The sequence below is a fragment of the Sphingobium sp. RSMS genome, from assembly GCF_005406185.4.
GTDB lineage: Bacteria > Pseudomonadota > Alphaproteobacteria > Sphingomonadales > Sphingomonadaceae > Sphingobium > Sphingobium fuliginis.
In genome coordinates, this window is the sequence record NZ_CM191257.1 from 3414099 (window position 1) to 3468924 (window position 54826).

Genomic DNA, 54826 nt, shown 5'->3' on the forward strand with positions numbered 1-54826 from the left:
AGCCAGGCGACGATCGATGCGCTGGCGCCGCGCCTGACGCGCGGCCTGGAGGGGCGGGTGATCCGCGTCGCCCATTTCGGCGCGGACGCGCCGGACATGGTGGTGGAGGGCAGCCATGAAGTGCCGGATCGGCCCTATTTCGTCTATATTTCGACCATCGAGCCGCGGAAGAACCATCTTCTGCTGCTCAACATCTGGCGGCGGCTGGTGGAGAGATGGGGCGACAAGGCGCCGGTGCTGGTGCTGATCGGGCGGCGCGGCTGGGAAAATGAAAATGTCGTCGACATGCTGGAGCGGGCGGAAATCCTGCGCGGCCATGTGATCGAGGCGGGCAGCGTGCCGGACAATGAGATGAACGCGCTGGTCGCCGGGGCGCGGGCGATGCTGATGCCCTCCTTCGAGGAAGGCTATGGCATGCCGGTGATCGAAACGCTGTCGGCGGGCGTGCCGGTGATCTGCAGCGACATCGTCGCGCATCGGGAGGTGGGCGGCGAAGCGCCGGATTATCTCGACCCGCTGGACGGCCTCGGCTGGCTGAGGGCCATAGAGGCGTACAGCAAGGCCGATGCGCCCGAACGGGCGGCGCAGATCGCGCGGATCGCGGCGTGGCGGGCGCCGACATGGGGGGATTATTTCGACATCGTCGCCGGCATGCTGGACGAAATGACGGTTCGCGCTTCCGCTTGACGTCCCTGTGCCGGGCGATCACAGAAGCTGTTGTATGGATTGCGTTTTCGAATGGCTGAAGCGTCGCTCCATTCGCGCTGATCTATCTGTGGCTGGGGGCGGCTTTTCAACGTGAACGCGACTCCGTTTCTGCGCTCGCCCCCCTTTCCGGGCATTGACCCCGCGACGGCGGCGATCAGTCGCATGCGGCGCGATGGCGAAGCGGCTGCGCCTGTTTCCGACGCCTTGCTGGACGCCGCAGCCGAGGCGCGGGTCGGCGGCACATTCTGGGGCCATCGGCCCGTCGGCATCAGGCGGGTCGCGCGGGTCGGCGTGGCCATCCCGCAGGCCATGATGGACGGCCTTGCGCGGCAGGAAATCGGCATTGTGGGGAAGGCGGGGCTGGGCGCGGACTCCGGCCCCGGTCATGTCCTGCCGGAACCGACCGACCTCTGGGCGCTGATCGCGGGCGCGGCCTCCGTTCATGCCGGGGCGGACGACGAACTGGCGATCATCGCCGGGCTGCTGCATGTGCCGGTCTTCGGCGCGGACGGCGCGGCCATCGAGCCGGCGGTCCTGCGTGACAGCGCCCGTGCCGCGCTGGCGGCGGCGACCTATCGCGACTGTTTCAGCGGCGAGGACGCCGATGCCGTGCAGGCCGTGGCGCAACTGGCCGACTGGCGGCGGCATCTGGACGGCAATCATGGCATCGCGGCGGCGAGCGGCATGGCCTTGTGGAAGCGGGAGGCGATCCGGCGGTTCCTGTGGGACGGCGTCGCGTCGCCACCCTTCCTGCCGGAGCGCAGGGGCCTGCGGCGGGCCGCCCGGCGGGGAGGCGCGCTTGCGGTCTGGCCGTCGCGCGTGACGCCCGGCGCCATGGAGGATGCGCGCCGGCAGGGCGTGACCATCGCCCGGGTGGAGGACGGCTTCCTGCGGTCGAAGGGGCTGGGCGCGGCGCTGCATCCGCCCGGATCGGTGGTGATCGACCGGACGGGCATCTATTATGACGCGCGCTCCGCCAGCGACATGGAGCTGCTGCTGGCGACCTGCGTCTTCACGCCCGCGCTGGAACGGCGGGCGGCGCGGCTGCTGACGCAGATCCGGGCTTCCGGCGTCACCAAATATGGCAAGGGCGGGGGGCGGATGATCGGCCTGCCCCAGGGTCGCCGCACGGTGCTGGCGGTCGGGCAGGTCGAGGACGATCTGTCGGTCGAATATGGCGGCGCGGGGGTGGCGGGCAATCTCGACCTGCTAAAGCGGGTGCGCGCGGCCGAGCCCGACGCCCATATCATCTATCGCCCGCATCCCGATGTGCAGGCGGGTCTGCGCAAGGGGCATCTGAGCGATGCGGCGGTGCTGGAGCAGGCCGACGCCATCGATACCGGGTCGCCGCTGATGGAGCTGGTGCAGGCGGTGGACGAGGTTCATGTCCTCTCCTCCCTCACCGGGTTCGAGGCGCTGATGCGCGGGCGGCCGGTGACGGTCCATGGCATGCCCTTCTATGCCGGCTGGGGGCTGACCCGCGATCTGGCGGCCCCCAACGGACGGCGCGGGCGTCAACTCACCCTGGACCAGCTTGTGGCCGGGGCCTTGATTCTCTATCCACGCTATCTGGACCCGGTGACGCGCTTGCCATGCGGACCTGAAATCATGGTCGAGCGTTTGGCAAGCGGGGCGCCGGCCCCGGTGTCATGGTTGATCCGGCTGCGGACTTTACAGGGGAAGTTGCAGAGATTTATGACTTTGTCCGCCGAGTATTTCCATGGTTGATGCCAAGGCCAGAACCTTCCTGTTCCTCCAGGGGCCGCATGGGCCCTTTTTCGCCATGCTGGCGGAGGCGCTGAGGGCGCGGGGGCACCGGGCGCTGCGCATCAACATCAATGGCGGCGACAAGGTCGACTGGCCGGGGGAGGGGGCGACCGATTATCGCGGGACGTTCCGCAACTGGCCGATCTTCTTCGACGACCATATCGTCCATCATGGCGTGACGGACCTGATCCTCTATGGCGATTGCCGCCCCTATCATGCCTCCGCCCACAAGATGGCGCGGCTGCGCAACCTGCGCGTCCATGTGGTGGAGGAGGGGTATATCCGCCCCGATTTCCTGACGCTTCAGGAAGATGGCGTGAACGGCAATTCGACCCTGCCGCTCGACCCCGAATGGTATCTGGAGCAGGCGAGGGCGCTGCCGCCCGAGGAGAATGGGCGGCAGCCGCAAATCCCCTCCACCTTCCGGCAGCGCGCCTTCAACACCGGGCGCAACGGCATGGCGTCGGCGCTGATGCGGCCCGCCTTTCCCTTCTATCGCACGCACCGGCCCAACAGCTTCCTGTGGGAGACGGCGGGCTGGTTCAAGAAGCTGAACCTGCGCAAGGCGGAGCGCCGCAGGTCGCGCGAGCAATGGGGGGCGGTGTGCGACCGGCCCTATTTCACTTTGCCGCTCCAGCTCGATTCCGACTATCAGATCCGCGTCCATTCGCCCTTCGGCACGATGCGCGCGGCCTTGCGCTTCGTCATCAAGAGCTTCGCCGCCCATGCGCCCGCCAACACCGCCCTGGTGGTGAAGCGCCATCCGCTCGATCCGGGACTGGTCGCCTGGGGACGGCTGACGCGGCGGCTGGCGGCGCAATATGGCGTCGGGGACCGGGTCTTCTACCTGGCGGACTGGGACATTGCCGAAGTGGTCGACAGGTCGCTGGGCGTGGTGACGGTCAACAGCACGGTGGGCACGCTGGCGCTTAACGCCGGCAAGCCGGTGGTCGTGCTGGGCCATGCGGTCTACAAGGTGCCGGGCGTGGTGCACAGGCGTTCGCTCGACGAATTCTGGTCCGCGCCGGGGGCGCCCGACATGGCGCTCTATTCGGCTTTCCGCCGGGTGCTGATCGACCGTTGCCTGATCCGGGGCGGCCTGCTGAGCGAGGAAGGGCTGCGGATGCTGGTGGACAATGCCGTGGAGCGGCTGACCCGTCCCGCCCCTTCGCGGGCCGAGCCGCGGCTGGTGCATGACCGCCAGCCTGCCCGGGCGGCCTTGCGATAGGGGCGCGTGCCGCAGCAGGACGATCCGCCCGGCCCGCTGGTGCCGTTGGCCGCTGGCGCGAGTTCGCGCGTCTGCCGCGTGGGCGAGGGGCGCGTGGCCAAGATATTCCACGCCGCCGTGTCGGAGGAGATGATCGCCCGCGAGGTTGATGCGGCGACGCTGGCGGCGGAGGCGGGCCTGCCGGTCGCCCGGCCCCTGCGACGGCTGGACATGGCGGAGGGGCGGGCGATCCTCTATCCCGAAGTGACCGGGCCGACGCTGATGCGGCGCATGCGGCTGCGGCCTTTGCAATCGGGGTCGTGCCTGCGCGACATGGCGGCGCTGCATCGGCGGATTCACGGGGAGGCGGCACCGGGCCTGCGCTCCCTGCGGCAGGTGTTGCGCACGGACATCCTTTACGGCCCGGCGGATCGCGGCTTGCAGGAGGGGGCGGTGGCGCTGCTGGACGGACTGCCGGACGGCGACCGGCTGCTGCACGGCGATTTCCACATCGGCAATATCCTGCTGTCGCCTTCGGGCATGGTGGCGATCGACTGGTCGAAGGCGGCGCGTGGCGACTTCGTGCCCGACCTGTTGCGGACGGAGATGCTGCTGCGCTTCGGCGAGGGGCCGCAGGATCGGTTGACCAACATGGCGCGGGACTGGGCGGCGCGCAATTATGTCGCCAGCTACAGGCGGCTCGCCCCGGCGCTGGAGCATGGCGCGGAATGGCGGGCCGTCGTTGCGCTAGCCTGGTTGCGGGCGCGGGCGCCGGTCAGGCAGGCGGCCTTCCTGGCCTATTTGAACCGGGCCCTGGCTGGGGCGGGCCTGCCCCCCTACAGCGCGATGACCTGATCGGCCAGCCGTTCGACCTCCGCCCGGTCGTGGCTGACATAGAGCATCGGCATGGCGAGATCGCGCTTCATCCGTTCTATCACGGTCAGGATTTCCTCGCGCCGGGCGGGGTCGAGCGAGGACAGCGGCTCGTCCAGCAGCAGGAATCGGGGGCCGGACAGCAGCGCTCGTCCGATCGCGACGCGCTGCGCTTCGCCGCCGGACAGGGTGGCGGGCCAGCGGTCGAGCAGATGGCCGATGCCCAGAAAGTCCATGACCGCGTTGAACGGCAGCGGCGCGTCGCCATGGCGGCCGTAGAGCAGATTGGCGCGCACGCGCATCTGCGGGAACAGCCGCCCGTCCTGGAAGACATAGCCGGCGCGCCGCCGGGCGGCGGGAATGTCGATGCCCGCGCCGCTGTCGAACAGCGTCTCGCCCGCCACGGCGATCCGGCCGCTGTCGGGCGTCAATATGCCGGCGACCATGTTGAGGATGCTGGTCTTGCCCGCGCCGGAGGGGCCGAAAAGGGCGACGAGGCCTGCGCCTGCCTGCGCCCGCAGGTGGATGAGGCGGTCGCCGATGCGATGGTCGACGGCGATGTCAAAGGACATGATTGGTCCTTCCGCCGCTCGCCCGGCGGGCCAATGCCTCCGATGCGACCAGCGCGGCCAGCGACAGCATGATCGAGATGATGGCGAGCCGGGTCACCGCCGATTCGGCGCCCGGCATCTGGAGCGCGGAATAGATGGCGATGGGCAGGGTGCGGGTTTCGCCCGGAACGTCGGAAACGAAGGTGATGGTCGCGCCGAACTCGCCGATGGAGCGGGCGAAGCCGAGCACCAGTCCCGCCACTATGCCCGGCAGCGACAGGGGCAGCGAAATGGTGAGGAAGACGCGCCACCGGCCCGCACCCAGCGTCTGCGCGGCCTGTTCCAGCCGGTGGTCGATGCCCTCGATCGACAGCCGCATCGCGCGCACCATCAGGGGCATCGCCATGATCGCGGAGGCAAGCGCCGCGCCGGTCCAGCGGAACATGAAGCTGACGCCCAGCATCTGTTCGAACAGCCTGCCAAGCGGGCCGTTCGCGCCGAACAGGAGCAGAAGCAGCCATCCGGTGACGACCGGCGGCACCACCAGCGGCAGGTGGATCAGCGCATCCACGAGCAGCTTGCCGGGGAAGCGCGAGCGGGCGAGCAGCCAGGCGAAGGTGAAGGCGACCGGCAGCATCAGCCCGACCGCCACCAGGCTGACCCGGAGCGACAGCGCAACGATGCCCCATTCATCGGCAGAGAGGATCATGCCGCCCTCTTTCGGTCAGGATAGGGGAAAACACCAGCCCCCCGTCATGTCCCGCTCATCGGCATTGCATCGGTCGAGGCCAGAGGGCAAAGCCGGACAGCCCTTCAAACTGGAGCATGTGCATGAAAGACCTGATCGCCTTCGACCTCGACGGAACGCTGGCGGAGAGCAAGCAGCCGCTGGGCGAGGCGATGGGCGACGCCCTGGCCCGGCTGTTGCAGGTGGCGCATGTCGCGGTGATCTCCGGCGGGGACTGGCCGCAATTCGACAAGCAGGTGGCGAGCCGCCTGCCGGAACGGGCCGACCGCTCGCGCCTGTGGCTGATGCCGACGACGGGGACAAAGCTCTACACCCATCGCGACGGGCAGTGGACGCCGGTCTATGCCGAACTGTTCGAGGAGGCGCAGAAGCAGGCGATCCTGGCGGCGTTCGACGCTTCGCTGGAGGCGACGGGCTTCGTGCCGGAAGAGGTGTGGGGCGAGCGGATCGAGGATCGCGGCAGCCAGATCACCTTTTCCGCGCTGGGCCAGCAGGCGCCGATCCATGCCAAGGATGTGTGGGACCCCGACTTCGCCAAGCGCAAGGTGATCCAGGCGGACCTGCGCCAGCGCCTGCCGGGACTGTCGATCAACATGGGCGGGGCGACCTCCATCGACATCACGCGGGAGGGGGTGGACAAGGCCTATGGCCTGAAGAAGCTGCGCGACGCGAGCGGGATCGCGCTGGAGGCGATGATGTTCATCGGCGATGCGATCTTCCCCGGCGGCAACGACTATCCGGCCAAGCAACTGGGGCTGGACACGGTGCGGGTGCGCGATCCGCAGGAGACGCTGGCGGTGATCGACGCGATCGTGGCCTGTCAGAGGTGACTTTCCCCTTCCTGCGGGAGGGGAGGAACAGGGTCACGGGCGGCTGAAGCCGTAGCGGGCGAGGATGTTCTGGCCGGCCCGCGACAGCAGGAAACGACGAAAGCCTTCCGCGTCCGGGTTCCGGCTCGCGCGCAGGCGGGCGAGGGGATAGCGGATCGGCGCATGGCTTCCCGCCGGGAAGGCGCCGACCACCAGGACAGCCTTCGATGCGCGGGCGTCGGTCGCATAGACGATGCCCAGCCGCGCCTCGCCCCGTTCCACCAGGGTCAGGGCGGATCGCACATTGTCGCCCAGCGCCAGCCGGTTGGCGACGCCGGGCCAGACGCCCAGCGCGCCCAGCGCCGCCTTGCCATATTTGCCCGCGGGCACGCTGTCCGGATTGGCCATGGCGAGCCGGGAGTCGCCCAGCGCCCTGGCGATCGGCATGCCGCGTGCGATGCGGAGCTTCAGCGGGGCGCGCGCCGGAGCGATCAGCACCAGCCGGTTGCCCGCCATGTCGGCCCTGCTGCCGCGCTGCACGAAGCCCGCCCTTTCGACATCGTCCATCCAGTCTTCGTCGGCCGACACGAACAGGTCTGCCGGGGCGCCGCCCCTGATCTGCCGGGCGAGCGCGGAGGAGGCGGCGAAGGACAGGACCGGCCGCGCATGGCGCTGCGCCGCCCAGGCATCGGCGGCGGCGCCCATCGCCTCCTGCATGCTGGCGGCGGCGAGCACCAGCGGGCCGCGCTGCTGCGCCATGGCCGGAACCGGCACCATATGGAGGAACAGGGCGATGGACGCGAGCGCGCGGAGAATCGGTTTCGGCATGACCCTTCTCCTGCCAGTTGCGCACCCTTTTGTCTTCGTCCTGCATCGGTTAAGCGGGAGCGTATGACCATGTTCCCGACCCCGCCGGTCCCGGCCTGATCGCACCGTGGCGGTCGTTCGTTCGCTTTGCGGTCAATGCGGCGTGGGATGCGGCATCCGCGCCGTCACCGGCGAGGGGCGCGAGGCGTCGATCGAGGGCGATCCCGTGCATCCTGCCAATGGCGGCCTGCTCTGCACCCGCAGCGAAGCGCTGAAGGACATGTTCGCGCTGGAGGGGCGGCTGTTGCGGCCGGTGGTGGATGGCCGCGCCGTCGGCTGGGACCGCGCCATCGACCAGGCTGCGCGCCGCCTGTCCGCCGTCATCGCCCGTCATGGTCCGGGCAGCGTGGCGATGCATGTGCCGGGTGGCCTGCTGACCGAAGACTATTATGTCGCCAACAAGCTGATGAAGGGGTTCATCGGCTCCGCGCATGTCGAGGCGCCCTGCAGCGAGGCGGGCGGCATGGCGGCGGCGCAGCGCGCGGCCTTTGGCGAGGATGTGATGCCCGCCGCCTATGAGGATCTGGCGCAGGCGGACATGCTGTTGCTGGTGGGCATGCCGACGGCCCGCCGCCATCCGGTGCTGCACGAGAGGATGGCCGAGGCGCGGGCGGAGCAGGGCGCGCGCCTGATCCTGATCGCGCATGCGGGCGACGGGCCGGAGGTCGAGGCGGATGAGCGCCTGACCGTCGCGCCGGGCAGCGAGGCGGCGCTGTTGAGCGGCCTGCTGCTGCATTGCCATGACAATGGCTTGCTGGACCGGGAATTTCTGGAACGGAGGCTGTCGGTGCCGGCCGGTTTCTGGGCGGGATTGAGCCGGGGACATGACCTTTGGTCGGTGGCGCGCGCCTGCGGCCTGGCGCCGGGCGAGGTGCGTGCCTTCTACGAGCAGGTCGCGGCGGCGCCCCGGCTGGTGACGCTGTTCAGCCCGCATGGGCAGGGCGAGGAAGCGCATCGCCTGTCGGCCGCCATCCTCAATTTCCATCTGGCGACCGGACGCATCGGCAAGGCGGGCGCCGCGCCCTTCGCCGTCACGGACGCCGCCAACGGCATGGGCGTGCGGGAAGTCGGCTGCCGGGCCGGGGAACTGGCCGCGCACCGGGATTTTTCGGAGGATGCCCTGGCGCAGGTCGGCCGTTTCTGGGGCGCGACGAGGCTGGCTGACCGGCCGGGGCTGGCCGGCGAGGCGCTGGCCGGGGCGATAGAGGCGGGGCGCATCAAGGCGCTGCTGATGCCCGGCGGCCTGCCTTCGGCGTCCCATCCGATCCGCGGCTTGCTGGAGCAGGTGCCGCTGGTCCTGTTGATGACGCCGTGGAGCGAGCCGGAAATGGACGCGCTGCGCATGGTCGCCTTGCCGTCCCCGCTATGGATCGAGAAGGATGGGACGCTGACCGGCGCCGACCGGCTGATCAGCCGCCAGCGCTGGTTGTTCCCGCTGCCCGGAGAGACCAAGCCCGACTGGTGGATACTCACCCGGATCGCGCAGGCCATGGGTTGGCGCGACGCCTTCCATTATGAGCGCCCCGCGGAAATCTATCGCGAGCATGTGCGGCTGACCGCCTATCGCAACGAGGGCAGGCGGTTGCTCAATCTCAAGCGGCATGCGCCGATTTCCAACCCGGCTTATGATGAGTTGACGCCGTGGCGCTGGGGGGAGGTGCCGTTCGACGAGGGGCTTTTCCCGACGGCGGATGGCAAGGCGCGGTTGATCGCCTTTTGGGATCAGGCCGCCTTTCGGGCCCGTTGACCGGCAAGGTGGCGGACTTCGGCTTCGGGGTGTGGGTGCGTCCGGAGCGGCAGGATTGGCCAGTTCGAGCCGTCCGGATCGATCGGTCCGGCGATCCTGGAATCTGTCCCAGGCCTTTTACTGCGTTTTCCGGGTCGGTGGATGATTCCATCTGCCTGGAAAGCGCTTTAGGCCGGCTGAGCCGCGATGGCGCGGAGATGCTCCAGCAGCGCGTCGCCATTGGCGGCCCAGGTGAAGCGTAGCGCCGCTTCGCGGACGGCTTCCCGTTCGGGCGGGTTCACCAATATATCGCTGATGGCGGCGGCCAGCGCTTCGGGTTCGCGGGCGACGATCCGGCCCGCCTCCGGCCGGTCGAGCAGTTCGCGTGCTCCGCCGACATCGCTGATCACGACCGGCGTGCCGCAGGCCAGCGCCTCCACCCAGGCATTGGCCAGACCCTCGGACGAGGAGGGGAGCGCCATGACGTCGGCGGCGGCATAGATGCGCGGCAGGCGATCGTGCGGCACCGAGCCCAGGAAGCCGATGCGCCGGTCGACGCCCAGTTCCTCGGCCTGTTTTTCCAGGGCGCGGCGATATTGCCCCTGTCCGGCGAACAGCAGCGTGACGCCGGGCAGTTGCGGCAGCGCCTGGACCAGCAGTTCCTGCCCCTTGCGCGGGATGAGCGCGCCGACGCACAGCACCACCGGGCCTTCGAAACCCAGGCTTTCCTTCGCGGCGGCGCGGTCGCTTATTTCGAAACGGTCGAGGTCGACCCCGGTATAATGGACGCGGATCTTGTCCCCGTCGATGCCCATGCGCGCCATCGACCGGCGCATCGCGTCCGACACGGCAAGCAGGCCGGCGGCATCGTCGGCGGCGCGCTTCACCATCTTCCGCGTGCCCTTGCGCGTGCCCCAATAATGGATGTCGGCGCCGCGCGCCTTCACCGAATAGGGAATGCCGAGCGCGCGGGAAAGGCGCTGCGCCACCGGGCCGTCGGGGAAGAAGAAGCTGGCGTCGATGACGTCGAAGGGCTGCTGCGCATGGAGGCGCCTGACCAGCGGCAGGATGGCGCGGGTCATGCTGTGGACGTTGAAGCGGCCGCCGAATTTGGGAATGATGGGGAAGACCGGGCGGTGGACGGTCAGGTCCTTCCACCGTTCCTTGGCGGGCAGGGCGCGCAGGGGGGCGTAGCGCCTGGCGCTCGACAGCGGCCAGGGCGGAATGCCGAGCGGCGCGACCACCGTGACCCTGACGCCGTCCCGGCTGGCCAGCTCGCGCGCCTGCCGTTCCACGAAGACGCCGAAATTGGGGCGGCTCATGTCCGGGAACAGGGTCGAGAGCATCAGGACGTTCAGCGTCATCGCATCCAACTATCTCTTGTTCCCGCATTGCCCCGGGCGTCCGGCGATGCCGTCCGACGGGACAATGCTGGGGCGGGTCTCTTTCCGGCAGACATGGTCAGGACAGGGTTAAGGATGAAAGCGCCTTTGTCTACAGCCGTCTGACCAGTTGGACCGCCACGGCGCCCCAGGGTGGGTCACTTATCACCTGCTGGCGCGTGCCGCTGCCCAGGGGGAGGATGTGCAGCCGGTCGTCCTCGCGCCCGATCAGCCGCCCGAACAGGAAGCGCCCGGCGTGGCGCGGCAAGAGCAGGTCGCGGTTGAGCACGCTGGAAAATTCCTCCGGCATGATGCGGCGGCACCATATCTCGTCACCGCTGCGGTAATCGCCGATGCTGCCCGATACCTGCACCCCCACCATCGCGTCCGCGGGGGCTGGCGGGGCGAGCGAGAGCGGGCGGGTGGGGGCGCGGGCGCCCTCCGGCCCGAGCAGGGCGGCCACGGGGACGACATTCTGGCCCGGCAGCGCGACCAGTTCGGAAGAGGCGACGCCCAATGCCTTTGCGATGCGGTTCAGCCAGTTGACCGATACGGTTCGGGTGCCGGTTTCAAGGCGGCCGATGGTCTGGGCCGTGGTGGGCGGGACGCATAAGGCGCCGACCTGTTCCAATGTGAGCCCCTTGGCCTTGCGTACCTCCCGGATGCGGGTGATCATATCTTGTCCTGTTTCACCTATTTGGTTTTAACGCTTTCCTACAAACAGGCCGGCATGGCAAGTCCCCCTGCATCGGATTGCTGCAAGGAGAAGCGCCATGGCCACGCAATATGTCGAACAGATTATAGAGGACCCCTTCGGCCGGGCGCAGAAGGTCGCGGTCAACCTGCACGAATCGCCTCTCGCATGGCTGCATGCGCGGGGGCATTTGAGCGAGCGGCATTATCTTGCCGGCGACAGGCTGCGCGCCGATTGGGAGAAGGCGGGTCTGGGCCCGGGGATCACGATGCGCTGGGATGCGGCGCCGGGGCGGCAGCGGGCTGGCGGCGCGGCGGGAGCGGAGCCGGGCCTGGCGCAACTGTCCGCGCGGGAGCGGTTCGACGGCGCGATTCGCGCCGCGGGGCCGGGTCTGGCCGATGTGCTGTGGCGGGTGGTCTGCGCGGGCGAGGGGCTGAGCGCGGCGGAAAAGGCGCTGGGCTGGCCGACCCGGGCGGGCAAGCTGGTGCTGACGCTGGCGCTGGACCGCGTCGCCGCCTGGTATCGGGTGGGAGAGGCGGGGTGACGGCGGGGGCCGCCGCGCGCTTCCCGTCGCCGGCCCGATCCTCTCTTCGATCCCGGCCATTCACAACCAATTCAAGCAGCCGGCGTTATGCATGGCATGGATGCAGGATGAAGGAGAAAGGCAATGGCCTGGACCGGACGGAGGTTCCTCGCGGCGATCGGCCTTGCCGGTGCGCTGGCCCTGGGCGGCTGTGCTTATGACGATGGCTATTATGGCGGCGTGAGCGTGGGCAGCGGCTATTATGGCGGCGGCTATTATGATGACTATTGGGGTCCGGGCTATTATCGCCCGGGCTATTATGGCGGCTGGTATGACGGCTATTACTATCCGGGCAGCGGCTATTATGTGTACAACCGCAGCGGCCATCGCCAGCGTTGGAACGACGGCCAGCGCCGCTATTGGGAAGGACGCCGGGAGGCCCGCCGCGATGACGGCCGGCGCGGCAACTGGAACAATGGCGCACCGCGTCAGGGCTGGCGGGAGCGTTCCGGCGGCGATGGCAATCGGTGGAATGGAAATGGGCGGTGGAATGGAAATTGGCGGAACGCCCGGCAGGGCAATCCCGCTGCGGGCGCGCAGGCGCCCGGGCCAGGAAGGGGACAAGGGGATATGACGACGCCACGGACCGAACGCAATTGGGGGACGCCGCGCACGCGGTCCGACGGCGGCGCGCGTTCCGGTGGCGGCGGCCGCTCCGGCCGTGAGGACTGGCGGGGTCGGCGCGACTGATGCGGCCTGGGTCCGGCGCGGTTATCGCCCTGCTCCTGCTCGCGGCCTGCGATGGCCGGGAGGAGAGCGCGATCGACAATCTGGCCAATGGCGCCAATGCGGCGCAGGTCGAAAATAATGTCCGGGCGGAGGCGCAGGCGGTTCTGGAGCCGCTGAATCCTCCTGCGCCGGGCATGCCCGGCGGCCTGCCGGTCGACCCGCGGCCGGTGGTGGAGGAAGACTCCATCGATCCCAAGGGCGCGCAGGGCGCCGCCCAGGTGGTGCAGGGCTATTACGGCCTGCTGGAGGAAAAGCGCTATAATGACGCGCAGGACCTGTGGAACGACAACAGCGCCATGGGGGCGGAAGACGATGCGCGCTTCGCCGCCCGTTTCCGCGGGTTCAGCGAAATCCATGCCCAGGTGGGCGCGCCCGGCGCGATCGAGGGGGCGGCGGGATCGCTGTTCGTGACGGTGCCGGTGCAGGTCTATGGCCGTCTGGCCGCCAACGGCAAGCCCTGGTATCGGTTGCGGCAGGTGACGCTGCGGCGGGCCAATGACGTGCCCGGCTCCAGCGAGGCGGACCGCCGCTGGCATATAGAGAGCATCGGCCCCTATGAACCGCCTGCCGGCGAAGCGACGGAGACGGCGGGCAACGCCATCTCCGCCACGGACAATCCGATCAGGAAATAGTCGCCTTCAGGATCTTGCCGGGGGTCTTGGGCGGCTCGCCCTTGGGCAGGGCGTCGACATGCTCCATGCCGGAAGTGACTTCGCCCCAGACGGTGTACTGGCCGTCGAGGAAGGTGGCGTCGTCGAAGCAGATGAAGAACTGGCTGTTGGCGCTGTTCGGGTTCATCGCGCGGGCCATGGAGCAAACGCCCCGGACATGCGGTTCGCGGCTGAATTCGGCCTTGAGGTCGGGCAGCTTCGACCCGCCCATGCCGGTGCCGGTCGGATCGCCGCCCTGCGCCATGAAGCCGGGGATGACGCGGTGGAAGACCACGCCGTCGTAGAAGCCGTCCTGGGCGAGCTGCGTGATGCGCTCCACATGGCCGGGGGCGAGGTCAGGACGCAGCTTGATGACGACGTCGCCGCCGCTGTCGAGGGTGAGGGTCAGGGTGTCGTCGGCCATGAAAAATCCTCTCTTCGGGGAAAATTGGGGAGATGGACCATATAGAGCGTTAAGACGGGGATGGAAGCCATTGCAATTGTGACGGGCATGGGCAAAAGCAGCGAAATGTTACAGGAACCGGACAGTAGGGGACGCGATGAGCGAGCGAGCCGATACGGCCGAACCCCGGCCGGACGAATTTGAGGATGTTGCCGCCGAGCAGGTCGAATCCCGCCATGATGAGGATGACCGGCTGAAGGGCGAATTCGTCGATGCCGTTCTGGATGCGGTGGAGGCGGATGACAGGGAACGGGCGCGCGAACTGGTGTCGCCGCTGCACCCGGCCGACATTGCCGACCTTCTGGAACTCACCCCGTCCGAACGGCGCGGGGAGGTGGCGGCCGCGCTGGGCGACCTGGTCGGTGCGGAGGTTCTGTCCGAACTCAACGACTATGTGCGCGACGACCTGCTCGACGCGCTGCTGCCCGAACAGGTGGCGGAGTTCGCCGCCGAACTCGACACCGACGACGCCGTCGCCATCATCGAGGATATGGAGGAGGCCGACCAGCAGGCCGTCCTCGATGCGATGGAGCCGGAGGACCGCGCCGCCATCGAAAGCGCGCTTTCCTATCCCGAGGAGTCCGCCGGCCGCCTGATGCAGCGCGACCTGGTCGCGGTGCCGGAGCATATGACGGTCGGCCAGGTGATCGACTATCTGCGCGACAATCGCGACCTGACGACCGATTTCTGGGAAATCTTCGTCGTGGACGAAGCGCACAAGCCGATCGGCACCTGCCAATTGAGCTGGGTGCTGACCTGCCCGCGCAGCGTCGCCATGGCGGACCTGATGAAGCGCGAACAGACCCTGATCCCGGTCGACATGGACCAGGAGGAGGTCGCGCTGCGCTTTCAGAAATATGCGCTGATCTCCGCCGCGGTGGTGGACGGCAGCGGCCGGCTGGTCGGCATGATCACGGTCGACGACATCGTCCACATCATCTCCGAGGAGGCGGGCGAGGACATACTCCGCCTGTCGGGCGCGGGTGAGGGCGACATCAACCAGCCGATCCTGGAAACCGTGCGCACGCGCCTGCAATGGCTGGTGGTCAATCTGGGCACGGCGATCCTGGCGGCGTCGGTGGTCGGGCTGTTCCAGTCGACCATCTCCAAATATGTGGTGCTCGCCGTGCTGATGCCGATCGTGTCGGGCATGGGCGGCAATGCGGGGACGCAGACCATGGCGGTGGCCGTGCGCGCGCTCGCCACCAACCAGCTCACCAGTTCCAACACCATCCGGCAGATCGTGCGCGAATTCCGCATCGCCAGCGCCAATGGCACCGCGCTCGGCATATTGATCGGCGTCGCGGTGGGCTTCATCTACGGCAATCACGATCTGGGGATCGTTATCGCGCTCGCCATGCTGATCAACAATCTGGTCGCCGGGCTGGCCGGCATATTGGTGCCGGTGACGCTCGACCGGATGAATATCGACCCGGCCGTTTCATCGGCGGTGTTCGTGACGACGATGACCGATGTGATGGGTTTCTTCTCCTTCCTTGGCCTTGCCACGGTCTGGGGTTTGTAATCGGCCAGCCAGCGCCCATCTTCGTGCCATGCCGCTTCACCTGACCAAGATCGCCTTTCGGAGCGAAAGTCCCGCGACGCTGCGCGCCTGGCTGGAAAGCCATGCGGAGGAGGCGCGGCTGACGACGCGCTATCTGCCCAAGCGGGTCGATGAACTGACGGGCGGTTCGCTCTTCTGGATTCATGGGCATCAGCTTGTCGGGCGCAGTCCTCTGCTGGGCTTTCAGGAGACCGGACAGGGCCGTTACTGGATCAGGCTGGAGCCCCGGCTGATCCCGGTGCGCGCATTGCCCAAGCGGGCGCATCAGGGCTGGCGCTATCTGGAAGGCAAGGACGCGCCGCCCGATCTGGGCGAGGGCGAGGCGAACGATCTGGACGCCATGCCGACGCGGTTGCTGGGGGAGTTGTCGAAGCTGGGCTTGCTCTAACGTCTTGCATCATCCTGTTCCTGCTTTCGCAGGAACATAATGGGTCCGCGCAAGACCGGTTCCCACTTTTGCGCACGGTGCTCTAGACCAGCGCCTTCACCCGTTCTCCAATCTCCCCCAACTCCTCTACGAAGCGCTTTCTCTCCTCGGCTTTGCGCGTCTCTTCGGGCACCCGCAGCAAATAGCTGGGATGCACCGTGATCCAGCCCTGCGCGCCGCCCTCCAGCGCCAGTGGCGCGCCACGGACCCGGCTGATCGTCACCGCCTTCCCCAGCAGCGCGCGCCCCGCCGTGGCGCCCAGCGCGACGATGATCCGGGGGCGGACCAGCTCCAGCTCCTGCGTCAGCCACCAGCGGCAGGCCTGGATTTCCGGCGTTTCCGGCGTCTGGTGTATGCGCCGCTTGCCTCGGCGCTCATGCTTGAAATGCTTGACGGCGTTGGTGATGTAGGCGCGCCGGCGGTCGATCCCGGCCTCTTCCAGCGCGCGGTCGAACAATTGCCCGGCCGGCCCGACGAAGGGGCGCCCGGCCAGATCCTCCTGATCGCCCGGCTGTTCCCCGATGAACATCAGCGGTGCATCGACCGGCCCCTCCCCGAACACCGTCTGCGTCGTGTCGCGGTAGAGCGGGCAGCGGGTGCAGCCCCTCGCCTCCTCGCGCAGCGCGCTCCAGGCCGTGGCCGCGTTCCCCCGGCGGGCGGCGGGTTTGGGTGGGGTCGCGATCATGGCCGCCTCCCTTGTCTGGGCGCCCGCCACCAGTTCGGGAATGAGCGCGGCCTCTGGCAGGTTGCGCCAATATTTCCGGGGCATTTCGGACAGCATCGCGCCGACCTTGAGCCGTGCCGGATTGAAGATCGCCGCATAATAGCCCTTCCAGATGTCCTCGACGGGATCGTCGCCCGGCGCATCCCTGCGCGTGGCGCCCGGTCCCTCGGTCAACGCCTCGCCGTCCCAATGGATGCTGAGTTCGGGCGTCAGGATCGACCAGCGCATCGAGGCGAAGCGCCGCACGAAGAATCCGGCATTGGCGCGGACGATATGATGGTCCGGTTCGAACCAGGCGACGAAGCGCGGCCCCTGCGCATCGGCCAGTTCGCGGAAGCGGACGAAGGCGCGCATCTTGTGCATGTCGCGCCGCACGGCCTTGGCCAGCGATTCCACGCGCCGGACCAGTGGATCGGCGCGATCTTCCAGGCTGGCGGGGCGGTCGCGCAACCGGGCGAGCAAGGCGTAGAGCAGGGCGAAACGTTCCGGGTCGCGGTGCAGGATCGCCGTTTCCGCCAGCTCGACAAAGGCGCGCGGGACGGAGAAGGCGGCTCCGCTTGCGACCGGAAGCGGTTCGTCGGCGGCGAAGAGGTCGCCAGCGCCCTCGCCGTCCTGCCAGACGATGTCGGCGGGCGCGATGCCCGCCAGCGTCAAGGCGCGGGCCGCGTCGCGCCAGCCGTCGAAATCATCCGGGCCGTTCAGCCTTGCGCGATACATGGTTCGGCATGGCTGCCCTGGACGTGGCGCGGCGGGCCGGTATCTGGGCCGGTGTCTGGGCCGGGTTCCTGGCTTCGCGGGAACATGGAAGGAGCGCCTTCAGTCATTCGTCTCCGCTTCGGCGCGTTGCAGTTCCGCCGGCTTGCGCCGGGCGAACAGCGCCGCCAGCTTCTGCTCCTCCTCCGCGGTCAGTTCCTTCGCCGCGTCGGGGAACATCTCCTCCTCTTCCTCGTCGATATGGTGGAGGTAGCGCTTCTTGAGCTGGGCGAAGACGCGGTTCCATTCATCGCCGTTGAAGGGGAGGTCTTCCAGTTCCTCCAGATAATCGTCGATCTCCTTATGCTCCGACACGCTGTGCTGGGCATCTTCGCGCAGGTCGGGCCGCGCCAGCATGGTGGCGTAGAGCGTTTCCTCCTCCGCCGCGGCATGGGCGGTCACCTCCACCCGGAACTGTTCGAACAGCTTTTCCAGCCGATCCGGCTCGTCCTTCGCATCGGCCATCTTGTCGAATAGCTGCCGATGGGCGTCATGATCCTGCTTCAACCGGTCGAAAATGCTGCTGTCGGCCATGGGGCATGCTCCTTCTCTTGCAGAAGGAACAACGATGGACTGCGGCTTTGGGTTCAGCCGAACAGTGCGCGAAAGATGATCGCGACGGGAATCCAGAGCAGTCCGCCGACGATGCTGGCGGACCAGAGCTGCACCAGATCGCGGCGGAAGCGAAGATCGAGGCTGTGCGGGGGCAGGCCGCTGCGGTCGAGCAACTCCCAGCGGCGTTCCAGTCCCCGCGCCGCGACGGCAAAGCCGCCGATCGCCACGATGATGCCGAGATGCAGCAGCAGCGATCCGCCCATCCTGGCGACGATGAAGATCTGAAGCAGGCAGAAGATGACGAGAGCGGCGGCCAGATGGGTGCTCATCCGCTGGGCATGGCCCGTGCGGCGGGTTGCGCCATCGTTCCACTTCGTCGCCAAAAATCGGACCCTTTCCTTGCGTCGGACAAGGAAAACATGAACCGCCCGTCCGATCAACGGCAAAATGCGCGCGACTCACGGAAAAAGCTCATATTGTGACGCGGGCGGGGGCGCTATGGGCAGGGTCAGCCGGTCCGCCAGATGCACCGGCCGCCAGTCGGCCGCGACCAGGAAGGGACGCAGCTTGGCGATGCTCTGCGTCAGCCGCGCGACATCGTTCAGCCGCAGCCGCCGGTGGCGGCGGCTGGCGACGATCCGGTCCACGGCCTTCACGCCCAGCCCCGGCACCCGCAGCAACGCTTCGCGCGGGGCGCGGTTGACGTCGACCGGAAAGGAATCCCGATGCCGCAGCGCCCAGGCGAGCTTGGGATCGATGTCGAGCGGCAGGCAGCCGGTGACGGGATCGGTGGCGCTTTCCAGTTCCTGCGCCGAATAGCCGTAGAAGCGCATCATCCAGTCGGATTGGTAGAGCCGATGCTCGCGCATCAGCGGCGGACGCTTCAAGGGCAGCACGCTGCTGGGCGAGGGGATGGGCGAGAAGGCGCTGTAATAGACGCGGCGCAGCCTGTGCCGGCTGTAGAGCGAACTCGCGCGCCGGATGATGGCGCGGTCGTCCGCCTGGTCCGCGCCGACGATCATCTGGGTGGACTGGCCGGCCGGGGCGAAGCGCGGCGCATGGGTGTAGCGGCGGCTGGCGTCCGACCCGTCCTCCATGGCGTCGCGCATCCCCGCCATGGCGCTTTCGATCCGGTCCTTGTCCTTCTCCGGCGCCAGACTGCGCAGGCCCTGCTCGGTGGGCAGTTCGACGTTGATCGACAGCCGGTCGGCATAAAGGCCCGCCTGATGCGCCAGTTCCGGATCGGCGTCGGGAATGGTCTTGAGGTGGATATAGCCGCGGAAATCATGCTCTTCCCGCAGGCTCCGGGCCACCGCCACCATCTGTTCCATCGTGTAATCGGACGAACGGATGATGCCGGAGGAAAGGAACAGCCCCTCAATATAGTTGCGGCGGTAGAAGCTGAGCGTCAGGTCGACCACTTCCCGCACGGTGAAGCGGGCGCGCCGCACGTCGCTGGACCGGCGGTTGATGCAATAATGGCAGTCGAAGATGCAGCTGTTGGTCAGCAGGATCTTGAGCAGCGAAATGCAGCGGCCATCGGGTGCATAGGCATGGCAGATGCCCATGCCCTCGGTCGAGCCGATGCCGCCCTTCCGCCCCGACGCGCTGTCGCGCTTCGCCGTGCCGGACGACGCGCAGGATGCGTCATATTTGGCGGCGTCGGCAAGGATTTCCAGCTTCTGTCGGGTGGAGAGGGTGGCCATGACTGTTCATCATATGTTCCCCGATCTCCCCTGTCCATAATCTCGATCAGTCAGGCTTGCGCGGGATCGGCGTCCAGAACCTGGCGGACCTTCACCGCCAGCTGTCCGAGGGTGAAGGGCTTGGCGAGGAAGGAGACCCCGGGGTCGAGCATGCCGTTGTGGACGATGGCGTTGCGGGTGTAGCCCGTGGTGTAGAGGATCTTGAGGCCGGGATGGCTTGCCCGCGCCCGGTCGGCCAGCACGCGCCCGTTGATGCCGGGCATGACGACGTCGGTGAACAGCATGTCGATGCGCGGCTGGATCGTCAGCATCTCCAGCGCCTGTTCGCCGTCGGAGGCCTGGACGATGGTGTAGCCCAGCTCGCGCAGCGAATCGACGGACATGTGTCGGACGCGTTCCTCGTCCTCCACCACCAGGATGATCTCTTCCCCCCGGGCGCGGGGCAGTTCGGCAGGCGCCGCCATCAGGGTGCCGGCGGCCGGTTCGGGCCCGTAATGGCGCGGCAGGTAGATCTTGATGACCGTGCCCTCGCCCGGTTCGGAATAGATTTTCACATGGCCGCGCGACTGCTTGATGAAGCCGAAGACCTGGCTGAGGCCGAGGCCGGTGCCCTTCCCCACGCCCTTGGTCGTGAAGAAGGGGTCGAAGGCGCGCTCCACCACCTCGGGCGGCATGCCGGTGCCGCTGTCGGTGACGGATACCATCACATATTGGCCGGCCGCGACATCGCCATGGATCGCGGCATAGGCGTCGTCGAGATGGGCATTGGCCGTCTCGATCGTCAGCCGGCCGCCCATGGGCATGGCGTCGCGCGAATTGACGCAGAGGTTGATGATGGCCGATTCGAGCTGGCTGGCGTCGATGCTGGCCCGCCACAACCCGCCCGCCAGCACGGTTTCCACCCGGATGCTCTCCCCGATGGTGCGGCGCAGCAGTTCCGACATGCCGCCGACCAGCTTGTTGACGTCGGTCGGCTGCGGGTCGAGCGGCTGCTGGCGGGAAAAGGCGAGCAGCCGGGCGGTAAGCTGGGCGGCGCGCTGCGCCCCTTCGGTCGCATTGTCGATGCCCCTGACGACCCGGGTGTCGGCGTCCGGCGCCAGCCGCCGCCGGACGATGTCCAGCGAGCCGATGACGATGGCGAGCATATTGTTGAAGTCATGGGCGATGCCGCCGGTCAGTTGGCCGATCGATTCCATCTTCTGCATCTGGCGCAATTGCCCCTCGGCCGTTTCGCGGTCCCGCGCCTCGCTCATCAGGCGCCGGTTGATGTCGGCCAGCGCCTGCTGGCTTTCGGTGGCCTCGGCCACGCGGCGATAGGCGGTGCGCAGCGCCACCGCGCCCAACAGGGTGATCAGCACGGCGGACACCGCAAGCCCGGCCGAAACCATGGTGCTGAGGCGGTTGTCATTGGCGGTCCGGCCCTTCAGCAGCTGCGCTTCCCGCGCCCGCATCGTCGCGACCAGCGCGCGGATGCGGGCCATCGTCACCATGCCCGCATCGAAGTCGCCCGCCGGCACGACCTCGCCCCGCCGCCGCCTTTCTATGCCCGTGCGCATCAGGAACAGGCGGTCGTCGAGCAACTCCTCCAGCTCCTCCACCGATCGGGCCTGCGGGGGATTGTCGCGCACCTCCATGCGCAGGGCGGCCAGTTCCTGCCGCCACTGGCCGCGGAAGACCTCATAGGGGCCGAGGAAGGAATCCTTGCGCGTCAGCATGAAGCCGCGCTGCGCGCTTTCGGCTTCCTGCGCGTGGAGCAGCAGCGCGGAAAGCTGGTTCTCGACGCGCAATGTGTGCTGAACCCAGATGTTGACCCGCTGCTGCACCGCATAGAGCCAATAGGTGCTGCCGAACGCCAACCCGACGATCAGCAAGGCCAACAGCAGCAAGAAGATCGACCGTTCGGGGCGGATCGCGGGCATGGGGTGGAACATGCGAAAATATGGCGCGGGGAGCAAGCGGCGATAGGCTGTTGTAATCAGGTGAGGTCTGGCAGGCCTGCCTGGCTGGGCCACCCTTGGCGGGCCCGCCCCTCCTGAAGGAAGAAGCCGTGGTCGAAACCGTCTAGAGCGAATCGACATTCAGCCCTGACGGCCTGCAAATAACGCTTTTCCGTGCTTCCGGTGCTCACCTACTTTGCGTAGGCTGCGCTCCGGGTCACGGAAAACCGCCATTTTCGGCTCGTCATCATCTGAATGTCGATTGGCTCTAGTCCCGCCAGCTCGAATCGATCCGGTCGATCTTGCGCACCATCGCTTCGAAATCGGGCACGCCCGGGCCGAGCGGCAATTGCACGCCGCTGAGGTCGCGCTGGTGCACGGCGATGACCTCCGGCGGGATGTCGACCGGCGTTCCGGCGGCGCCGGTCGCGACCTGGATTTCGCAGGCGCGCTGGAGCATCCACTGGATCAGGAAGGCTTCCGGCAGAGATTGCGCCATGACCAGCGTGCCGTGGTTGCGCAGCATCATGATCCGCCGCTCGCCCAGATGGGCGATCAGCCGTTCCCCTTCCTCCGCCCGGATCGTGACGCCTTCGAAGTCATGATAGGCGATTCGGCCGATGAAGGCCGCGGCGTAGAAATTGGTCGGCGTCAGCCCCTCCCGCGTGGCGCTGACGGCCATGCCGGCGGTGGTGTGGGTGTGGATGATGCAATGCGCGTCGGGCAGGTGGCGGTGGAAGACGCTGTGCTGGGTGAAGCCGGCGCGGTTCACCGGATAGGGGCTGCCGTCCAGCACATGGCCGTCCATGTCGATCTTGACGAGGTTCGACGCCGTCACCTCTCCATAGAGCAGGCCGAAGGGATTGATGAGGAAGGCGTTCTCCTCGTCCGGCACGCGCAGGGTGATGTGGTTGTAGATCAGCTCCGACCAGCCGAGATGGTCGAAAATGCGGTAACAGGCGGCGAGTTGCTGGCGCGCGGCCCATTCCGTGGCCGACATGTCGGGGCGCTGGCCCGTGGTCCTGGCGGCAGTTGCCATGGCGATCCTCCTCCTTGTTTATGGGGCGACTATCTGCCTGTCCCGCGCCCCTGTCGAGAAAAACGGCTTTTGGGTTGAATTTGCGCGACTCTGCTGGTAGGGCGCGCCCCACACGGCGCAGGGTGACCTGCGGCGACTCACCGCTATTTCATTCGGGCGGCCCGTCGGGAAGGGTTATGTTTCCTGGCGATCCGTCCGTTTTCGACTGGAGTTTGACTGGCTTATGCAAATCATCGTTCGCGACAACAATGTCGACCAGGCCCTGCGCGCGCTCAAGAAGAAGCTGCAGCGCGAGGGCGTGTATCGCGAGATGAAGCTGCGCCGTCACTATGAGAAGCCGTCCGAAAAGCGCGCGCGCGAAAAGGCTGCCGCCGTTCGCCGCGCCCGCAAGCTGGAGCGCAAGCGCGCCGAGCGCGACGGCGTCCGTTAAGGACCGCCTTTGTCGGGACGGTCGACCGATCGTCCCGTCCCTCTGCTGACAGAAAACATCACCCGCACCAATTTGCGAGGCTTAAGCCATGTCGACCACGGCCGTTCCCCTTCATCCTATCGCCAAGGGGTCGCTGACGCGGCTCTGGGTGGGTGTCGCCGTGGTGGCGCTGGCGGCCGGTGGCCTGGCCTGGGCCGGGCAGCAGGGCGTGAAGCCTTCGCCCGCCAGCTTCCTGGCGCATAATGGCGGCGAAGAGGGCGTGGTGACGACCGAATCGGGCCTGCAGTTCAAGGTGCTGGAGGAAGGCGCCGGTCCCAGCCCGACGCCCGCCGACGTGGCGCTGGTAGGCTATAAGGGCACGCTGCTCGACGGTACGGTGTTCGACGAGAATCCGCAGACCGCCATGCCGGTGGACGGCGTGGTTCCCGGCTTCTCCGAAGGCCTGCAGAAGATGAAGAAGGGCGGCAAGTACCGCCTGTGGATTCCGCCGCAGCTTGGCTATGGCGAGCAGGCGGCGGGGCCGATCCCGGCCAATTCCGTGCTGGTGTTCGACGTCCAGTTGCATGACTTCAAATCCAAGGCGGACATCATGCGCATGCAGCAGATGATGCAGCAGCAGGGCGGAATGCCGCAGGGCGTGCCGGGCCAATAAGGTCGGCAACAGTCGAAAAGCGAAAAAGGGGCCGGGATTTTCCCGGCCCTTTTTCGTGGCGGATTTGCCTTGTCCATCTGCAACCCGCTGCTGCGGAGACGGGAGCCCGGTTCCGGCCGTGCCATGATCCGCTAATGGCGGGATTAGGCGCGGCGACCATCTATCCTGCGACCGGAACCGCCGCGCTCCTGTCATTCTCCGCCTCCAGCGCTTTCGACCGCTCCTCCAGATAGACCTTGATCATCGCGACGATGGGGTCGGCGAGGAACAGTCCCATGATCCCGAACAGCGCGCCGAAGAGGATTTGCGCCGCAAGGACGAGCGCGGGCGCCAGATCGGTGGCGCGTTTGGCCACCATGGGCACGATCAAGTAGCCGTCGACGATCTGCACCACCAGATAGACCCCGAAAGCGTAGAGCCCCGCATCCACGCCGGCGGAAAAGCCGACCAGCACGATCAGCACGCCCGATATGATCGACCCGATATTGGGCAGGAAGGCGAACAGCCCGGTCAATATGCCCAGCAGCCCCGCCATCGGCACGCCGCCCGCCCAGAGCAGCAGCCAGGTGCCCACCCCCTCCACCGCCATGCCGATCAGCCGGCCGAACATCAGCCGCCGCAAGGTCCAGCCCATCCTGTCGGCAATGGCGTAGAAGCGGCCGCGCTTGTCCATCGGCAGCATCCAGGCGACGCCGCGCTCGTAGAGCTTGGGCTCGATCGCGATGAAGATGGCGAGCACCAGCATCATCACGCCGCTGGTGATTGCGCCGACCATGGTGCCGACCGCCGCCGTCACCCGGCCGAGCGAACTCATCGCCTGCTGCGCCAGGCTCTTGAAATCCTCCGGCGTGGTGGTGACGCCCAGTTGCTGGAGCCACTGGCCGATGCGGTTGACCTGCGTTTCCACGATGACCCGCATCGCCTGCGCCTGCGCCGCCAGGCTCGAACCGGTCAGATAGAAGGTATAGACCAGGAAGGCGAGGGCGGCGATCAGCACGATGGCCAGCCGCCAGCCGCGTCCGATGGGCAGCACCCGGCCCAGCAGCCGCGTACCGCCGTCCATCATCGTCGTCAGCACCAGCGCGCCCATGATCAGCATGATGGGCTGCGCCAGCAGGACGAGCAGGGCGATGGCGATGCCGATGGCGAACCACACGCCGGCCCGCTTGATCTCATGCTGGACCAGCGGGCTGCGCAACTCGCTGGGGCCGGGTTCCTCTATGTGGATTTTCGTCCCGCTCAACCCAAGCCCCTATCGTGAAATGCTTATTTCGGCGGGGTAACGCTCGCCGGGCGCAGGCTGTTCCCCGCGCGGCCACCGCGGAAGGCATGGAGCCAGCTCAGCGGGTTCCAGGATGCATCGCCGTCGAGCGAGAAGGTGATGAATTCCGCCCGCCCGCCAATGGCTTCCCACGGCACCGGCCCGCCCAGTCCGTTCTCCTCCAGCGGTGCGCGGCTGTCGGCGCTGTTGTCGCGATTGTCGCCCATCAGGAAAACGTGATTCGCCGGAATCCGCACAGGCCCGTACCAGTCGAGCGTGCTTGGCCCCATGTCGATGGTGACGTAGCTCCTGCCATTGGGCAGCACCTCCTGCCGCACCGGCAGTTCGCACCAGCTCTTGCCGTTGGAGTCCGTCACCAGCGCGCCGGGAAATTGCATGGGCGGGCAGGGGGCGTTGCCGTCCACGGGAATGCGGATGGGCTTCAGCACCCTTTGCGGCACGGGCACGCCGTTCAGCACGACCTGGCCCCCGCGCACCTCCAATATGTCGCCGGGCAGGCCGATGACCCGCTTGATATAATCCTCCCGCTTGTTCTGCGGAGAGACGATGACGATGTCGCCCCGCTCCGGCAGGCGCCCGAAGATCCGGCCTTTCAGGAAGGGCAGCGGGTGGAAGCTGGGGGAGACATAGGACCAGCCATAGGGATATTTGCTGACCACCAGCCGGTCGCCCTTCAACAGCACCGGCATCATCGATTCGCTGGGAATGTAGAAGGGTTTGGCGACGAAGCTGTGGAAGGCCAGCACCGCCAGGATCAGCAGGGCGATGCTCTTCGCCTCGTGCCACCAGTCGAGGGATGCCTTTTCCGGTTCGGAAGCCGGGCTGGGCTGTTCGGACGGGGCGGATTCGTTTTCGGTCATGTCGGCTGCCGTCATGGGAGGATTTCCGGCTGGAGAGGTGCGACGCTTATAACGGCAGGGCTTCGATAATCACAAAGGCCTGCGCCCATGGATGATCGTCGGTGAGCGTCAGGTGAACGATCGGCCGATGCCCGGCGGGAACCAGCGATTCCAGCCGGGCGAGCGCCCCGCCGGTCAGGTGCAGCGTCGGCGCGCCGCTGGGGCCGTTGACGACGCCGATGTCCTTCATGAACACGCCGCGGTTGAAGCCGGTGCCGACCGCTTTCGAAAAAGCCTCCTTGGCGGCGAAGCGCTTGGCGAGCGTGCCCGCCCTGGTGAAGGGGCGGCGGTTGGCCTTGGCCCGCTCCACATCGGTGAACACGCGATTCTCGAACCGCTCGCCGAAGCGGTCGAGCGAATTCTGGATCCGCTCGATATTGCAGAGGTCGGAGCCGAGGCCGACGATCAACGGGCCAGATCCATCTGTCGGCGCATTTCGCGGATGCTGCTCTCCAGCCCGCCGAAGATCGCTTCCCCGATCAGGAAATGGCCGATGTTGAGTTCGGCGACCTGGGGGATCGCCGCGACCGGCCCGACATTGTCGAAGGTCAGGCCATGGCCGGCATGGGGTTCGATGCCGTTCTTCGCCGCCAGCGCCGCCGCATCGGCCAGCCTGCGCAGTTCCTCCGCCCGTTCGGAACCCTCCAGATGCGCGTAGCGGCCGGTGTGCAGCTCGATCACCGGCGCGCCCAGGCGCATGGCCGCCTCGATCTGCGCGGCATCGGGCTCGATGAAGAGGCTGACGCGCACGCCGGCCTTGCCCAGCGCATCGACGATCGGGCCGAGAGCGTCGATCTGCCCGGCTGCGTCCAGCCCGCCTTCGGTGGTGCGCTCCTCCCGCTTTTCCGGCACGATGCAGGCGGCATGCGGCCGATGCCGGAGCGCGATACCCAGCATTTCCTGCGTCGCCGCCATTTCCAGGTTCAGCGGCACGGTGAGCGCCGCCATCAGCGTGGCGATGTCCTCGTCGCGAATATGCCGCCGGTCCTCGCGCAGATGGGCGGTGATGCCGTCGGCGCCCGCCTTGGCCGCCAGCAGCGCGGCCTTGACGGGATCGGGATGCGTTCCCCCGCGCGCGTTGCGGATGGTCGCCACATGATCGATGTTGACGCCCAGGCGCAGATGAGCGGGGGTTCGGGACATGGGCTACTGCTTCCGGCTGCCGGGCTTGATCGCCGGGATCGCCGCCAGTTCGGGCGGGACCTGATCGGCATCGTAGACCGGGAAGTTGATGCTGACGAGCGGATAGAAGGGCACGCCCAGCTCCACCTCTCCGGCGGAACGGTCGACCAGCGCGGCTTCCGCTATGACGATGCCGCCCTCCGCCTCGACCGCCTCTATCGCCTGGCGGGAGGAGAGGCCGGTGGTGACGACGTCCTCCACCATCAGCACCTTCTGCCCCGGCGCGATGGCGAAGCCGCGGCGCAGTTCGAACGTGCCTTCGGGGCGTTCCAGGAATACGGCATCCTTGTCGAGCGCGCGGCCGATTTCATGGCCGATGATGAGGCCGCCCATGGCAGGGGAGACCACCAGGTCGATTTCCTGCCGCAGTTCGCGCGGCAGCTTCTGCACCGTGGCGCGCGCCAGCCGCCCTGCGCGTTCCGCGTTCATCAGCACGCGCGCGCACTGCAGGTAATTGGCGCTGCGGCGGCCCGAGGACAGAATGAAATGCCCCTCCAGCAACGCGCCCGCAGCCCTGAATTCCGCTAATACTTCCTCGTCGGTCATCCGTGTCTTCGATCCATGGCTTACCCTTCATGGGTCGCCCCATGATCGCGCCCCTGTGCGCGGAGAGCGAGATAGGCTCACCAACTAGGCGTTGCAACAGCGAAGAAAATCTGGTTGTGGAAGCTTGAGGCGTAAAAAAAGATGCTTATAAGCCGCGGCAGACCGATACGGGCGGGGGGGACGTGTATGCGTGTGTCTTCGTTGCAGCGGCGCCAAGGGGTTACGGGGTAAGAAGACGCTTATGAACAAGGTGAAATCGCTCGTTCTCGCCGGGTTGTTGGCCTTTGCGCCCACGCTCGCCATGAACGGTCCGGCACTGGCCCAGGACAATGCCGCCGTCGCGGCTCCAGCCGCCGGGAACGAAGCCGCGGCCGCTGATTCGGCCGGCAATGCAGCGGCGCCCGCCGCGGATGCCGCGCCCGCGGCGAAGGTGGCCGCGCCGCCCCGGATGAAGCCCACTCCGGGCATAGGCATGCCGATGCCGGGCGAAATCACCCTCCAGAAGCAGTTCTCGCCCACCGGGCACACGGCGCGCTGGCTGCATGACGTGATGCTGGTGCCGATCATCACCATCATCTCGATCTTCGTCCTGGTCCTGATGCTCTATGTGATGGTCCGGTTCCGCCGCAGCGCCAATCCGACGCCGTCCAAGACATCGCACAATACGGTGATCGAGGTGATCTGGACCGTGGTGCCGGTCGTGATCCTGCTGGCCATCGCCGTGCCGTCGATCGGCCTGCTGGCGGACCAGTACAAGCCCGCCCCCAAGGATGCGCTGACCGTCAAGGTCACCGGCTATCAATGGTATTGGGGCTATGAATATCCCGACAACGGCATTCCGGAATTCGTTTCGAACATGCTGCCCAAGGACAAGGCGGAGGCGAATGGCGAGCCCTATCTGCTGGCGCCCGACAATCGTCTGGTCCTGCCGGTCGGCCGCCCGATCAAGCTGATCATCACCGGCGCCGACGTGATCCACAGCTTCGCGGTCCCCTCGCTCTGGGTGAAGATGGACGCGGTGCCGGGCCGCCTGAATGAGAAGAGCTTCACCATCGAGAAGCCGGGCGTCTATTACGGCCAGTGTTCCGAGCTTTGCGGCGCGCGCCACGGCTTCATGCCGATCGCGATCGAGGCGCTGGAGCCCGCGCAGTTCGACCAGTGGCTGCTGTCGCAGGGCGGCACGCTGAAGGCCGCCGCACCCGCGGCCACGGCCGAAGCCGCCGCGCCCGCCGCCGCTCCTGCCGCCAAGCTTTGATGTAAGGGCATAGACGCCATGACCACCATTACCGCAGATCATCACGGCGATCATGCTCATGAGCATCATGACGCCGACCACAAGCCGGCCTTCTTCCAGCGTTGGTTCATGTCGACCAACCATAAGGACATCGGCACGCTCTACCTGATCTTCGCGATCATCGCCGGCATCATCGGCGGCGCGATTTCCGGCCTGATGCGCGCCGAACTGGCGCAGCCGGGCATCCAGTATCTCCAGACCTGGGCGCAGTTCAGCGACGGTCCCGAAGCGACGCTGGACCAGGCCTATCACCTGTGGAACGTGCTGATCACCGCCCATGGCCTCATCATGGTCTTCTTCATGGTGATGCCCGCGATGATCGGCGGCTTCGGCAACTGGTTCGTGCCGATCATGATCGGCGCGCCGGACATGGCGTTCCCGCGGATGAACAATATCAGCTTCTGGCTGCTCATCCCCGCCTTCGTCCTGCTCCTCGGCTCGACCTTCGTGCCCGGCGGCACCGGAAACGGCGCGGGCACCGGCTGGACGGTCTATGCGCCGCTCTCCACCAGCGGCTCGGCGGGGCCCGCGGTCGACATGGCGATCCTGTCGCTGCACATCGCGGGCGCCAGCTCGATCCTGGGCGCGATCAACTTCATCACGACCATCCTCAACATGCGCGCGCCGGGCATGACCCTGCACAAGATGCCGCTGTTCGTCTGGTCGGTGCTGGTCACCGCCTTCCTGCTGCTGCTCGCGCTTCCCGTGCTTGCCGCCGCGATCACCATGCTGCTGACCGACCGTAATTTCGGCACCACCTTCTACGATGCCGCCGGCGGCGGCGATCCGGAACTGTACCAGCATCTCTTCTGGTTCTTCGGCCACCCCGAAGTGTACATCATGATCCTGCCGGGCTTCGGCATCATCAGCCAGATCGTCTCGACCTTCAGCCGCAAGCCGGTCTTCGGCTATCTCGGCATGGCCTACGCCATGGTCGCGATCGGCGTCGTCGGTTTCGTCGTCTGGGCGCACCACATGTTCACCACCGGCATGTCGGTCAACGTGAAGATGTACTTCACCGCCGCCACCATGGTGATCGCGGTGCCGACCGGCATCAAGATCTTCTCCTGGATCGCGACGATCTGGGGCGGGTCGATCAGCTACAAGACCCCGATGGTCTGGGCCCTGGGCTTCATCTTCCTGTTCACCGTGGGTGGCGTCACCGGCGTGGTGCTGGCCAATGGCGGCGTGGACGACGTGCTGCACGACACCTATTATGTGGTGGCGCATTTCCACTATGTGCTGTCGCTGGGCGCGGTGTTCGGGCTGTTCGCCGGCTTCTACTACTGGTTCCCGAAGATGTCGGGCCGGATGTACAATGAATTCCTCGGCCATCTGCACTTCTGGGTGTTCTTCGTCGGCGTGAACATGCTGTTCTTCCCGATGCACTTCCTCGGCCTGTCGGGCATGCCGCGCCGCTATCCCGATTATCCGGAAGCCTTCGCCTATTGGAACAAGGTCGCCAGCCACGGCTATGAGATCATGGCGGCCGGCATGCTGATCTTCTTCGTCAACCTTGTCTGGTCGCTGGTCGCCGGCAAGAAGGCGGAGGGCAATCCGTGGGGCGAAGGCGCCACGACGCTGGAATGGACCCTGTCCAGCCCGCCGCCCTTCCACCAGTTCGAGACGCTGCCGGTCATCGACTGACCGCAGGCAAGGGCGTTCCGGTTTGCCGGGACGCCCGGATTGGCGTAAAGGCCGCCAATTCCGGAATCAGGGCGATCCCGGCGCGGCCGTCGCGCCGGGTTGCCGCATGAGGAGATTATGGCAAGCACGCCGATCATGACCGAAGGTTCGGCTCCTGTGATTCCCGCGCACTGGCGGGACTTCGTCGCGCTGACCAAGCCCAGGGTGATGACGCTGGTCGTCTTTACCGGGCTGTGCGGTCTGCTCGCGGCGCCGGGGCATATCCACCCGGTTCTGGCCTTCACGGCGATTCTCTGCATCGCGCTGGGCGCGGGCGCCGCGGCGACGCTCAACCAGTGGTATGAAGCCGACATCGACGCGAAGATGAAGCGCACGGCCAACCGGCCGCTGCCGGCCGGGCGGATGGACCGCCAGTCCGCGCTGCATTTCGGTGTCGGGCTCTCCTTCTTCTCGGTCCTGCTGATGGGCGTCGCGACCAACTGGCTGGCGGCGGCGGTGCTGACCGTGTCGATCCTCTTCTACGTCTTCGTCTACACCATCTGGCTCAAGCCCAGGACGGCGCAGAACATCGTCATCGGCGGCGCGGCGGGCGCCTTCCCCCCCGTCATCGGCTGGGCGGCGGTGACGGGCGACATCGGCGCCCTGCCGGTTGCGCTGTTCATGCTGATCTTCTTCTGGACGCCGCCCCATTTCTGGGCGCTGGCCCTGTTCGTGAAGACGGATTATGCCGCCGCCGGCATTCCCATGTTGCCGGTCGTTTCCGGCGAGGTGGCGACGCGGCGCCAGATCTGGTTCTACACCGCGATCATGGCCGTCGCCGCCATGGCGCCGGTCCTGCTGCGCCTTACCGGGCCCATCTATGGCACCACGGCCCTGCTCGGCACGGCGCTGTTCGTGGCCCTGGCCTTTCAGGTGTTCCGCCGGCGCGAGAGCGATCCCGCGCGCATGACCCCGGAAAAGCGCCTGTTCAAATATTCGGTCCTCTACCTCTTCCTCCTCTTCGGCGCGGTGGTCGTTGACCGCTGGGTGGCCGCATGACCCCCGAGGAAGACCAGCAGGTCCGCGCGCGGCAGAAATCCCGCGCCATCGTGACGGGCGTGCTGCTGGGGGCGCTGGTCATCCTTTTCTACGCGATCACCATCGCCAAGATCGGCGGCGGCCAGTGATGGCGAGCCTGCCGCCATCGCCTTTCGACCGAGACCGCCGCAACCGGCGGACCATGATCGGCATGGCGGGCGTCGGTCTCGCCATGCTGGGCCTGGGTTTCGCTTCCGTGCCGCTCTACCGCATGTTCTGCGAGCAGACCGGCTTCGGCGGCACCACGCAGCGGGCGGCCGCCGATGTGCAGGTCAGGGAAGCGGTGGGCCACCGCATGTCGATCCGCTTCGATTCCAATGTGGCGCCGGGCATGCCGTGGCAGTTCCATCCCGAACGCCGCACCCAGACCGTGACGGTCGGCGCGCGCAACATGGCGATCTTCGTGGCGAAGAACATGTCGGACAAGCCGGTGACGGGGACCGCGAGCTTCAACGTCACGCCGCTCCAGGCGGGCGCCTATTTCACCAAGATCCAGTGCTTCTGCTTCACCCAGCAAACGCTGCAGCCGGGGGAGCAGGTGCGCATGCCGGTGATCTATTATGTCGACCCGAAGATATTGACGGACGCCGACAATAAGGACACGCAGGAAATCACGCTCAGCTACACCTTCTATCCTGTTGAGCAGGACAAGAAGCCAAGCTAAGGCACAATCATAACGCGAACGGGGATGAGAAACGTCATGGCAGGCGCCAAGAACCACGATTATCATATTCTTCCGCCCAGCATCTGGCCCTTTTTCGGCTCCATGTCGGCGCTGGTCATGGCTTTCGGCGCGATCATGTGGATGCATCCCGATGCGCTGCCCGCCGGCGGCGGCTGGGTGTTCCTGATCGGCGTCGCGGGCGTGCTGTTCACCATGTACAGCTGGTGGGCCAATGTCATCGCGGAGGCGCATGCGGGCGATCATACGCCGGTGGTGCAGCTTCACCTGCGCTACGGCATGATCCTGTTCATCGCGTCGGAAGTCATGTTCTTCGTGGGCTGGTTCTGGTCCTTCTTCGACTTCTCGCTCTTCCCCAGCCAGTTGGCGCCGATCGAGGGCCTGTTCCCGTCGAAGGGCATCGAGGTGATGAACGCCTTCGAACTGCCGCTGCTCAACACGCTGATCCTGCTCTGCTCGGGCACGACCGTCACCTGGGCGCACCATGCGCTGATCCACGGCGACCGCGAGGGGCTGAAGAAGGGGTTGACGCTGACAGTCATCCTGGGTGTCCTCTTCTCCTCCATCCAGGCCTATGAATATGCCCATGCGCCGTTCCCCTTCGGCGGCAGCCCCTATAGCTCCGCCTTCTACATGGCGACGGGGTTCCACGGCTTCCACGTGCTGATCGGCACCATCTTCCTGCTGGTGAACCTGATCCGCGCGCACAGGGGCGACTTCACCTCGCGCCAGCATTTCGGTTTCGAGGCGGCTGCCTGGTACTGGCATTTCGTCGACGTGGTGTGGCTGTTCCTCTTCGTCGCCATCTATGTCTGGGGCGGCTGGGGCGCGCCGGTCCACGGCGGTTGATCCTTCCGCAGATGGATTTGCGAAAGACGGCCGGACCTGTTCCGGCCGTTTTCTTTTTCGGCGGCGGGCATTATGCCTGACCCCATGTCCTCGCCAGATCCCCAATCCCCCATGCCGCAGCCGCTGTTGATTGCTTCAGCCATGGGCGCCTGTCCGCGATGCGGCGCGTCGACGCTGTTCGCGGGGCCCGTTCGCTTTGCCGCTTCGTGCCGGTCCTGTGGGCTGGACTATGGCCAGTTCAATGTCGGGGACGGCCCTGCCGCCTTCCTGACACTGATCATCGGCGCGCTGATGGTGGCGATGGCGCTGATGCTGGAATTGAAGGTCCACCCGCCACTCTGGCTGCACATCCTGCTCTGGACGCCGCTGACCGTCCTGGCCGTGATCGGCAGCCTGCGGGTGGCGAAGGGCGCGCTGCTCATCCTGGAATATCGCAACAAGGCGCGCGAGGGACGGTTGACCGCCGGGAACCGCGAGGCATGAGCCGCCGCCTGCCTCTTGTCCCGACGCTGATCGTCGCGGCGGCGGTGCTGGTGATGATCGGCCTTGGCGTCTGGCAGCTTCAACGCCGGGCGGAGAAGGAGGCGACGCTGAGCCTGGTCGCGGCGAATCCGGCCAAGCCTGCCATCGCCTTTCCCGCCTATCCGCCCGTGCCGCCCGAACTTCTGTTCCGGCGCTCCTCCGCCCACTGCCTTCGCGTCGTTCGTTGGCGCAGCGAAGCCGGGCGGGCCGCCGATGGATCGGTCGGCTACCGCTATATTGCCGAATGCGCGACGGGCATCGAGGGGCCGGGTGTGCTGGTGGCGGCGGGCGTCGCCAGAACGCCGGACGCCAAGCCCCAATGGCAGGGCGGTCAGATGCGCGGCTGGATCGGGGAGGAACCCGATCACCGTTCGCTCCTGTCGCGGATCGGCGGCCAGGCCATGCCCTTGCGGCCCATGCTAATCGCCGGAGAACCGGTGCCGGGTCTCAAGCCGCTGGCGCCGCCCACCGCCGCCGACGTGCCCAACAACCATCTGGCCTATGCCGTGCAATGGTTCTTCTTCGCCGGCATCGCGGCGGTCATCTACCTCCTCGCGTTGCGCAGACGGACGCCGCGACCTTAAAAGCTTGCCCGAAGGCGCGTCCGGCGTTACCGCGCTACCCCATCATGCACTATGTGAGCACCAGAGGGAGCGCGCCTGCGCTCGGGTTCGAGGATGTGACGCTGGCCGGGCTGGCGTCCGATGGCGGTCTCTATGTGCCGGAAAGCTGGCCCAGCTTCTCCGCAGACCAGATTCGCGCGCTTTCGGGCCTTTCCTATGTCGAAACGGCGGTACGGGTCATGGCGCCTTTCGTCGCCGGATCGCTGGGCGAAGAGGAATTGCGGGAGCTGTGCACCGCCGCCTATGGCCGGTTCAGCCATGACGCGGTGACGCCGCTGGTGCAGCTCAACCACCGGCATTGGCTGCTGGAGCTGTTCCACGGGCCGACGCTGGCGTTCAAGGATGTGGCGCTGCAACTGCTGGGCCAGTTGTTCGAGCGCTTCCTGTCGCGTCGGGACGATCATCTGACCATCGTCGGCGCGACGTCCGGCGACACCGGATCGGCGGCGATCGATGCGGTCGCCGGACGTGAGAAGATCGACATCTTCATGCTGCATCCGGACGGCCGCGTGTCGGACGTGCAGCGGCGGCAGATGACCACGGTGCTGGCGCCCAATGTCCACAATATCGCCATCGACGGCAGCTTCGACGACGCGCAGGCGCTGGTGAAGGCGATGTTCAATGACGCCGGCTTCGCGCGCCGTTTCAACCTGTCGGCGGTGAACAGCATCAACTGGGCCCGGCTGATGGCGCAGGTCGTCTATTATTTCTACGCCGCGGTCCGTCTGGGCGCGCCTGAACGCGCCATCGCCTTCTCCGTCCCCACCGGCAATTTCGGTGATGTGTTCGCGGGCTATGTCGCGGCGAAGATGGGCTTGCCGGTCGCGAAACTGATGGTCGCGACCAACGTCAACGACATCCTCCACCGCGCGCTGTCGGAGGGTGACTATAGCCAGGGGCAGGTGGTGGCGACCGCCACCCCCAGCATGGACATTCAGGTCAGTTCGAACTTCGAGCGGCTGCTGTTCGACGCGGGCGGGCGCGACGGCAGGGCGCTGGCGGAGCAGATGAAGGGCTTCGAGGCGAGCAAGGCGATGCGCCTCACCAATGCGCAGCGGGACGGCGCATCGGCGCTGTTCGCGTCGGCGCGGGTCGATGCCGACGCCATGACCATGGCGATGCGCTGGGCCTATGACGCGGCGGGGCAGGTGATCGATCCGCACAGCGCGGTCGGCCTGGCGGCGGCGCGGGCGATCGACCTCGACCCGGCGGTGCCGGTGGTCACGCTGGCGACGGCGCATGCGGCCAAGTTCCCCACGGCGGTCGAGCGGGCCACGGGAATCCGCCCCTCGCTGCCTTCGCGCGTGGGCGACCTGTTCGCGCGGGAAGAGGCCTATGCCAAGCTGCCCGGCACCTTCGACGCGGTCACGGCCTATGTCGCGGAGCGGGCGACGCCGAGGGGCTGAGGTGAACCTCCAGACCCTTATAGGCGAGTCCTGGTCCGATTATGGCCTGATCGATTCGGGTCATGGGCGGAAGCTGGAGCGCTATGGCCGTTACCGCTTCATCCGGCCGGAGCCGCAGGCGATGTGGGCGCCGGCGCAGGACGATTGGCAGGCCGACGGCGAATTCGTCCCCGGTTCCGACGAGGAGGGCGGCGGGCGCTGGTTCTACGAGCGCCCCGTGCCGGCCGAAGGCTGGCCCCTGCGCTGGAACGAGGTGACGTTCCAGGCGAGTTGCACGCCCTTTCGCCATCTGGGCTTCTTTCCCGACATGGCGCCGGTCTGGGACTGGATGCGCGGCAAGCTCGCGGACAAGATCAGCGCCGGGGATCAGGCGCAGGTGATGAACCTGTTCGGCTATACCGGCGTCGGCACGCTGGCCATGGCGGCGGCGGGCGCGCAGATGGTGCATGTCGATGCCTCCAAGAAGTCGGTGGCGCAGGCGCGGGCCAACGCCGCGCTGTCGGGGCTGGAGGACCGGCCGGTCCGCTGGATCGTCGACGATGCGGCGAAGTTCGTCGCGCGCGAGGTGCGGCGCGGGCGGCGTTATGACGGCATATTGCTCGATCCCCCCAAATATGGCCGTGGGCCCGATGGTGAGGTCTGGCGGCTGGAGGAGGATCTGCCGGGGCTGATCGCCCATTGCCGGCAATTGCTGGATGCGGACAGCCGCTTTCTGTTCCTGACCGTCTATGCCGTCCGCATGTCGGCGCTGGCCATCGGGGAATTGCTGCGCCAGGCTTTTGCCGATCTGCCGGGCACGGTGGAAGCGGGCGAACTGGCCGTGCGCGAAGAGGCGCGCGGATTGATGCTGCCCACCGCGATCTGGGCCAGGTGGAGCCGCTGAGTCCATTCCGTCATTGGGCGACGGGCGGCTGAAGTTTGTTCCGTCTGCGTGGTCCAGACGTGTCGACCGGGCTCCTGCCCGCGCCCGATTTAACGCGGTGCGCTTTAGAAACTGGCCTTCAGCCCGTCGATCACGAACTGAGCGGCCAGTGCCGCCAGCAGGACGCCCAGCAGCCGCGTGATCACCGCTTCGATCTTGGCGCCGAGCAGCGCCATGATCGGCCCCGCCGCCAGCAGCGACCCCAGCATCAGCACCAGCGTCACGACCACCGCGCCGATCACCACCAACCGTTCGCTCAGCCCTTCCGCCCGTGACATCAGCAGCATGACCGTGGCGATCGAACCCGGCCCGGCGATCATCGGCATCGCCATGGGGAAGACCGAAACATCCTCGACCTCGGGCGTTTCCGCGATCTTCTGGGCCCGGTCCTCTCGCCGCTGGGTGCGCTTTTCGAACACCATGTCCATGGCGATGATGAACAGCATGATCCCGCCCGCGATGCGGAAACTGTCCAGCTCTATTCCCAGGACGCCCAGCAACTGCTTGCCCCAGAGCGCGAACAGCAGCAGGATGCCTGCGGCGATGGCCACGGCGCGGATCGCCATGCCGCGCCGCTGGATCTGCGTCGCGCCGGTGGTGAGGCTGGCATAGATCGGCGCGCAGCCCGGCGGGTCGATCACCACGAACAGGGTGACGAAGGCGGAGATGAACAGTTCCGTCATTGCGCCGCGGCCACCCTGTCGTCGATCACCGTTTCATAGCCGGTGCCGTTCCACATGCGCACGATCACGCGGCGGCTGCCGTCCGGGGCGGCCTCTGCGCTCCAGCTCAGGCTTTCGTCGCGGGGAACCGGCTGTATCCCGCCCGTTTTGCGATCCGGAGGGGGAACGGCCGGCCGGGGGCCGTCGCCGGCGCGGCCGCGCTTGCAGGTCGCGACCTTGCCGATGAGGAATTCGGGCGCTTCACGGGCGCTGGCGAGCGTGTCGCCATGGTCCATGATCCATTTCCATTCGCCCTTCCTGTCCCGTTGCCAGATGGTGGTGAAATAGCCGACCGATCCGTCCGGCCGCTTCCAGCCGCCGGTGCTGGCCGCCAGATTGCCGTCGCAGGACACATAGATGGCCGACGGCGTCCAGCTTACCGGGGCGGGCGGATCGGCGCGGCCCTTCAGCCATTGCTTCGCCAGCACCCGCTGCGGCACGAACATCACCGCCTCGTCCGCCGCCGTTGCGCGGAAGGCGGTCCATTGCCCCTTCTGCTGCGCCAGCCGGTTGAAGGCGAGTTCGGCGGCGAACACGGAACTGGGATCGGGTTGATAACGCATGGGTGGGCGCGCGCCCACCAGCGCCGGCAATGTCAGGGCAAGAAGCGCGGCGCGCGCCTTCACAGCCCCTCCGGCTTGGGCAGTCCGGCCCGCGCATGCGCCGCCACCAGCGTGTTGCGCAGCAGGACAGCGATGGTCATCGGCCCGACGCCGCCCGGCACCGGGGTAATGGCGCGGACATGCGCCAGCGCCTCGGCCGTGGCGACGTCGCCGACGATCCGGCTCTTGCCGTCATCCGTATCGGCGATGCGGTTGATGCCGACGTCGATCACGGTCGCGCCGGGCCTGATCCACTCGCCCTTCACCATTTCCGCCCGGCCCACGGCGGCGACGACGATGTCGGCGCGATGCACCACCGAGGCGATGTCCCGCGTGCGGCTGTGCGCGATGGTGACCGTGCAATTTTCCGCCAGCAGCAATTGCGCCATCGGCTTGCCCACGATGTTGGAGCGGCCGACGACCACCGCCTCCAGGCCGGAAAGGTCGCCCAGCTCATCCTTCAGCAGCATGATGCAGCCCAGCGGCGTGCAGGGCACCAGCGCCTCCTGCCCCGTGGCGAGCAGGCCCGAATTGACGACATGGAACCCATCCACATCCTTGGCGGGATCGATCGTGCCGATCACCGATGCTTCGTTGATGTGCGACGGCAGCGGCAACTGGACGAGGATGCCGTCCACCCGGTCGTCGGCATTCAGTTCTTCGACCAGGTCCAGCAATTCCTCCTCGCCTATGGAAGCGGGCAGCTTGAACTCCATGCTTTCCATGCCCACGGCGACGGTCATCTTGCCCTTGTTGCGGACATAGACGGAACTGGCCGGGTCCTCGCCTACCAGCACCACGGCCAGACCCGGCTTGCGTCCCGTCTTCGCTATGAAAGCGCCGACCCCGTCCGCGACCTTGCCGCGAAGCGTCTCCGCAAAGGCCTTGCCGTCGATGATCTTGCCGATGGTCATGATGCTTCACCCTGTTCTTCGATAATGGTGGAGAGCCGGCCATAGGCCAACGCTTCACCGCCCCCCTTGATCCGCAGCCGCTTTAGCCGGTTGGTGTCGCCCGATTCCAGCGAAATCGCGCTGCGGGGCCAATCCAGCCGCTTCGCCAGCAGCGCGATCAGCGCCGCATTGGCCTTGCCCTTTTCCGGCGCGGCGCGGACGCGGGCGCTCAGCCACGCCGCGCCCCTGTCGTCCGTCCAGACGCCGCCGACCTCCTCCCGCGTCGCGCCCGGCGTCAGGCGGACGGAGAGGAGGAGATCGTCGTCGTCCCGGCTCCAGACCGTCACACCAGCCCGAACAGCGGCGGCAATATGGCCTGGCGGATGATGAGAATGCCCAGCAGCACGACCATGGGCGACAGGTCGAGCGCGCCCAGGTCCGGCAGCACCCGGCGGATGGGATTGTAGATGGGCGCCGTCATCCGATCCAGCGCGACCATCACGGTGCGCACGAAATCATTGGAAAGATTGACGACGTTGAAGGCGATCAGCCAGCTCATGATGGCCTGGATGATGATGATCCACCACAGCACATCGAGCAGGATGACGATGATCTGATAGAGGGCGTAGGCCATGCGATCTCCGAATTGATGGGCATTCGCTCTAGAGCGATTTCAAGCCGGATGGAACATCAGACGGCCCGGAAATCGCGGAAAGCAAAGCTGATGGAGCCGAGGGGATGCCCGCATCGCCAGCGCGGTGGGGGATTATTCCACCAGATGCAAGGCCCGTTCGGCCAGCGGCATGGATTTCGCCAGCCCCGCCGCTATACCCCGCCCCATGGAATTTCGCGACGCCACGCCTGAGGACGCTCCCCTGATCGCCGCCTGCCATGTGGCAAGCTGGCGCAGCGCCTATGCGCATTTCATGGACCCGGCCTATCTGGCGGGCGGGATCGAGGCGGAGCGGTTGGCGCATTGGAGGCGGCGGCTGGCCGAAGCAGCGCCCACACAGCGGATCATCGTCGTGGAAGAGGAGGGGCGGCCGGTCGGCTTCGCCTGCCTGGTCGGCGCGGATCATCCGCGCTGGGGCACGCTGGTCGACAATCTGCATGCCCTGCCGGACGCCAGGGGCAAGGGGCTGGGCAGCGCCTTGTTGGCCGAGGCGGCCCGATGGTCGCTGGAGCATTTCCCCGGAAGCGGCCTGTACCTCTGGTGCTATGCCGACAATCATGCGGCGCGGGGATTTTATGGGTATCGCGGCGGGCTGGTGGTGGAAAATACGGCCAAAGCCGGTCCCGATGGGCGCACCTTGCCGGAGCAGCGCTATCATTGGGCCGATCCGGCGCTGCTTCTCAAGGGACGTTGAAGAGGCAGATGAGTGTGCTCCTGCGCGGGCGGGAGCACATGGCCTTACCGTCCGATCACCGGTGCACCAACGTGCCCGCACCGCGATCGGTGAAGATTTCCAGCAGCATCGCATGCGGCACCCGGCCGTCGAGGATGACGGCGGCGTCCACCCCGCCTTCCACCGCACGGACGCAGGTTTCCAGCTTCGGGATCATGCCGCCGCTGATGGTGCCGTCCTCCTCCAGTCCCTGGATCGCCGCCGGGTCGAGATCGGTCAGCAACTGGCCCTGCTTGTCCAGCACGCCCGCCACGTCGGTGAGGAGGAAGAAGCGCGACGCCTGCAATTCCGCCGCTATGGCGCCTGCCATGGTGTCGGCATTGACATTGTAGGTGTGCCCGTCCGCGCCGATGCCCACCGGCGCGACCACCGGAATGATCCCGTTCTGCGTCAGCGTGTCGAGGATGCTGCGGTCGACCCGCACCGGATCGCCGACAAAACCCAGGTCGACATTGCGTTCTATGCCGGAATTGGGGTCCGCCTCCCGCTTGCCCAGCACCTTTTCGCAGAGGACCAGGCCGCCATCCTTGCCCGAAATGCCGACCGCGCGGCCGCCAGCGCCGGAGATCCAGCCCACGATCTCCTTGTTGATCGATCCGGCCAGCACCATTTCCGCGATCTGCGCGGTTTCCTTGTCAGTGACGCGCAGGCCGCCGACGAACTGCGATTCGACGCCCAGCTTCTTCAGCATCGCGCCGATCTGCGGTCCGCCGCCATGGACGACGACGACATTGATGCCGACCGCCTTCATCAGCACGACATCTTCCGCGAAATCGCGCGCCGCCTCCGGATCGCCCATGGCATGGCCGCCATATTTCACGACGAAGGTCTTGCCCGCATATCGCTGCATATAGGGCAATGCTTCGACGAGGGTTTCGGCCTTGGCGAGGAGCGCCGGATCGGGGGCGTGCTTGCTGTTCATGCGCGGGCGCATAGGGCACTATGCGCCCAGCCGCAAGCTAGCGATCCAGCCGCCGCCCCAGCGCGACCAGCGCATAGATGACGGGCGGCACCAGCAGCGCCGACAGCGTGATCTTCGCCAGCATCTGGCCCAGCAGCAGCTCTCCGATCGGGAACACGCCGTAAAAGGCGATGGAGACGAAGAGCAGGGTATCCGCGATCTGCGACAATATGCTTGCGACCGCGGCGCGCAGCCAGAGCAGGCGGCTGCCCTCCCGCCCCTTGAGCGCGGCGAAGAGGGTGACGTTCAGCGTCTGCGAAATGCCGTAGGCGATGATCCCGCCCAGCCAGATGCGCGGCGTGCCGCCCATCATCAGCGCGAAGGCGTCGCGCCTTGCCGGGTCCATGTCGCTGGCGGCGGGCACGGACAGCACGACGATGGACAGCAATATGGAGGCGATGAGCGGCAGGAAGCCCACCTGCACCAGCCGGTTGGCGACGGCGCGGCCATGCAGTTCCGCCACGGCGCTGGAAATCGTCACCAGCAGCAGGAAGGCGAAGATGCCTGCCTCCACCGCCAGCGGACCAAGGCCGAACCAGGGACCGATGGCGGACAGCGGCCCCAGCGTCACCTGTTTGTTGCCGAGCACGCCCGCAATGCAGACCATGCCGCCGTAGAAGATCGAAAAGACGAAAAGCGAACGCGCAATGGGCGCGGGATGCGAAGCCATTGCCGGCACTTACCGGGGTTTCGGCGGAGTGGGAAGTGCTTAGAAGGCGGGGCAGCTTCCGTTCGCCCGTTCAGCTTTCCAAAGCGCCCTTGGCGGCGCGCAGCCCCGCCTTGCCGTTCCGCGCGAGTGTGCGTTTCAACGCTTCCGGGCTTGGCGCGACGAGGAAGCCGAAGCTGACGCAGCCCTGTTTCGTCTCCACCGCATGGTGCAGGCGATGGGCCTGGACGATCCGCTTCATATAGGCGGAGCGCGGGACGTGGCGATGGCCGATGCGGCGATGGACGATGATGTCGTGGAAGCCGAGATAGATGGCGCCATAGGCCGCGATGCCGGCGCCCATCGCCGTCGCCCAGTCGCCCCACTGCCACTGCACGCCGCCCAGCAGCAGCAGGATGGAGGGCATGGCGAAGATCACGAAATAGAGGTCGTTCGCTTCCCAGCGGCCGGTGCGTTCCCGATGGTGGCTGGCGTGCAGGAACCAGCCCGGCCCGTGCATCACCCAGCGGTGCATGACATAGGCGAAGCCCTCCATCGCGGCGACTGTCGCGAGGAAGATGAGGATGAGCGAAAGGGCGGTCATCGGCGCATTATAGGGACGGGACGGTGCGCATGCGACCCTGCTGGCCAAAGAAAAAGGCCGCGACCCTGAGGATCGCGGCCTTTTCGGTCCGTTCGGCCGATCAGAAGGAAGCGGTGAGCGAACCGACCACGCCGGCCTTGCTGATATTGTGGCCCGCGGGCGAATAGAGCGACTTGTTGGTGTCGACGTAGGAAACGCCCAGGGTCAGGTGATTCCAGGTGTAGGTCGCGCCGATGTTCCAGTCGGTATATTCCTTGCCGATGGTCAGGTAGCTGGGGCCGAAGCTGTGGCCCAGATGCGCCGACAGGCCCAGCGGGGTGTTGGGAATGCTCGTCGACAGATCCCCTGCGACGTAGAGATTGTCTTCCTTGCCGTTGCCGACCGTCAGCGCCTTCGCCTTGGGCGCATAGTTGACGGTCAGCTTCGCCGTGGCGGGACCGAAGGTGCCCTTGACCGAGGCATAGGGCTCGACGAAGTCGGTATTCGCTTCGGCATTGCCGGGATAGTAATAATAGAGGACGCCGACGTCGATGGTGGCTGCGCCAATGGTCGTCGAATAGCCGCCGATCAGGTCGAGTTCCTGATCGGAGCCATTGGCGACATAATCGTCGATCGAGGAACCCCAGGCCGAAACGTAGAAGCCAGAGCTGTGGGTGATGGTGAGGCCACCCTGAAGCGCGATCTTCTTGTTGGTCTGCGAAATGCCGCGGAAGCGATAGTCGGTGACGAGCGCGGCGTTGCCGGTCACGGTGAGATCCGGAGTGGGCTCGTCCTGAGCGAAGGCCGGTGCCGACATGGCGGCAAGGGCAAGGGCCGAGAGGCCGAGTATGGACTTACGCATATGATTTCCCCTTGATGGTATCTGCGATCGTCCCACCTGCGTCATGGTCCCGGATCTCTATCGCCCTGCACGGGATGGACCGGGTTGCCTCAACGAAGGAGGGATGCCTTTCCCCGCTGCGGCGCACAAGATTTTATTGCTGGTCGATGAAGTTTGCTGCTGTAATGTTGCTGGTCTGCAACAAAATCAGGCATGATTATGGCACCGGGCGCGGCCGCGCACGGTTTTCGCCGCAATTCGGGACTGGCCGGCTAGGGGAAAAGGGGCGCTGAATCCCGCGCCGCGTGAATGACGCGCTGCGGATAGGGGATGGTGATGCCATGTTCGCGGAACAGCAGCCAGAGCCGGCCGAGCACATCGGACTTCACATTGCCGACGCCGCTTTCCGGGTCGCTGATCCACACCAATATGTCATGTTCGACCCGGTTCTCGCCAAAGGCGGTGAGCCAGACATTGGGCTTGGGATTGCGGAGCACGCGGGGGCTTTCCTGCGCGGCGCGCAGCATCAGTTCCTGCGCCAGCTTCAGGTCGCTGTCATAACCGATGCCGACGGGGATGCGGACGCGGACGTTGCGGTCGGAATAGGACCAGTTCTCCACCTCCTGCGTCATCAGGTTTTCGTTCGGGATCAGATGTTCCTTGCCGTCGCGGGTGATGACGCTGACGGCGCGCACGCCGATCTTGTTCACCCAGCCGAAGCTGTCGCCCACGACGATGACGTCGCCGGGCTTGATCGATCGGTCCATCAGCAGGATGATCCCGGCGATCAGATTGCCGAATGTCTTCTGCAGGCCGAAACCCACGGCCAGCCCTAGCGCGCCGGAGAAGACGGTGAAGGCGGTGAGGTCTATCCCCAGCAGGTCGACGCCGATGAAGAAGGCGGCGACTACCACGACGATGGCGGCCAGCTTCTGCGCCAGCAGCTTCTGCGTGGCGTCCAGTCCATGGGCGCGGCTGATGCTGCGTCCGACGATGCGGTTGGCCAGGCGGACCAGGGCGAACAGCGCGACGCAGATCGCGGCCATGCTGACCAGCCCGAGCAGGGTGACGCGCCGCCTGCCGAGGTCGAGGCCCACGCCGTCCAGCATGTCCGCCACCGGGGCGAAGCCGCCGCTGCTGCCGGAAAGGACCATCACGAACAGCAGCAGGGCGATCGGCAGCACGGCAAGGCGCGCTATGGCGAGGCTGCGCAATATGTGGACGGCCAACAGCGAGAGGGACAGGGCCAGCGCGGCGCTCAGGATCAGATGGGCGAAGTCCCCGATCGGCCAGAAGGCGACGGCCAGGGCCGTGACGAGAGCGGCGATGGCGTGGCGCAGGATCGGGCGCAGATGCCCCGCCAGCGCCTCCCCCAGGGCGCGGAAGCGGTGGCGCAGGCGCGGCGAGGCGAACCGGGCGACGGCGCTGGCGACCAGATGGATGGCGACGGCCAGCGCCAGCGCGACCAGGGGATGGACGATGGCGGGATCGCCCGGCAACAGGGACAGGAGATCGGGCAAGCCCGGCGTCATCCGCGCATGGCCCGGAAGCGGGCAAGGCCCGCGTCGAGATCGGCTATCAGGTCGTCGCTGTCCTCCAGCCCGATTTGGAGCCGGACGAGCGGCCCCTCCGCCTGCCAGGCGGTGGCGGTGCGGTAGCGCGCCGGATCGACGGGCAGGGCGAGGCTTTCGAAGCCGCCCCAGCTATAGCCGATGCCGAAATGGGCGAGACCGTCGATCAGGGCGGCGCGGGCCTTTTCATCGCCGCCCTTGAGGACGAAGCTGAACAGGCCGCTGGAGCCGGTGAAATCGCGTTGCCACAGGGCATGACCGGGGCAGGAGGGCAGGGCCGGGTGGAGGACGCGGGCGACATCGGGCTGCTGCGACAGCCATTGCGCGATGCGCAGGGCGCTCGCCTGGTGCTGGTTGAGGCGGACGCCCAGGGTGCGCAGGCCCCGCGCGGCGAGCCAGGCGTCGTCGGGGCTGGTCATCTGGCCGAACAGATAGGCGGCCTGGCGGATTTTCGGGAAGAAGGCTGGGGTGGCCGTCACCGATCCGATCATCACGTCGCTGTGGCCGACGATATATTTGGTGCAGGCAAGGATGCTGATGTCGACGCCATGGCTGAGCGCCGGGAAGAACCAGGGCGTGGCCCAGGTGTTGTCGATCAGGGTCGCCACGCCCCTGTCCCGGGCCATGGCGGTGATGGCGGGCACGTCCTGCACCTCGAAGGTCAGGCTGCCGGGGCTTTCCATGAAGATGGCGCGGGTGGCGTCGGTGATGAGGTCCGCGATCCCGGCGCCCACGGTCGGGTCGTAATAGACCGTCTCTATGCCGAGCGGCCGCAGCATCTGCTCGCAGAAATTGCGGGTCGGGTCATAGGCGCTGTCGACCATCAGGAGCTGGTCGCCGGGTTTCAGCACCGCCATCAGCGCGCAGGCGATGGCCGCCACGCCCGATGGGTAGAGCATGGTGCCTTCGGCGCCCGGCTCCATTTCGGTGAGGGCGTCCGACAGGCTCCATGCCGTCGGCGTGCCCTTGCGCCCGTAGAACAGGCGTTCATGCGTGCTGCGCCCCGCCGCGCTGCGCAGATGCGCGACATCGTCGTAGAGAATGGTGGAGGCCCGCCAGACCGGCGGGTTGACGATGCCGCCGGGCTGGCCCGGCATGCCCGTCCATTCGGGCTTGCGGCCTGCCTGTGCGATCTGGGTCAGGGGCTTGCGGTCGCGCCGCTTGTCGGCATCCTGGCTCATGCGGCGGGGCCGGTCGCTTTCGGCGTGGCCGGATCCAGCCCCCATTCGGACCAGCTTCCGTCATAGAGGGTGACGTCGGTCTTGCCGAGCAGTTCGAGGCCCGCGAGCAGGATCGCCGCCGTCACGCCGCTGCCGCAGCTCGTGATGATCGGACGGTCGAAATCGGTCCCGGCGTCGAGGAACAGGCGGCGAAGGTCCTCGCCCCGCTTCATGCTGTTGTCGGCATGATAGAAGGCGGAGGAGGGAATGTTGCGGCTGCCCGGAATATGGCCCGACGCCATGCCGGGGCGGGGCTCCTTCTCCTCCCCCGTGAAGCGTGCCGCGCCGCGTGCGTCGAGCACCTGTTCGGCCTGGCTTTCGAGGTTGGCGAGAAGATCCTCCTTGGTGCGGACCTGCCCGACGGCGCGTTTCGCAACGGCATTGCCGGGCCGTGGCGCCGGCATGCCGCTTTCCGTCGGCCGTCCCTCCGCCAGCCATTTGGGCAGGCCGCCGTCGAGGATCGCCGCGCCCTTGCCCACGCCATAGAGGTGCATCATCCACCAGCCGCGCGCCGCGCTGTGGGTGGGGCTGTTGTCATAGACGACGATCCGGCTGTCCGCGTCGATGCCCAGCCGGCGGCAGCGCTCCGTCATGAAATCGTCGGTCGGCAGCATGCCGGGGCGCGGATCGTCCGCGTCGGCGAGGCTGGGCAGGTCGAGGAACGCGGCGCCGGGGATATGGACGGCCTCGAACTCGGCCCCGGGATCGCGGGGCACGCCGGGAAGGAACAGGCTGGCGTCGACGATCCGGAGGTCGGGCTTGCCCAATTCTCCCTCAAGCCAGTCGGTCGATACCAATATGTCCATGCGTGCCCTTGCTCCCTCGCTCGTTCGGCCACCTGCTTGGGTGGCGCAGAGCCATTCTAGGAGCGGCGGGCGGAGGTGGGAAGGGCCGATTGGCCTTAGCTGGAGAGGTTGAGCGCCGTCGCGCGGCTGCCGGGGGTGCGGTATTGGCGCGGGCCAAGGTCAAGGCGGAAGGGGGAGAGGCGCTCGACCGGCGGCGATTGTTCTTCCCCGACGATGAAGACGCTGCCGCTGCGTCCCGTGCCTTCGCGGTCGCCCGTCCAGCTATAACGGGCGTCGAAGGCGATCAGTGGGATCAGCAGGGCGCGCTGGCCCATGGGAATGGCGGCGATCGCCTGTGCGTCCAGGCGCATTTCCCCGCTGAGCTTCTGCGTCTCGCCGGGCGCGATGGATACCACCGAATGGACGGGGAGGCCGGTTTCGCCCGCGAAGAATGGCTGGAACAGCGCCTGTTGCTGCGCATCGGCATTGGCGATCAGGCTGCGGACCAGGATGTCCTCCGCCGTGCGGCTGCCGCGATTGTGGAGCGTCAGCCGGTAGCCGATGGTCGCGCCGAGCAATGTCAGGCGGGCGGCCTGCACGTCCATGGCGAGATCGATCCATGGGCGGTCGGCATCGTCCGGCGCGGGCTTGGGTTCGGGCGGGGCAGGCATTGCCCTGGCTTGCGGCGGGGATGCAGCCGGCACGGGCGGCGGCGCGGCTTCGGCTTCGTAGGGCGGTTCCTCCGCCGCGCCCTGCCTGCGGCGGCGCAGCCGGAAGCGGGCCCCGATCAGCAGGACGGCGGCGACCGCTGCGGCGGCGGCGATCCAGGGCCATGTGGGCGCCGGGGGCTGCTGAGGTGGACCCAGCGGCGCCGGCGTCGGGCTGGGGACGGTGGCGTTGTCGGCAGGGGGGAGGCTCTGGTTTTCGATGGGGGATGGCGGCGGAGGCGTCTCCACTGGGGCGGGTTTTTCGGCCGGGGTCTGGCTCTGCGGTGCAGCTTGCGGGGCGCGCTCCGGCCCGGCGGATGGCCGGGTGGGCTGGCTTTGCGGCTGCGGCTGGGTAGGCGCCGGGGCGGCGATGGGCGGAAGCTGGATCGTCGGCGCGACGACCGGCGGCGGCGTCACGGTGGTGGGCGCGCCGCGAAACACGTCCAGTTCCGGCCCCTGTGCATTGGGATTGGTCTGGGTCTGCGGCTGGGTGCGCGGCAGGTTGAAGACCGGATCGGCGCTATTTTCCTGCTGGGCGAAGGCAGGCGTGGCCAGCAGCAGCGGCGCGGCGAACAGAAGCGAGAAGCGGAACCCCATGGGTGGCAGCCAAGGCATCCGCCCAAGTGAACCCGCCATGAACGAAAGGCAAGAGAGGCGCGGCGATGACATCTGCCGTGCAATGGCGTAGATGGCCTGCCATGACTGACATGCCGACTCCACTTCATCTGGGCCAGGCCAGTGCCCTGCCTGCGCGTCCGGAAGACGCCGTGCTCGACTATGTGCCCAATCCCCGGCCGGGGAAGCCCTATCTGGTGCGCTTCACCGCGCCCGAATTCACCTCGCTCTGCCCGGTGACGGGGCAGCCGGACTTCGCCCATCTGGTGATCGACTATGCGCCCGCCGCGACCATCGTCGAATCGAAGTCGCTGAAGCTGTTCCTGGGCTCCTTCCGCAACCATGCCGCCTTCCATGAGGATTGCACGGTCGGAATCGGGGAGAGGCTGTTCGCGGAGATGAACCCGATCTGGCTGCGCATCGGCGGATACTGGTATCCGCGCGGGGGCATTCCCATCGATGTGTTCTGGCAATCGGGCGAGCCGCCGGCGGGGCTATGGCTGCCGTCGCAGGATGTGCCGGGCTATCGCGGGCGGGGTTGAGCCGCCCTGGTCGTCATGCCAGCGAAAGCTGGCATCTCAGGAGGCAATGCGTGACCGCGAGGCGAAGCTGGACCTATATCATGACAAACAAGCGCCGTGGCGTGTTGTATGTAGGGATTACCACCAACCTTGCCGTTCGCGTCGATCAGCACCGTCGCGGCATGGGTTCGGATTTCTGTCGCAAATATAATCTGCATCGGCTGGTGCTGGCCGAGGAGCATGGCCGGGTCGATGACGCCATCGCCCGGGAGAAGGCGCTGAAGGCCTGGAAGCGGGATTGGAAGCTTCAGTTGATCGAGCAGAGCAATCCTGAGTGGCGGGATTTGTCCGACTTCATCGCGTAGCGGCCTGAGATCCCAGCTTTCGCTGGGATGACGAAGTTCTTTGTTTGACAAACGAACAACAACATTCGACCAACGACATCATCGGTGGGACGCCCGGCTTGACCGGTGAAGCGAAAGGGGCGATCCCCCTGTCATCCTGGCGCGAACCTTTTGCCGCGCCGTTCCAACCTGTCGGAGTTGCGAACCTCATGTCCTTTTCGAAGATCCTTCCGCTGATGCTGGCGGCCGCGCCGCTTGCCATGGCGATGCCGGCGCTGGCGCAGACGGTGCCTGCCGGACCCGCCGCGGGCGTGACCACCCAATTGCCCCGTGGCGCCGCGCCAAGCCATTATGCCATCACCGTCACCCCCGATGCGGCCAATCTGAAGTTCACGGGCAAGACGACCATCGACGTCACCGTGACGCAGGCGATGCCCGCGCTGGTGCTGAACGCCGCCGACCTGACGGTGAGCAGCGTCACCCTGACTCCCGCAAAGGGCAAGGCGGTAAAGGGAACCGCGAAGATCGACGCCGCCGGGCAGACCGTCACCTTCGACTTCGGCAAGCCGGTCCAGCCGGGCAGCTACAAGCTTGCCATCGACTATGCGGGGATCATCAACACGCAGGCGAACGGCCTGTTCGCGCTCGATTATACCGACAATGCGGGTCAGGCGAAGCGCGCCCTCTTCACCCAGTTCGAGGCGCCCGACGCCCGCCGTTTCGTGCCGAGCTTCGACGAGCCGAGCTACAAGGCGACCTTCGACCTTTCCGCCGTCATCCCCGCCGACCAGCTTGCGGTCAGCAACATGCCGGTCAAGGGCAGCAGCGACGCCGGATCGGGGAAGAAGCTGGTGACTTTCGGCACCAGCCCCAAAATGTCCTCCTATCTGCTGTTCTTCGGTCTGGGCGAACTGGAGCGCGCCACCAAACAGGCGGGCGCGACCGAGGTCGGCGTGATCACCGGCAAGGGGAATACGGGGAAGGCGCAACTCGCGCTCGACGCTTCGGCGGCGATCCTGCCTTATTATAACGACTATTTCGGCGTGCCCTTCCCGCTGCCCAAGCTGGACAATGTCGCCGGGCCGGGACAGAGCCAGTTCTTCTCCGCCATGGAGAATTGGGGCGCGATCTTCACCTTCGAGCGCGCGCTGCTGGTCGATCCGCGCTTCACGTCGGAAAGCACGCGGCGGACCATCTATTCCATCGTCGCGCATGAAATGGCGCACCAGTGGTTCGGCGATCTCGTCACCATGGCCTGGTGGGACGACCTCTGGCTGAACGAGGGTTTCGCAAGCTGGATGGCGACCAAGGTCACGGACAAGCTGAACCCCGAATGGGAAATGCTGCTTTCCCGCGTCAATGGCCGCGAGCGGGCGATGAGCCTCGATTCGCTGGCCACGACCCACCCGATCCTCCAGAAGATCCACACCGTCGATGAGGTGAACCAGGCGTTCGACGACATCACCTATGAAAAGGGTGAGGCGGTCATCACCATGCTGGAGGGCTTTGCCGGGGAGGATGCGTGGCGATCGGGCATCCGCGCCTATATGAAGCAGCATGCCTATGGGAACACCGTGACCGACGATTTGTGGAAGGCGGTCGAAGGCGCGGGCGCCAAGGGCGTGGTGGGCATCGCGCATGATTTCACCAGCCAGCCGGGCATTCCGCTGGTGAAGGTCGACAGCGCGCAATGTCAGGGCGGATCGACCATCCTGTCGCTCAGCCAGGGCGAGTTCAGCCGCGACCGGAAGGACAAGACGCCGCTCAAATGGAATGTGCCGGTGATGGCGCAGGCTATCGGTCAAGCGGGCGGCGGGGCGCAGCAGCGGCTGATCCTCAATGGCTCGGCGCAGGTCACGCTGCCGGGCTGCGGCGCCTATATCATCAATGCGGGGCAGACGGGCTATTATCGCTCGCTCTATCCGGAGGCGAATGTGAAGGCGCTCGCGAAGGACTTCACCAAGCTCGCCTCCATGGACCAGATCGGCCTGCTGGCGGACAATTTCCAGCTTGGCCTGGGTGGCTATCAGCCCATGGGACTGGCCCTCGACCTGATCGACGCCGTGCCCGCGACGGCCAGCCCCGCCGTGCTGGCGGAGGTGCCGGACTATCTCGACAGCGCCCATATGATGCTGGAGAGCGACAAGGCCGCGCAGGCGCGGGTTGCCGCCTATGCCTCGAAAAAGCTGAGCCCTGTGTTGGCGACCGTCGGTTTCGACGCCAGGCCGGGCGAGAATCCGCAGGTGCCGGTCCTGCGGTCGGCGCTGGTGTCGACGCTGGGCGGCATGGGCGACAAGGCCGTGGTGGCGGAGGCGAACAGGCGCTTCGCCGCGCTGGCCGGCAATCCGGCGGCGCTGGACGGGCCGCTGCGCAATGTCTGGCTGCGGATCATTGCCGAGAATGCCGACGCCGCGACCTGGGACAGGCTGCGCGCCATGGCCAATGGGGCGAAGACGGACCTCGAAAAGAGCACGGTCTTCGCGCTGCTGGGCGTCGCCAAGGATGAGGCGCTGGCGAAGAAGGCGCTGGACCTCGCCATGACGGACGAGCCAGGCAAGACGACCAGCGCGGCGATCATCTCCGCCGTGGGCGGGGAGCATTCGATGCTTGCCGTCGACTATGTGCTGGCGCACCGCCAGCAATATGAGGCGATGATCGACGTGTCGGCGCGGAGCCAGGCGATTGCGCGGCTGGGCGGCAACTCCGCCGATCCGGCGATGGTGACGAAGCTGGACGCCTATGCGACCCAATATCTGACGCCGGAATCGCGCAAGGTGGTGGATCGCTCCATCGCCGCGATCAAGACGCGGATCGAGACGCGGGCGCGGCTGAAGCCCGCGCTGCTCGCCTGGTTCGCCAGGAAGTGAGACGGGGGGCGGTGGAGCGATCCACCGCCTTTTTTGGTCCTCCCCATCTTTCGATGGGGAGGAATTTCTTACAGCAACCGCCGCTCGAACGCGCCGCGTTCCAGTTCCTCCCGGAAATCGGGATGGGCGATCCCGATCAGCGCGCGGGCGCGTTCCGACAGCGTCTTGCCCTTCAGGTCGACCCAGCCATGTTCGGTGACGACGATGTGGGTGTCGGTGCGCGGCGTCGTGACGGGGCCGTCGAGCCATGGCACGATCCGCGAGACCGTCCCCTTCGCCGCCGTCGAGTGGCAGGCGATGATCGACTGGCCGCCCTTCGACGCATAGGCGCCGCGCACGAAATCGAGCTGGCCGCCGGTGCCGCTATATTGGCGGCCGTTCATATATTCGGAGTTGCAGGCGCCGCTGAGGTCCACCTGAATCGTGGCGTTGACTGAAATCACCCTGTCGTTCTGCGCGATGATGTGCGGGGCGTTCACATGCTCGACCGGATGCGCCTCCAGCGCCGGATTGTCGTGCAGGAAGTCGTAAAGGCCCTGGTCGCCCATGGCGAAGGTGAAGACCGAGCGGCCGGGATGGATTTTCTTGCCGCTGTTGTCGACCACGCCGGCCTTGATCAGGCCGACGAGGCCGGGCGTGAGCAGTTCGGTATGGATGCCGAGGTTCCGATGCTCCATCAGCGCGGCGCAGACCGCGTCCGGCACGGCGCCGATGCCCATTTGCAGGCAGGCGCCGTCCTCCACCATGCCGGCGATGATCGCGCCGATGGCATCGTCATTGGGTGTGCGCGGAAGGGGCGGGATCTGCACCAGGGGGACATGGTTTTCCACGATGGCCGTGACCGCCGAGATGGGAATTTTGCAGTCGCCATGGACATAGGGCATGGCGGGATTGACCTCCACGATCAGCCGCGCGCCGCTGCGCGCGACCATCAGTGCGTAATCGGTGTTGGTGCCCAGGCTGAAGCAGCCGTCGGCATCCATGGGCGAAACGGTGACGAACAGCGTATCGACGCGCAGATGCTCGGTCAGGATGCGCGGTATCTGGTGGAATTGCACAGGAAGGGTTTCGACCAGGCCTTGCGCGCTGCCGGCGCGCAGGGCGTCGTTCCCCCGTTCGACGCCACCGTGGAACAGGCTGACATGGCGGATGCGGTCGTGAAGGTCGGGCGCGAGGATGGACTCGCTGGCCGCGGCGCAGGCGAGCATGCAGTAAAGCGTGCCGCCGGTGAGATCGCCCGAGCGGACGCGGACGGCCAGCGCATCCATCAGCGCGGGCGGGTAGCTGACGCCGAGACCGACGACCATCTTCGCGCCGTCCGGGACCAGTGCGGCCGCCTCAGCCGCCGACATGGTCCTGGCGCGATATTTTTCTGTGATGGACATCCTTCTCTCCCCGGCTTTCGGGGGATTGTCGCGCCGTTGGCGCGGGAGCGCAATGGCGACGAAAGTAGGGGGGCGTCTTGCTTGCACGCCCCCTGCGCAAGCCGGGGAAGCTTTCAGCGGGCGAGGCCGAGCGCCCGGACGATGTCGTCCCATGCGACCAGCTTGAAATTCTGGGCCGCGGTTGCATTGTGGCCGTCCTGCGCCACGAACAGCCCGCCGGGATAGTCCGGCCCGAAATCGCCCAGCATCAGGTCGATGCCGTCGGTTTCCTCCGACCCGCCTATGGCGCCGTCGACCACGCGGAAGCGGCCGGCATAGCTGTCGTCGCTCAGGCGATAGGCGACATAGGCATTGTCACCCTGGCTGGAGACGAGGACATAGCCGTCCTTCTCCCCCATCGGCGCGATGGCGACGCCTTCGGCATCCATGACGAGGTTCCTGCCGTCCGCCGCGGCGATCCTGGCGGGCGTCGCGGACCCGTCGGCGCGGGCATCGAAGCGCCAGAGGCCGACATCCTCCTCCGCCACATAGGCCATGCCGGTGCGGTCATCCACCGCGCAGCCCTCCGCCTGGGAGCCAAGCTTCAAGGTCCGGACGATGCTGCCCCTGGGCGTGGCGTCGGACATGTCGAGCGCGATCTGGTTCACCGTGCCGTCCTTCAGCACGACGAAGGCGTAGGTCGCGCTCGCCGCGCGATAGAGGCAGACGCCATAGGCTTCGCCCCGCCCGGCATCGACCTTGCCGAGCGCCGAGAGTTTCGCGGTGGCGGGATCGAGGCGGAACAGGGCCAGCTTCGCATGGGCAAGGTCGTTGCGATCGCTGGCGGCCACCAATATGCCGCTTTGACCGGCGATCCCCACGCCGGCCCGCAGGTCGACATTGTTGACCCGGCCCGCGTCGAGAAAGTCGCGGGTCTTGCCGTCCAGCCCATAGACATAGAGCCCCGCCTTCTTGTCGGTGCCCACGATCAGGCTTTGCCCTGGATCGGCGGCGTTGCGCCAGATCGCCGGATCGTCCGCCGCGTCGGCATTGGGGGTGCCGACGGGGGCGGTTTCCCCGCGCGCGGTGACGGTCGCGGCTGGAGTGGCGTTGGCGATGCGCTGGGCCAGCGGGCGTTCGGGCGCTGGCGCGGCGCAAGCGGCGAGCAGAAGAGTCGCGCAAAGGGCGACGGATAAAGGTCTCGTCATGAAGTTCCCCCGTTCGCGGCGCCTCTTGGACGCGCTTCATGACGATGATGTGACAGGCCCAGCCGGAATATCGCCCGACATGTCACTTTTCTGTCACCATAATTTCACGCGATTGTATTCCCGCCGATCTAGGTGCCCCGCCAAGCCTATTCGACAAGGCCGTTCCAACAGGGGGATCATATGCAGCATAGTTTCATCCGGCGGCGCGCCGGCGTGTCGTCCGTTCGTCTGGCTCTGGCCTGCGGCATAGCCGGCTGGGCCCTGACGTCGACCCAAGCCATGGCGCAGGCTCCTGCCGCGGAAGAGGATATGGGAGCGATCGTCGTCACCGGCACCCGCCCGATCGCTGAATCCGAAGCCGCCGCGCTGGAAATCCAGAAGAACTGGGACTCGCTGGTCACGGTCGCCGCGTCGGATTCCGTGGGCCGCCTGCCCGACCAGAACATCGCCCAGGCCGCCAGCCGCCTGCCGGGCATCAGCGTCGAGCGCGACCAG

The 54826-nt window shown here is 66.9% G+C and carries 60 protein-coding genes (2 of these 60 only partly in view); 28 read left to right on the forward strand and 32 right to left on the reverse strand.

Annotation, left to right across the window (positions count from 1 at the left end):
* The 4 genes from EGM87_RS16720 to EGM87_RS16735 form a co-directional block, all read left to right on the forward strand.
* Positions 1-687 carry the 3' portion of a glycosyltransferase family 4 protein gene (locus EGM87_RS16720; RefSeq protein WP_044661389.1) on the forward strand. Its footprint begins 612 nt before the window's first position, so 687 of the gene's 1299 nt are visible here — the last part of the coding sequence; the start codon falls outside the window, past its left edge; its stop codon occupies positions 685-687.
* A 111-nt stretch (positions 688-798) separates the two neighbouring features.
* A complete protein-coding gene (locus EGM87_RS16725) occupies positions 799-2436 on the forward strand; it encodes a capsular polysaccharide export protein, LipB/KpsS family (RefSeq protein WP_137709533.1) in 1638 nt (545 codons plus the stop codon).
* Complete coding sequence (locus EGM87_RS16730) at positions 2429-3703, forward strand: capsule polysaccharide biogenesis protein (protein ID WP_025549852.1); 1275 nt, start codon at positions 2429-2431, stop codon at positions 3701-3703. The genes EGM87_RS16725 and EGM87_RS16730 overlap by 8 nt, the downstream gene beginning before the upstream one ends.
* 6 nt (positions 3704-3709) lie before the next feature.
* The gene (locus tag EGM87_RS16735; RefSeq protein WP_137709532.1) at positions 3710-4537 is read left to right on the forward strand and encodes a phosphotransferase; all 828 of its coding nucleotides are present in this window, start codon (positions 3710-3712) and stop codon (positions 4535-4537) included.
* Here the strand turns inward: EGM87_RS16735 and EGM87_RS16740 are convergent.
* Positions 4519-5127, reverse strand: coding sequence for an ATP-binding cassette domain-containing protein (locus EGM87_RS16740; RefSeq protein WP_137709531.1), 609 nt, complete (start codon positions 5125-5127; stop codon positions 4519-4521). The genes EGM87_RS16735 and EGM87_RS16740 overlap by 19 nt on opposite strands.
* Complete coding sequence (gene modB / locus EGM87_RS16745) at positions 5117-5815, reverse strand: molybdate ABC transporter permease subunit (RefSeq protein WP_137709530.1); 699 nt, start codon at positions 5813-5815, stop codon at positions 5117-5119. The genes EGM87_RS16740 and modB overlap by 11 nt, the downstream gene beginning before the upstream one ends.
* Positions 5816-5937: 122 nt before the next feature.
* Here modB and EGM87_RS16750 point away from each other — a divergent pair, with 122 nt between their 5' ends.
* Positions 5938-6684 carry an HAD-IIB family hydrolase gene (locus EGM87_RS16750; RefSeq protein WP_061939406.1) on the forward strand — a complete coding sequence of 249 codons (747 nt, stop codon included), beginning with the start codon at positions 5938-5940 and terminating at the stop codon, positions 6682-6684.
* Between the two features lie 33 nt (positions 6685-6717).
* Here the strand turns inward: EGM87_RS16750 and modA are convergent, their stop codons facing one another.
* Positions 6718-7491: a molybdate ABC transporter substrate-binding protein gene (gene modA, locus EGM87_RS16755; RefSeq protein ID WP_044661394.1), complete on the reverse strand. Its 774-nt coding sequence runs from the start codon at positions 7489-7491 to the stop codon at positions 6718-6720.
* Between the two features lie 106 nt (positions 7492-7597).
* Here modA and EGM87_RS16760 point away from each other — a divergent pair, with 106 nt between their 5' ends.
* On the forward strand, positions 7598-9277 hold the full coding sequence (locus EGM87_RS16760) for a molybdopterin oxidoreductase family protein (RefSeq protein WP_137709529.1): 1680 nt from the start codon (positions 7598-7600) through the stop codon (positions 9275-9277).
* Positions 9278-9444: 167 nt separating this feature from the next.
* Here the strand turns inward: EGM87_RS16760 and EGM87_RS16765 are convergent, their stop codons facing one another.
* Together EGM87_RS16765 and EGM87_RS16770 are read right to left on the reverse strand one after the other, a co-directional pair.
* Positions 9445-10620, reverse strand: a complete 1176-nt coding sequence (locus EGM87_RS16765) for a glycosyltransferase (protein ID WP_137709528.1) — start codon at positions 10618-10620, stop codon at positions 9445-9447.
* A 130-nt stretch (positions 10621-10750) separates the two neighbouring features.
* Positions 10751-11314 (reverse strand): helix-turn-helix domain-containing protein, encoded by a 564-nt coding sequence (locus EGM87_RS16770; RefSeq protein ID WP_044661396.1) that lies wholly within the window; start codon positions 11312-11314, stop codon positions 10751-10753.
* A 97-nt stretch (positions 11315-11411) separates the two neighbouring features.
* Between EGM87_RS16770 and EGM87_RS16775 the strand changes: the two genes are divergently transcribed.
* The 3 genes from EGM87_RS16775 (at position 11412) to EGM87_RS16785 (ending at position 13276) form a co-directional block, all read left to right on the forward strand.
* Positions 11412-11876 (forward strand): DUF6456 domain-containing protein, encoded by a 465-nt coding sequence (locus EGM87_RS16775; RefSeq protein ID WP_137709527.1) that lies wholly within the window; start codon positions 11412-11414, stop codon positions 11874-11876.
* Between the two features lie 123 nt (positions 11877-11999).
* Complete coding sequence (locus tag EGM87_RS16780; protein ID WP_137709526.1) at positions 12000-12605, forward strand: hypothetical protein; 606 nt, start codon at positions 12000-12002, stop codon at positions 12603-12605.
* Positions 12605-13276, forward strand: coding sequence for a hypothetical protein (locus tag EGM87_RS16785; RefSeq protein WP_025549861.1), 672 nt, complete (start codon positions 12605-12607; stop codon positions 13274-13276). Before EGM87_RS16780 ends, EGM87_RS16785 begins: the two co-directional genes overlap by 1 nt.
* Here the strand turns inward: EGM87_RS16785 and EGM87_RS16790 are convergent.
* Positions 13266-13718: a peptidylprolyl isomerase gene (locus EGM87_RS16790; RefSeq protein WP_044661399.1), complete on the reverse strand. Its 453-nt coding sequence runs from the start codon at positions 13716-13718 to the stop codon at positions 13266-13268. The genes EGM87_RS16785 and EGM87_RS16790 overlap by 11 nt on opposite strands.
* A gap of 136 nt (positions 13719-13854) precedes the next feature.
* Here EGM87_RS16790 and mgtE point away from each other — a divergent pair, with 136 nt between their 5' ends.
* The gene (mgtE, locus tag EGM87_RS16795) at positions 13855-15282 is read left to right on the forward strand and encodes a magnesium transporter (protein WP_025549863.1); all 1428 of its coding nucleotides are present in this window, start codon (positions 13855-13857) and stop codon (positions 15280-15282) included.
* A 28-nt stretch (positions 15283-15310) separates the two neighbouring features.
* The gene (locus EGM87_RS16800) at positions 15311-15709 is read left to right on the forward strand and encodes a DUF1489 family protein (protein ID WP_025549864.1); all 399 of its coding nucleotides are present in this window, start codon (positions 15311-15313) and stop codon (positions 15707-15709) included.
* Between the two features lie 82 nt (positions 15710-15791).
* On the opposite strand, the gene EGM87_RS16805 is transcribed toward EGM87_RS16800, so the two are convergent.
* The 6 genes from EGM87_RS16805 to EGM87_RS16830 form a co-directional block, all read right to left on the reverse strand.
* Complete coding sequence (locus tag EGM87_RS16805; RefSeq protein WP_137709525.1) at positions 15792-17189, reverse strand: UdgX family uracil-DNA binding protein; 1398 nt, start codon at positions 17187-17189, stop codon at positions 15792-15794.
* A 99-nt stretch (positions 17190-17288) separates the two neighbouring features.
* Positions 17289-17759 (reverse strand): hemerythrin domain-containing protein, encoded by a 471-nt coding sequence (locus tag EGM87_RS16810; protein WP_025549866.1) that lies wholly within the window; start codon positions 17757-17759, stop codon positions 17289-17291.
* Positions 17760-17812: 53 nt separating this feature from the next.
* Positions 17813-18163: a hypothetical protein gene (locus EGM87_RS16815; RefSeq protein ID WP_137709524.1), complete on the reverse strand. Its 351-nt coding sequence runs from the start codon at positions 18161-18163 to the stop codon at positions 17813-17815.
* A 75-nt stretch (positions 18164-18238) separates the two neighbouring features.
* Entirely contained in the window at positions 18239-19486 is a 1248-nt protein-coding gene (locus tag EGM87_RS16820; RefSeq protein ID WP_137709523.1) for a putative DNA modification/repair radical SAM protein, read from the reverse strand.
* Between the two features lie 50 nt (positions 19487-19536).
* The gene (locus tag EGM87_RS16825; protein WP_137709522.1) at positions 19537-21405 is read right to left on the reverse strand and encodes a CHASE3 domain-containing protein; all 1869 of its coding nucleotides are present in this window, start codon (positions 21403-21405) and stop codon (positions 19537-19539) included.
* A 286-nt stretch (positions 21406-21691) separates the two neighbouring features.
* Positions 21692-22462, reverse strand: coding sequence for a class II aldolase/adducin family protein (locus tag EGM87_RS16830; RefSeq protein ID WP_137709521.1), 771 nt, complete (start codon positions 22460-22462; stop codon positions 21692-21694).
* Between the two features lie 223 nt (positions 22463-22685).
* Here EGM87_RS16830 and rpsU point away from each other — a divergent pair, with 223 nt between their 5' ends.
* Both rpsU and EGM87_RS16840 read left to right on the forward strand, forming a co-directional pair.
* Entirely contained in the window at positions 22686-22892 is a 207-nt protein-coding gene (gene rpsU / locus EGM87_RS16835) for a 30S ribosomal protein S21 (RefSeq protein WP_004208618.1), read from the forward strand.
* An 88-nt stretch (positions 22893-22980) separates the two neighbouring features.
* Positions 22981-23544 carry an FKBP-type peptidyl-prolyl cis-trans isomerase gene (locus EGM87_RS16840; RefSeq protein ID WP_044661401.1) on the forward strand — a complete coding sequence of 188 codons (564 nt, stop codon included), beginning with the start codon at positions 22981-22983 and terminating at the stop codon, positions 23542-23544.
* A 160-nt stretch (positions 23545-23704) separates the two neighbouring features.
* Here EGM87_RS16840 and EGM87_RS16845 read toward each other — a convergent pair whose 3' ends face one another.
* From EGM87_RS16845 to pyrE, 5 genes are read right to left on the reverse strand one after another with little or no spacing between them, the layout of a single operon-like run.
* The gene (locus EGM87_RS16845) at positions 23705-24787 is read right to left on the reverse strand and encodes an AI-2E family transporter (protein WP_025551896.1); all 1083 of its coding nucleotides are present in this window, start codon (positions 24785-24787) and stop codon (positions 23705-23707) included.
* Positions 24788-24810: 23 nt separating this feature from the next.
* On the reverse strand, positions 24811-25701 hold the full coding sequence (gene lepB / locus EGM87_RS16850; RefSeq protein ID WP_137709520.1) for a signal peptidase I: 891 nt from the start codon (positions 25699-25701) through the stop codon (positions 24811-24813).
* A 31-nt stretch (positions 25702-25732) separates the two neighbouring features.
* Positions 25733-26134, reverse strand: a complete 402-nt coding sequence (acpS, locus tag EGM87_RS16855; RefSeq protein WP_137709519.1) for a holo-ACP synthase — start codon at positions 26132-26134, stop codon at positions 25733-25735.
* A complete protein-coding gene (locus EGM87_RS16860) occupies positions 26131-26868 on the reverse strand; it encodes a pyridoxine 5'-phosphate synthase (protein WP_137709518.1) in 738 nt (245 codons plus the stop codon). The genes acpS and EGM87_RS16860 overlap by 4 nt, the downstream gene beginning before the upstream one ends.
* A 3-nt stretch (positions 26869-26871) precedes the next feature.
* Positions 26872-27453 carry an orotate phosphoribosyltransferase gene (gene pyrE / locus EGM87_RS16865; RefSeq protein ID WP_025551902.1) on the reverse strand — a complete coding sequence of 194 codons (582 nt, stop codon included), beginning with the start codon at positions 27451-27453 and terminating at the stop codon, positions 26872-26874.
* A gap of 241 nt (positions 27454-27694) precedes the next feature.
* Between pyrE and coxB the strand changes: the two genes are divergently transcribed.
* The 10 genes from coxB (at position 27695) to EGM87_RS16915 (ending at position 36436) form a co-directional block, all read left to right on the forward strand.
* The gene (gene coxB / locus EGM87_RS16870) at positions 27695-28708 is read left to right on the forward strand and encodes a cytochrome c oxidase subunit II (protein WP_025551904.1); all 1014 of its coding nucleotides are present in this window, start codon (positions 27695-27697) and stop codon (positions 28706-28708) included.
* 18 nt (positions 28709-28726) lie between these two features.
* Positions 28727-30394 carry a cytochrome c oxidase subunit I gene (ctaD, locus tag EGM87_RS16875; protein WP_044661407.1) on the forward strand — a complete coding sequence of 556 codons (1668 nt, stop codon included), beginning with the start codon at positions 28727-28729 and terminating at the stop codon, positions 30392-30394.
* Between the two features lie 117 nt (positions 30395-30511).
* A complete protein-coding gene (locus EGM87_RS16880; protein ID WP_044661408.1) occupies positions 30512-31432 on the forward strand; it encodes a heme o synthase in 921 nt (306 codons plus the stop codon).
* Complete coding sequence (locus tag EGM87_RS16885) at positions 31429-31560, forward strand: cytochrome c oxidase system small membrane protein (RefSeq protein ID WP_262857011.1); 132 nt, start codon at positions 31429-31431, stop codon at positions 31558-31560. The genes EGM87_RS16880 and EGM87_RS16885 overlap by 4 nt, the downstream gene beginning before the upstream one ends.
* Positions 31560-32135 carry a cytochrome c oxidase assembly protein gene (locus tag EGM87_RS16890; RefSeq protein ID WP_025549338.1) on the forward strand — a complete coding sequence of 192 codons (576 nt, stop codon included), beginning with the start codon at positions 31560-31562 and terminating at the stop codon, positions 32133-32135. Before EGM87_RS16885 ends, EGM87_RS16890 begins: the two co-directional genes overlap by 1 nt.
* Positions 32136-32171: 36 nt before the next feature.
* The gene (locus EGM87_RS16895; protein ID WP_137709517.1) at positions 32172-33002 is read left to right on the forward strand and encodes a cytochrome c oxidase subunit 3; all 831 of its coding nucleotides are present in this window, start codon (positions 32172-32174) and stop codon (positions 33000-33002) included.
* A gap of 84 nt (positions 33003-33086) precedes the next feature.
* Complete coding sequence (locus EGM87_RS16900; protein WP_503345417.1) at positions 33087-33485, forward strand: DUF983 domain-containing protein; 399 nt, start codon at positions 33087-33089, stop codon at positions 33483-33485.
* Positions 33482-34108 (forward strand): SURF1 family protein, encoded by a 627-nt coding sequence (locus EGM87_RS16905; protein WP_137709515.1) that lies wholly within the window; start codon positions 33482-33484, stop codon positions 34106-34108. The genes EGM87_RS16900 and EGM87_RS16905 overlap by 4 nt, the downstream gene beginning before the upstream one ends.
* A gap of 44 nt (positions 34109-34152) precedes the next feature.
* Positions 34153-35553 (forward strand): threonine synthase, encoded by a 1401-nt coding sequence (thrC, locus tag EGM87_RS16910; RefSeq protein WP_044661411.1) that lies wholly within the window; start codon positions 34153-34155, stop codon positions 35551-35553.
* 1 nt (position 35554) lies between these two features.
* Entirely contained in the window at positions 35555-36436 is an 882-nt protein-coding gene (locus tag EGM87_RS16915) for a class I SAM-dependent methyltransferase (protein ID WP_137709514.1), read from the forward strand.
* Positions 36437-36540: 104 nt separating this feature from the next.
* On the opposite strand, the gene EGM87_RS16920 is transcribed toward EGM87_RS16915, so the two are convergent.
* From EGM87_RS16920 to EGM87_RS16940, 5 genes are read right to left on the reverse strand one after another with little or no spacing between them, the layout of a single operon-like run.
* Positions 36541-37158 carry a MarC family protein gene (locus EGM87_RS16920; RefSeq protein WP_025549344.1) on the reverse strand — a complete coding sequence of 206 codons (618 nt, stop codon included), beginning with the start codon at positions 37156-37158 and terminating at the stop codon, positions 36541-36543.
* Positions 37155-37823 carry a YybH family protein gene (locus EGM87_RS16925; protein WP_137709513.1) on the reverse strand — a complete coding sequence of 223 codons (669 nt, stop codon included), beginning with the start codon at positions 37821-37823 and terminating at the stop codon, positions 37155-37157. The genes EGM87_RS16920 and EGM87_RS16925 overlap by 4 nt, the downstream gene beginning before the upstream one ends.
* Complete coding sequence (gene folD, locus EGM87_RS16930; RefSeq protein WP_137709512.1) at positions 37820-38713, reverse strand: bifunctional methylenetetrahydrofolate dehydrogenase/methenyltetrahydrofolate cyclohydrolase FolD; 894 nt, start codon at positions 38711-38713, stop codon at positions 37820-37822. The genes EGM87_RS16925 and folD overlap by 4 nt, the downstream gene beginning before the upstream one ends.
* Positions 38710-39039: a DUF167 family protein gene (locus tag EGM87_RS16935; protein ID WP_137709511.1), complete on the reverse strand. Its 330-nt coding sequence runs from the start codon at positions 39037-39039 to the stop codon at positions 38710-38712. Before EGM87_RS16935 ends, folD begins: the two co-directional genes overlap by 4 nt.
* The gene (locus EGM87_RS16940) at positions 39036-39326 is read right to left on the reverse strand and encodes a YggT family protein (protein ID WP_007688568.1); all 291 of its coding nucleotides are present in this window, start codon (positions 39324-39326) and stop codon (positions 39036-39038) included. Before EGM87_RS16940 ends, EGM87_RS16935 begins: the two co-directional genes overlap by 4 nt.
* 169 nt (positions 39327-39495) lie before the next feature.
* Here EGM87_RS16940 and EGM87_RS16945 point away from each other — a divergent pair, with 169 nt between their 5' ends.
* The gene (locus EGM87_RS16945; protein ID WP_244309642.1) at positions 39496-40059 is read left to right on the forward strand and encodes a GNAT family N-acetyltransferase; all 564 of its coding nucleotides are present in this window, start codon (positions 39496-39498) and stop codon (positions 40057-40059) included.
* Positions 40060-40114: 55 nt separating this feature from the next.
* Here the strand turns inward: EGM87_RS16945 and argB are convergent, their stop codons facing one another.
* The 8 genes from argB to EGM87_RS16985 all read right to left on the reverse strand — a co-directional run bounded on the left by argB (position 40115) and on the right by EGM87_RS16985 (position 48009).
* A complete protein-coding gene (gene argB / locus EGM87_RS16950; protein ID WP_025549349.1) occupies positions 40115-41032 on the reverse strand; it encodes an acetylglutamate kinase in 918 nt (305 codons plus the stop codon).
* A gap of 25 nt (positions 41033-41057) precedes the next feature.
* On the reverse strand, positions 41058-41729 hold the full coding sequence (locus EGM87_RS16955) for a queuosine precursor transporter (RefSeq protein WP_044661417.1): 672 nt from the start codon (positions 41727-41729) through the stop codon (positions 41058-41060).
* 70 nt (positions 41730-41799) lie between these two features.
* Complete coding sequence (locus EGM87_RS16960; protein WP_061939372.1) at positions 41800-42309, reverse strand: sterol desaturase family protein; 510 nt, start codon at positions 42307-42309, stop codon at positions 41800-41802.
* Between the two features lie 100 nt (positions 42310-42409).
* A complete protein-coding gene (locus EGM87_RS16965; protein WP_137709509.1) occupies positions 42410-43150 on the reverse strand; it encodes a TorF family putative porin in 741 nt (246 codons plus the stop codon).
* Between the two features lie 251 nt (positions 43151-43401).
* On the reverse strand, positions 43402-44661 hold the full coding sequence (locus EGM87_RS16970; RefSeq protein WP_048576249.1) for a mechanosensitive ion channel family protein: 1260 nt from the start codon (positions 44659-44661) through the stop codon (positions 43402-43404).
* Positions 44658-45881, reverse strand: a complete 1224-nt coding sequence (metC, locus tag EGM87_RS16975; RefSeq protein WP_137709508.1) for a cystathionine beta-lyase — start codon at positions 45879-45881, stop codon at positions 44658-44660. The genes EGM87_RS16970 and metC overlap by 4 nt, the downstream gene beginning before the upstream one ends.
* A complete protein-coding gene (locus EGM87_RS16980; protein ID WP_137709507.1) occupies positions 45878-46726 on the reverse strand; it encodes a sulfurtransferase in 849 nt (282 codons plus the stop codon). Before EGM87_RS16980 ends, metC begins: the two co-directional genes overlap by 4 nt.
* 95 nt (positions 46727-46821) lie before the next feature.
* On the reverse strand, positions 46822-48009 hold the full coding sequence (locus EGM87_RS16985) for a hypothetical protein (RefSeq protein WP_137709506.1): 1188 nt from the start codon (positions 48007-48009) through the stop codon (positions 46822-46824).
* Between the two features lie 101 nt (positions 48010-48110).
* Between EGM87_RS16985 and queF the strand changes: the two genes are divergently transcribed.
* From queF to EGM87_RS17000, 3 genes are all read left to right on the forward strand, one after another.
* Positions 48111-48569, forward strand: a complete 459-nt coding sequence (gene queF, locus EGM87_RS16990; protein ID WP_025549356.1) for a preQ(1) synthase — start codon at positions 48111-48113, stop codon at positions 48567-48569.
* Between the two features lie 80 nt (positions 48570-48649).
* Complete coding sequence (locus EGM87_RS16995; RefSeq protein WP_137709505.1) at positions 48650-48913, forward strand: GIY-YIG nuclease family protein; 264 nt, start codon at positions 48650-48652, stop codon at positions 48911-48913.
* 188 nt (positions 48914-49101) lie between these two features.
* Positions 49102-51759, forward strand: coding sequence for a M1 family metallopeptidase (locus tag EGM87_RS17000; protein ID WP_137709504.1), 2658 nt, complete (start codon positions 49102-49104; stop codon positions 51757-51759).
* 68 nt (positions 51760-51827) lie between these two features.
* Here EGM87_RS17000 and EGM87_RS17005 read toward each other — a convergent pair whose 3' ends face one another.
* The gene (locus tag EGM87_RS17005; RefSeq protein ID WP_137709503.1) at positions 51828-53144 is read right to left on the reverse strand and encodes an acetyl-CoA hydrolase/transferase family protein; all 1317 of its coding nucleotides are present in this window, start codon (positions 53142-53144) and stop codon (positions 51828-51830) included.
* A 113-nt stretch (positions 53145-53257) separates the two neighbouring features.
* Positions 53258-54331, reverse strand: a complete 1074-nt coding sequence (locus EGM87_RS17010) for a phytase (protein WP_137709502.1) — start codon at positions 54329-54331, stop codon at positions 53258-53260.
* A gap of 180 nt (positions 54332-54511) precedes the next feature.
* On the opposite strand from EGM87_RS17010, the gene EGM87_RS17015 reads away from it, so the two are divergent.
* A protein-coding gene (locus EGM87_RS17015; RefSeq protein WP_137709501.1) for a TonB-dependent receptor crosses the window boundary here: on the forward strand, positions 54512-54826 show its beginning. The gene runs 2487 nt beyond the window's last position; the window shows 315 of its 2802 coding nt (coding positions 1-315); it begins with the start codon at positions 54512-54514; its stop codon lies off the right edge, out of view.

Bases quoted from the DNA above. Each gene is read 5' to 3' on its own strand.
- EGM87_RS16730 (WP_025549852.1), top strand. From the start codon at position 2,429: ATGGTTGATGCCAAGGCCAGAACCTTCCTGTTCCTCCAGGGGCCGCAT.
- EGM87_RS16740 (WP_137709531.1), bottom strand. From the start codon at position 5,127: ATGTCCTTTGACATCGCCGTCGACCATCGCATCGGCGACCGCCTCATC.
- modB (WP_137709530.1), bottom strand. From the start codon at position 5,815: ATGATCCTCTCTGCCGATGAATGGGGCATCGTTGCGCTGTCGCTCCGG.
- EGM87_RS16750 (WP_061939406.1), top strand. From the start codon at position 5,938: ATGAAAGACCTGATCGCCTTCGACCTCGACGGAACGCTGGCGGAGAGC.
- modA (WP_044661394.1), bottom strand. From the start codon at position 7,491: ATGCCGAAACCGATTCTCCGCGCGCTCGCGTCCATCGCCCTGTTCCTC.
- EGM87_RS16765 (WP_137709528.1), bottom strand. From the start codon at position 10,620: ATGACGCTGAACGTCCTGATGCTCTCGACCCTGTTCCCGGACATGAGC.
- EGM87_RS16770 (WP_044661396.1), bottom strand. From the start codon at position 11,314: ATGATCACCCGCATCCGGGAGGTACGCAAGGCCAAGGGGCTCACATTG.
- EGM87_RS16775 (WP_137709527.1), top strand. From the start codon at position 11,412: ATGGCCACGCAATATGTCGAACAGATTATAGAGGACCCCTTCGGCCGG.
- EGM87_RS16780 (WP_137709526.1), top strand. From the start codon at position 12,000: ATGGCCTGGACCGGACGGAGGTTCCTCGCGGCGATCGGCCTTGCCGGT.
- EGM87_RS16785 (WP_025549861.1), top strand. From the start codon at position 12,605: ATGCGGCCTGGGTCCGGCGCGGTTATCGCCCTGCTCCTGCTCGCGGCC.
- EGM87_RS16790 (WP_044661399.1), bottom strand. From the start codon at position 13,718: ATGGCCGACGACACCCTGACCCTCACCCTCGACAGCGGCGGCGACGTC.
- mgtE (WP_025549863.1), top strand. From the start codon at position 13,855: ATGAGCGAGCGAGCCGATACGGCCGAACCCCGGCCGGACGAATTTGAG.
- EGM87_RS16800 (WP_025549864.1), top strand. From the start codon at position 15,311: ATGCCGCTTCACCTGACCAAGATCGCCTTTCGGAGCGAAAGTCCCGCG.
- EGM87_RS16805 (WP_137709525.1), bottom strand. From the start codon at position 17,189: ATGTATCGCGCAAGGCTGAACGGCCCGGATGATTTCGACGGCTGGCGC.
- EGM87_RS16810 (WP_025549866.1), bottom strand. From the start codon at position 17,759: ATGGCCGACAGCAGCATTTTCGACCGGTTGAAGCAGGATCATGACGCC.
- EGM87_RS16820 (WP_137709523.1), bottom strand. From the start codon at position 19,486: ATGGCCACCCTCTCCACCCGACAGAAGCTGGAAATCCTTGCCGACGCC.
- EGM87_RS16825 (WP_137709522.1), bottom strand. From the start codon at position 21,405: ATGCCCGCGATCCGCCCCGAACGGTCGATCTTCTTGCTGCTGTTGGCC.
- EGM87_RS16830 (WP_137709521.1), bottom strand. From the start codon at position 22,462: ATGGCAACTGCCGCCAGGACCACGGGCCAGCGCCCCGACATGTCGGCC.
- rpsU (WP_004208618.1), top strand. From the start codon at position 22,686: ATGCAAATCATCGTTCGCGACAACAATGTCGACCAGGCCCTGCGCGCG.
- EGM87_RS16840 (WP_044661401.1), top strand. From the start codon at position 22,981: ATGTCGACCACGGCCGTTCCCCTTCATCCTATCGCCAAGGGGTCGCTG.
- lepB (WP_137709520.1), bottom strand. From the start codon at position 25,701: ATGACGGCAGCCGACATGACCGAAAACGAATCCGCCCCGTCCGAACAG.
- EGM87_RS16860 (WP_137709518.1), bottom strand. From the start codon at position 26,868: ATGTCCCGAACCCCCGCTCATCTGCGCCTGGGCGTCAACATCGATCAT.
- pyrE (WP_025551902.1), bottom strand. From the start codon at position 27,453: ATGACCGACGAGGAAGTATTAGCGGAATTCAGGGCTGCGGGCGCGTTG.
- coxB (WP_025551904.1), top strand. From the start codon at position 27,695: ATGAACAAGGTGAAATCGCTCGTTCTCGCCGGGTTGTTGGCCTTTGCG.
- ctaD (WP_044661407.1), top strand. From the start codon at position 28,727: ATGACCACCATTACCGCAGATCATCACGGCGATCATGCTCATGAGCAT.
- EGM87_RS16880 (WP_044661408.1), top strand. From the start codon at position 30,512: ATGGCAAGCACGCCGATCATGACCGAAGGTTCGGCTCCTGTGATTCCC.
- EGM87_RS16885 (WP_262857011.1), top strand. From the start codon at position 31,429: ATGACCCCCGAGGAAGACCAGCAGGTCCGCGCGCGGCAGAAATCCCGC.
- EGM87_RS16890 (WP_025549338.1), top strand. From the start codon at position 31,560: ATGGCGAGCCTGCCGCCATCGCCTTTCGACCGAGACCGCCGCAACCGG.
- EGM87_RS16895 (WP_137709517.1), top strand. From the start codon at position 32,172: ATGGCAGGCGCCAAGAACCACGATTATCATATTCTTCCGCCCAGCATC.
- EGM87_RS16900 (WP_503345417.1), top strand. From the start codon at position 33,087: ATGTCCTCGCCAGATCCCCAATCCCCCATGCCGCAGCCGCTGTTGATT.
- EGM87_RS16905 (WP_137709515.1), top strand. From the start codon at position 33,482: ATGAGCCGCCGCCTGCCTCTTGTCCCGACGCTGATCGTCGCGGCGGCG.
- thrC (WP_044661411.1), top strand. From the start codon at position 34,153: ATGCACTATGTGAGCACCAGAGGGAGCGCGCCTGCGCTCGGGTTCGAG.
- EGM87_RS16920 (WP_025549344.1), bottom strand. From the start codon at position 37,158: ATGACGGAACTGTTCATCTCCGCCTTCGTCACCCTGTTCGTGGTGATC.
- folD (WP_137709512.1), bottom strand. From the start codon at position 38,713: ATGACCATCGGCAAGATCATCGACGGCAAGGCCTTTGCGGAGACGCTT.
- EGM87_RS16940 (WP_007688568.1), bottom strand. From the start codon at position 39,326: ATGGCCTACGCCCTCTATCAGATCATCGTCATCCTGCTCGATGTGCTG.
- EGM87_RS16945 (WP_244309642.1), top strand. From the start codon at position 39,496: ATGGATTTCGCCAGCCCCGCCGCTATACCCCGCCCCATGGAATTTCGC.
- argB (WP_025549349.1), bottom strand. From the start codon at position 41,032: ATGCGCCCGCGCATGAACAGCAAGCACGCCCCCGATCCGGCGCTCCTC.
- EGM87_RS16955 (WP_044661417.1), bottom strand. From the start codon at position 41,729: ATGGCTTCGCATCCCGCGCCCATTGCGCGTTCGCTTTTCGTCTTTTCG.
- EGM87_RS16960 (WP_061939372.1), bottom strand. From the start codon at position 42,309: ATGACCGCCCTTTCGCTCATCCTCATCTTCCTCGCGACAGTCGCCGCG.
- EGM87_RS16965 (WP_137709509.1), bottom strand. From the start codon at position 43,150: ATGCGTAAGTCCATACTCGGCCTCTCGGCCCTTGCCCTTGCCGCCATG.
- EGM87_RS16970 (WP_048576249.1), bottom strand. From the start codon at position 44,661: ATGACGCCGGGCTTGCCCGATCTCCTGTCCCTGTTGCCGGGCGATCCC.
- metC (WP_137709508.1), bottom strand. From the start codon at position 45,881: ATGAGCCAGGATGCCGACAAGCGGCGCGACCGCAAGCCCCTGACCCAG.
- EGM87_RS16980 (WP_137709507.1), bottom strand. From the start codon at position 46,726: ATGGACATATTGGTATCGACCGACTGGCTTGAGGGAGAATTGGGCAAG.
- EGM87_RS16985 (WP_137709506.1), bottom strand. From the start codon at position 48,009: ATGGGGTTCCGCTTCTCGCTTCTGTTCGCCGCGCCGCTGCTGCTGGCC.
- queF (WP_025549356.1), top strand. From the start codon at position 48,111: ATGACTGACATGCCGACTCCACTTCATCTGGGCCAGGCCAGTGCCCTG.
- EGM87_RS16995 (WP_137709505.1), top strand. From the start codon at position 48,650: ATGACAAACAAGCGCCGTGGCGTGTTGTATGTAGGGATTACCACCAAC.
- EGM87_RS17000 (WP_137709504.1), top strand. From the start codon at position 49,102: ATGTCCTTTTCGAAGATCCTTCCGCTGATGCTGGCGGCCGCGCCGCTT.
- EGM87_RS17005 (WP_137709503.1), bottom strand. From the start codon at position 53,144: ATGTCCATCACAGAAAAATATCGCGCCAGGACCATGTCGGCGGCTGAG.
- EGM87_RS17010 (WP_137709502.1), bottom strand. From the start codon at position 54,331: ATGACGAGACCTTTATCCGTCGCCCTTTGCGCGACTCTTCTGCTCGCC.